Annotated in this window: 56 protein-coding genes and 5 tRNA genes (1 of these 61 only partly in view); 39 read left to right on the top strand and 22 right to left on the bottom strand. The window is 62.1% G+C overall.

Annotation, left to right across the window (positions count from 1 at the left end; translation table 11 throughout):
- Positions 1-144: 144 nt before the first annotated feature.
- From B3C1_RS06265 to B3C1_RS06285, 5 genes are all read left to right on the top strand, one after another.
- Positions 145-534, top strand: a complete 390-nt coding sequence (locus B3C1_RS06265) for a hypothetical protein (RefSeq protein ID WP_192813350.1) — start codon at positions 145-147, stop codon at positions 532-534.
- Between the two features lie 2 nt (positions 535-536).
- Positions 537-953, top strand: coding sequence for a hypothetical protein (locus B3C1_RS06270; protein WP_008483650.1), 417 nt, complete (start codon positions 537-539; stop codon positions 951-953).
- A 105-nt stretch (positions 954-1,058) separates the two neighbouring features.
- Positions 1,059-2,024 carry an LNS2 domain-containing protein gene (locus B3C1_RS06275; protein WP_008483651.1) on the top strand — a complete coding sequence of 322 codons (966 nt, stop codon included), beginning with the start codon at positions 1,059-1,061 and terminating at the stop codon, positions 2,022-2,024.
- Between the two features lie 323 nt (positions 2,025-2,347).
- Positions 2,348-2,701 carry an LptM family lipoprotein gene (locus B3C1_RS06280; protein ID WP_008483652.1) on the top strand — a complete coding sequence of 118 codons (354 nt, stop codon included), beginning with the start codon at positions 2,348-2,350 and terminating at the stop codon, positions 2,699-2,701.
- A 162-nt stretch (positions 2,702-2,863) separates the two neighbouring features.
- The gene (locus B3C1_RS06285; RefSeq protein WP_008483654.1) at positions 2,864-3,352 is read left to right on the top strand and encodes a M48 family metallopeptidase; all 489 of its coding nucleotides are present in this window, start codon (positions 2,864-2,866) and stop codon (positions 3,350-3,352) included.
- Between the two features lie 37 nt (positions 3,353-3,389).
- Here B3C1_RS06285 and B3C1_RS06290 read toward each other — a convergent pair whose 3' ends face one another.
- From B3C1_RS06290 to B3C1_RS06300, 3 genes are all read right to left on the bottom strand, one after another.
- Positions 3,390-3,947: a cytidine/deoxycytidylate deaminase family protein gene (locus tag B3C1_RS06290; RefSeq protein WP_083858269.1), complete on the bottom strand. Its 558-nt coding sequence runs from the start codon at positions 3,945-3,947 to the stop codon at positions 3,390-3,392.
- A gap of 139 nt (positions 3,948-4,086) precedes the next feature.
- Positions 4,087-5,421 carry a methyl-accepting chemotaxis protein gene (locus B3C1_RS20740; RefSeq protein WP_008483657.1) on the bottom strand — a complete coding sequence of 445 codons (1,335 nt, stop codon included), beginning with the start codon at positions 5,419-5,421 and terminating at the stop codon, positions 4,087-4,089.
- Between the two features lie 103 nt (positions 5,422-5,524).
- Positions 5,525-6,397: a GGDEF domain-containing protein gene (locus B3C1_RS06300; protein ID WP_008483658.1), complete on the bottom strand. Its 873-nt coding sequence runs from the start codon at positions 6,395-6,397 to the stop codon at positions 5,525-5,527.
- A 152-nt stretch (positions 6,398-6,549) separates the two neighbouring features.
- Here B3C1_RS06300 and dbpA point away from each other — a divergent pair, with 152 nt between their 5' ends.
- A complete protein-coding gene (gene dbpA / locus B3C1_RS06305; protein ID WP_008483659.1) occupies positions 6,550-7,929 on the top strand; it encodes an ATP-dependent RNA helicase DbpA in 1,380 nt (459 codons plus the stop codon).
- Positions 7,930-7,998: 69 nt separating this feature from the next.
- Entirely contained in the window at positions 7,999-8,262 is a 264-nt protein-coding gene (locus tag B3C1_RS06310) for a hypothetical protein (RefSeq protein ID WP_008483660.1), read from the top strand.
- A gap of 26 nt (positions 8,263-8,288) precedes the next feature.
- On the opposite strand, the gene B3C1_RS06315 is transcribed toward B3C1_RS06310, so the two are convergent.
- The gene (locus B3C1_RS06315) at positions 8,289-9,677 is read right to left on the bottom strand and encodes a DEAD/DEAH box helicase (protein WP_008483661.1); all 1,389 of its coding nucleotides are present in this window, start codon (positions 9,675-9,677) and stop codon (positions 8,289-8,291) included.
- 169 nt (positions 9,678-9,846) lie between these two features.
- Positions 9,847-10,344, bottom strand: coding sequence for a thiol peroxidase (gene tpx / locus B3C1_RS06320; protein WP_008483662.1), 498 nt, complete (start codon positions 10,342-10,344; stop codon positions 9,847-9,849).
- 124 nt (positions 10,345-10,468) lie between these two features.
- Between tpx and B3C1_RS06325 the strand changes: the two genes are divergently transcribed.
- Positions 10,469-10,852, top strand: coding sequence for a VOC family protein (locus B3C1_RS06325; RefSeq protein WP_008483665.1), 384 nt, complete (start codon positions 10,469-10,471; stop codon positions 10,850-10,852).
- Between the two features lie 4 nt (positions 10,853-10,856).
- Here B3C1_RS06325 and sbcC read toward each other — a convergent pair whose 3' ends face one another.
- Both sbcC and sbcD read right to left on the bottom strand, forming a co-directional pair.
- Entirely contained in the window at positions 10,857-14,180 is a 3,324-nt protein-coding gene (gene sbcC / locus B3C1_RS06330) for an exonuclease subunit SbcC (protein WP_008483666.1), read from the bottom strand.
- Positions 14,177-15,364, bottom strand: coding sequence for an exonuclease subunit SbcD (sbcD, locus tag B3C1_RS06335; RefSeq protein WP_035481311.1), 1,188 nt, complete (start codon positions 15,362-15,364; stop codon positions 14,177-14,179). The genes sbcC and sbcD overlap by 4 nt, the downstream gene beginning before the upstream one ends.
- A 140-nt stretch (positions 15,365-15,504) precedes the next feature.
- Between sbcD and B3C1_RS06340 the strand changes: the two genes are divergently transcribed.
- The 3 genes from B3C1_RS06340 (at position 15,505) to B3C1_RS06350 (ending at position 18,982) form a co-directional block, all read left to right on the top strand.
- Positions 15,505-17,697 (top strand): EAL domain-containing protein, encoded by a 2,193-nt coding sequence (locus tag B3C1_RS06340; protein WP_008483668.1) that lies wholly within the window; start codon positions 15,505-15,507, stop codon positions 17,695-17,697.
- Between the two features lie 102 nt (positions 17,698-17,799).
- The gene (locus B3C1_RS06345; RefSeq protein WP_008483669.1) at positions 17,800-17,994 is read left to right on the top strand and encodes a heavy-metal-associated domain-containing protein; all 195 of its coding nucleotides are present in this window, start codon (positions 17,800-17,802) and stop codon (positions 17,992-17,994) included.
- Between the two features lie 190 nt (positions 17,995-18,184).
- Positions 18,185-18,982 carry a response regulator gene (locus B3C1_RS06350; protein ID WP_008483670.1) on the top strand — a complete coding sequence of 266 codons (798 nt, stop codon included), beginning with the start codon at positions 18,185-18,187 and terminating at the stop codon, positions 18,980-18,982.
- A gap of 32 nt (positions 18,983-19,014) precedes the next feature.
- Here B3C1_RS06350 and B3C1_RS06355 read toward each other — a convergent pair whose 3' ends face one another.
- The 4 genes from B3C1_RS06355 to B3C1_RS06370 are packed head-to-tail and all read right to left on the bottom strand — an operon-like array spanning position 19,015 to position 21,138.
- Positions 19,015-19,962, bottom strand: a complete 948-nt coding sequence (locus B3C1_RS06355; protein ID WP_336391107.1) for a DMT family transporter — start codon at positions 19,960-19,962, stop codon at positions 19,015-19,017.
- 8 nt (positions 19,963-19,970) lie between these two features.
- Complete coding sequence (locus B3C1_RS06360) at positions 19,971-20,447, bottom strand: DUF4865 family protein (RefSeq protein ID WP_008483672.1); 477 nt, start codon at positions 20,445-20,447, stop codon at positions 19,971-19,973.
- Positions 20,444-20,836: a tautomerase family protein gene (locus tag B3C1_RS06365; protein WP_008483674.1), complete on the bottom strand. Its 393-nt coding sequence runs from the start codon at positions 20,834-20,836 to the stop codon at positions 20,444-20,446. Before B3C1_RS06365 ends, B3C1_RS06360 begins: the two co-directional genes overlap by 4 nt.
- Positions 20,827-21,138 carry a carboxymuconolactone decarboxylase family protein gene (locus B3C1_RS06370; RefSeq protein WP_008483675.1) on the bottom strand — a complete coding sequence of 104 codons (312 nt, stop codon included), beginning with the start codon at positions 21,136-21,138 and terminating at the stop codon, positions 20,827-20,829. The genes B3C1_RS06365 and B3C1_RS06370 overlap by 10 nt, the downstream gene beginning before the upstream one ends.
- A 94-nt stretch (positions 21,139-21,232) precedes the next feature.
- Between B3C1_RS06370 and B3C1_RS06375 the strand changes: the two genes are divergently transcribed.
- Complete coding sequence (locus B3C1_RS06375) at positions 21,233-22,096, top strand: LysR substrate-binding domain-containing protein (RefSeq protein ID WP_008483676.1); 864 nt, start codon at positions 21,233-21,235, stop codon at positions 22,094-22,096.
- Here B3C1_RS06375 and B3C1_RS06380 read toward each other — a convergent pair.
- From B3C1_RS06380 to B3C1_RS06390, 3 genes are all read right to left on the bottom strand, one after another.
- Complete coding sequence (locus B3C1_RS06380; RefSeq protein WP_008483677.1) at positions 22,093-22,635, bottom strand: DUF922 domain-containing protein; 543 nt, start codon at positions 22,633-22,635, stop codon at positions 22,093-22,095. The genes B3C1_RS06375 and B3C1_RS06380 overlap by 4 nt on opposite strands.
- Positions 22,636-22,711: 76 nt before the next feature.
- A complete protein-coding gene (fghA, locus tag B3C1_RS06385; protein ID WP_008483678.1) occupies positions 22,712-23,533 on the bottom strand; it encodes an S-formylglutathione hydrolase in 822 nt (273 codons plus the stop codon).
- A 9-nt stretch (positions 23,534-23,542) separates the two neighbouring features.
- A complete protein-coding gene (locus B3C1_RS06390; RefSeq protein ID WP_008483679.1) occupies positions 23,543-24,655 on the bottom strand; it encodes an S-(hydroxymethyl)glutathione dehydrogenase/class III alcohol dehydrogenase in 1,113 nt (370 codons plus the stop codon).
- A gap of 92 nt (positions 24,656-24,747) precedes the next feature.
- Between B3C1_RS06390 and B3C1_RS06395 the strand changes: the two genes are divergently transcribed.
- Entirely contained in the window at positions 24,748-25,629 is an 882-nt protein-coding gene (locus B3C1_RS06395; RefSeq protein ID WP_035481315.1) for a LysR substrate-binding domain-containing protein, read from the top strand.
- Here B3C1_RS06395 and B3C1_RS06400 read toward each other — a convergent pair.
- On the bottom strand, positions 25,626-26,210 hold the full coding sequence (locus B3C1_RS06400) for a hypothetical protein (RefSeq protein WP_008483681.1): 585 nt from the start codon (positions 26,208-26,210) through the stop codon (positions 25,626-25,628). The two genes, B3C1_RS06395 and B3C1_RS06400, sit on opposite strands and share 4 nt — an antisense overlap.
- A gap of 166 nt (positions 26,211-26,376) precedes the next feature.
- On the opposite strand from B3C1_RS06400, the gene B3C1_RS06405 reads away from it, so the two are divergent.
- The 3 genes from B3C1_RS06405 to gshB are packed head-to-tail and all read left to right on the top strand — an operon-like array spanning position 26,377 to position 28,736.
- On the top strand, positions 26,377-27,066 hold the full coding sequence (locus tag B3C1_RS06405; protein ID WP_008483683.1) for an endonuclease: 690 nt from the start codon (positions 26,377-26,379) through the stop codon (positions 27,064-27,066).
- The gene (rsmE, locus tag B3C1_RS06410) at positions 27,066-27,794 is read left to right on the top strand and encodes a 16S rRNA (uracil(1498)-N(3))-methyltransferase (RefSeq protein ID WP_008483685.1); all 729 of its coding nucleotides are present in this window, start codon (positions 27,066-27,068) and stop codon (positions 27,792-27,794) included. The genes B3C1_RS06405 and rsmE overlap by 1 nt, the downstream gene beginning before the upstream one ends.
- A gap of 9 nt (positions 27,795-27,803) precedes the next feature.
- Complete coding sequence (gene gshB, locus B3C1_RS06415; protein ID WP_008483687.1) at positions 27,804-28,736, top strand: glutathione synthase; 933 nt, start codon at positions 27,804-27,806, stop codon at positions 28,734-28,736.
- Between the two features lie 37 nt (positions 28,737-28,773).
- Here gshB and B3C1_RS06420 read toward each other — a convergent pair whose 3' ends face one another.
- The gene (locus B3C1_RS06420; protein ID WP_008483688.1) at positions 28,774-30,279 is read right to left on the bottom strand and encodes an FAD-dependent monooxygenase; all 1,506 of its coding nucleotides are present in this window, start codon (positions 30,277-30,279) and stop codon (positions 28,774-28,776) included.
- 55 nt (positions 30,280-30,334) lie between these two features.
- Complete coding sequence (locus B3C1_RS06425) at positions 30,335-31,813, bottom strand: FAD-dependent oxidoreductase (RefSeq protein ID WP_035481341.1); 1,479 nt, start codon at positions 31,811-31,813, stop codon at positions 30,335-30,337.
- A gap of 116 nt (positions 31,814-31,929) precedes the next feature.
- Between B3C1_RS06425 and B3C1_RS06430 the strand changes: the two genes are divergently transcribed.
- The 3 genes from B3C1_RS06430 to ruvX all read left to right on the top strand — a co-directional run bounded on the left by B3C1_RS06430 (position 31,930) and on the right by ruvX (position 33,602).
- Positions 31,930-32,493, top strand: coding sequence for a TetR/AcrR family transcriptional regulator (locus B3C1_RS06430; protein WP_035481318.1), 564 nt, complete (start codon positions 31,930-31,932; stop codon positions 32,491-32,493).
- 120 nt (positions 32,494-32,613) lie between these two features.
- Positions 32,614-33,186, top strand: a complete 573-nt coding sequence (locus B3C1_RS06435; protein ID WP_008483691.1) for a YqgE/AlgH family protein — start codon at positions 32,614-32,616, stop codon at positions 33,184-33,186.
- Entirely contained in the window at positions 33,186-33,602 is a 417-nt protein-coding gene (ruvX, locus tag B3C1_RS06440) for a Holliday junction resolvase RuvX (RefSeq protein ID WP_008483692.1), read from the top strand. The genes B3C1_RS06435 and ruvX overlap by 1 nt, the downstream gene beginning before the upstream one ends.
- Positions 33,603-33,640: 38 nt before the next feature.
- Here the strand turns inward: ruvX and B3C1_RS06445 are convergent, their stop codons facing one another.
- The 3 genes from B3C1_RS06445 to B3C1_RS06455 all read right to left on the bottom strand — a co-directional run bounded on the left by B3C1_RS06445 (position 33,641) and on the right by B3C1_RS06455 (position 39,087).
- Positions 33,641-36,688, bottom strand: a complete 3,048-nt coding sequence (locus B3C1_RS06445; protein WP_008483693.1) for a glycosyl hydrolase family 18 protein — start codon at positions 36,686-36,688, stop codon at positions 33,641-33,643.
- A 241-nt stretch (positions 36,689-36,929) separates the two neighbouring features.
- Complete coding sequence (locus tag B3C1_RS06450; RefSeq protein WP_008483696.1) at positions 36,930-38,042, bottom strand: PilT/PilU family type 4a pilus ATPase; 1,113 nt, start codon at positions 38,040-38,042, stop codon at positions 36,930-36,932.
- Positions 38,043-38,052: 10 nt separating this feature from the next.
- Positions 38,053-39,087 (bottom strand): type IV pilus twitching motility protein PilT, encoded by a 1,035-nt coding sequence (locus B3C1_RS06455; protein ID WP_008483697.1) that lies wholly within the window; start codon positions 39,085-39,087, stop codon positions 38,053-38,055.
- 33 nt (positions 39,088-39,120) lie between these two features.
- Here B3C1_RS06455 and B3C1_RS06460 point away from each other — a divergent pair, with 33 nt between their 5' ends.
- From B3C1_RS06460 to chrA, 11 genes are all read left to right on the top strand, one after another.
- On the top strand, positions 39,121-39,801 hold the full coding sequence (locus tag B3C1_RS06460) for a YggS family pyridoxal phosphate-dependent enzyme (RefSeq protein ID WP_008483698.1): 681 nt from the start codon (positions 39,121-39,123) through the stop codon (positions 39,799-39,801).
- An 11-nt stretch (positions 39,802-39,812) separates the two neighbouring features.
- Entirely contained in the window at positions 39,813-40,628 is an 816-nt protein-coding gene (gene proC, locus B3C1_RS06465; protein ID WP_008483699.1) for a pyrroline-5-carboxylate reductase, read from the top strand.
- Entirely contained in the window at positions 40,628-41,173 is a 546-nt protein-coding gene (locus B3C1_RS06470; protein WP_008483700.1) for a YggT family protein, read from the top strand. The genes proC and B3C1_RS06470 overlap by 1 nt, the downstream gene beginning before the upstream one ends.
- On the top strand, positions 41,173-41,460 hold the full coding sequence (gene yggU, locus B3C1_RS06475; protein ID WP_008483701.1) for a DUF167 family protein YggU: 288 nt from the start codon (positions 41,173-41,175) through the stop codon (positions 41,458-41,460). The genes B3C1_RS06470 and yggU overlap by 1 nt, the downstream gene beginning before the upstream one ends.
- Positions 41,461-41,523: 63 nt before the next feature.
- Positions 41,524-41,955, top strand: coding sequence for a DUF4426 domain-containing protein (locus B3C1_RS06480; protein ID WP_008483702.1), 432 nt, complete (start codon positions 41,524-41,526; stop codon positions 41,953-41,955).
- 63 nt (positions 41,956-42,018) lie between these two features.
- Positions 42,019-42,609 carry an XTP/dITP diphosphatase gene (locus tag B3C1_RS06485; RefSeq protein ID WP_008483704.1) on the top strand — a complete coding sequence of 197 codons (591 nt, stop codon included), beginning with the start codon at positions 42,019-42,021 and terminating at the stop codon, positions 42,607-42,609.
- Positions 42,610-43,737, top strand: coding sequence for a radical SAM family heme chaperone HemW (gene hemW, locus B3C1_RS06490; RefSeq protein ID WP_008483705.1), 1,128 nt, complete (start codon positions 42,610-42,612; stop codon positions 43,735-43,737).
- A gap of 45 nt (positions 43,738-43,782) precedes the next feature.
- Positions 43,783-45,642, top strand: coding sequence for a DUF885 domain-containing protein (locus tag B3C1_RS06495; RefSeq protein ID WP_051012890.1), 1,860 nt, complete (start codon positions 43,783-43,785; stop codon positions 45,640-45,642).
- Positions 45,643-45,762: 120 nt separating this feature from the next.
- The gene (locus tag B3C1_RS06500; protein WP_008483707.1) at positions 45,763-46,242 is read left to right on the top strand and encodes a hypothetical protein; all 480 of its coding nucleotides are present in this window, start codon (positions 45,763-45,765) and stop codon (positions 46,240-46,242) included.
- A gap of 95 nt (positions 46,243-46,337) precedes the next feature.
- Positions 46,338-46,826 (top strand): hypothetical protein, encoded by a 489-nt coding sequence (locus tag B3C1_RS06505; RefSeq protein ID WP_008483708.1) that lies wholly within the window; start codon positions 46,338-46,340, stop codon positions 46,824-46,826.
- Positions 46,810-47,931 (top strand): chromate efflux transporter, encoded by a 1,122-nt coding sequence (gene chrA / locus B3C1_RS06510; protein ID WP_008483709.1) that lies wholly within the window; start codon positions 46,810-46,812, stop codon positions 47,929-47,931. Before B3C1_RS06505 ends, chrA begins: the two co-directional genes overlap by 17 nt.
- On the opposite strand, the gene B3C1_RS06515 is transcribed toward chrA, so the two are convergent.
- Both B3C1_RS06515 and trmB read right to left on the bottom strand, forming a co-directional pair.
- On the bottom strand, positions 47,918-48,700 hold the full coding sequence (locus tag B3C1_RS06515) for a DUF2884 family protein (protein ID WP_008483710.1): 783 nt from the start codon (positions 48,698-48,700) through the stop codon (positions 47,918-47,920). The two genes, chrA and B3C1_RS06515, sit on opposite strands and share 14 nt — an antisense overlap.
- 192 nt (positions 48,701-48,892) lie before the next feature.
- A complete protein-coding gene (gene trmB / locus B3C1_RS06520) occupies positions 48,893-49,597 on the bottom strand; it encodes a tRNA (guanosine(46)-N7)-methyltransferase TrmB (RefSeq protein WP_008483712.1) in 705 nt (234 codons plus the stop codon).
- Between the two features lie 71 nt (positions 49,598-49,668).
- Here trmB and mutY point away from each other — a divergent pair, with 71 nt between their 5' ends.
- The 9 genes from mutY to B3C1_RS06570 all read left to right on the top strand — a co-directional run.
- On the top strand, positions 49,669-50,706 hold the full coding sequence (gene mutY / locus B3C1_RS06525) for an A/G-specific adenine glycosylase (protein ID WP_008483714.1): 1,038 nt from the start codon (positions 49,669-49,671) through the stop codon (positions 50,704-50,706).
- Positions 50,703-50,975, top strand: coding sequence for an oxidative damage protection protein (locus tag B3C1_RS06530; protein ID WP_008483716.1), 273 nt, complete (start codon positions 50,703-50,705; stop codon positions 50,973-50,975). The genes mutY and B3C1_RS06530 overlap by 4 nt, the downstream gene beginning before the upstream one ends.
- A gap of 98 nt (positions 50,976-51,073) precedes the next feature.
- Positions 51,074-51,149, top strand: a tRNA-Phe gene (locus B3C1_RS06535).
- Positions 51,150-51,259: 110 nt separating this feature from the next.
- Positions 51,260-51,335, top strand: a tRNA-Thr gene (locus tag B3C1_RS06540).
- A 10-nt stretch (positions 51,336-51,345) separates the two neighbouring features.
- Positions 51,346-51,421 (top strand) — tRNA-Phe (locus B3C1_RS06545).
- A gap of 110 nt (positions 51,422-51,531) precedes the next feature.
- Positions 51,532-51,607: transfer RNA gene (locus B3C1_RS06550), tRNA-Thr, on the top strand.
- Positions 51,608-51,617: 10 nt separating this feature from the next.
- Positions 51,618-51,693, top strand: a tRNA-Phe gene (locus B3C1_RS06555).
- 411 nt (positions 51,694-52,104) lie between these two features.
- Entirely contained in the window at positions 52,105-52,605 is a 501-nt protein-coding gene (locus tag B3C1_RS06565) for a PH domain-containing protein (protein WP_008483718.1), read from the top strand.
- Positions 52,598-53,906: the 5' portion of a PH domain-containing protein gene (locus B3C1_RS06570; RefSeq protein ID WP_008483719.1), read on the top strand. 107 nt of this gene lie beyond the right edge of the window; 1,309 of the gene's 1,416 nt are visible here — the first part of the coding sequence; it begins with the start codon at positions 52,598-52,600; its stop codon lies off the right edge, out of view. The genes B3C1_RS06565 and B3C1_RS06570 overlap by 8 nt, the downstream gene beginning before the upstream one ends.

Consider the following 53,906-nt stretch of genomic DNA (forward strand, 5'->3'; position numbering starts at 1 on the left):
CTCCAGTATCTATTCACCACTCACCATAAAATTGCACTAACTAATTGATAAGGCTAATATCGTTTTAAGAAGTATCTATTCACTCCCCCTTCAAAGACCATGCCTTTTGGGGCCTTCACCGCCACCAACGCATAAGGATTTGCCTTGGCCGCACCCACAGCAATAACCAGAACGCTGATCGCCCTGCTAGCGCTTTTCCTATCCGGCTGCCTCTTTATGGGGGAAGGCCTGGTTATCTTTGGCATCGAAAATGACACCGCCAGTCCCGCTCAGTATCAGCTGACCTGGCAGGGCAGCGATGAAGTCTTTAAGGGTGAGTTGGAGCCGGGCGGCCATAATGGCTGGACCTCGGGCATAGGGGCCAGCCACCGGAGCGACAGCATGGTGAAGTCGGTCAAGGCGTTAAGGGTGCGCTTTGCTGACCTTTGCCAGGTCGAGCTGAGCCAGGCCGAGCTTTACCCCCTGGCCATGGCGAACCAATACCATGTGCTGTTCTCTGACTTAAGAAAAAGATGCCCGGCATCCAAGGAATGACCATGGACAGGATCGGCTGGAAACTGCTCTTTGTGGTGTTACTGCTGGGCACCCTTGCCGGTAGCTATGAAGACCTGACGGCGCCTGGGATAGTGAAGCCTACCCACCCACTGTTGATATCCGCTCTGGTCTGGATAACGGATTTGCTCACCTTGGTCTCGGCCTTTTGTTATGGCTTTAGGAAGCGTTTTTTCCCTTACGTTTTATTCTGGCAAACGGTATTGGGGCTGTCTGTATTGTCCAACCTCGTTGTTTGCTATTACGCCTTCAGCCGCCCTGGGGCTTTTCAGCCTTCTGAGCTGGCCGTCATCATGCCAATCGATTTGGCCGTATTGGTCATCTTCCTGCTGCCTACCTATCTTTACTTCGCCAAAGACCTGAGCCAGGCAAAAGCGGCCGGCAACACCGCAAAGACCTAAAGCTAGGCTGCTGTTACTGCCGGCATCCGGCAGTTGCCAACAAAATGAAAACACCAGTCCGCTATGCTGGGCCTGTCATAAGGACACAACCACAAAGGACTGCACATGTTTAAAGCCCTGCTTGCCCCCCTTCTGTTTGCGTCGGCCGGTGCCCTGGCCCTGCCCCAATGCCCTGAGCCACAACGCATGGAACTGGACTACCCGGCCCCAAGTTTTGCTGTCACCGGCTTTGACCACAGCGCCAACCGCTTTATCAGCCTGCTGCCCAGTTACCATATGGTGCACGATCTGGTGCTGGCCGAAGGCCAGGGCGCCACCCTGACAGCCAAGTTCGACTACGGCACCCTGGTCCACAAAGACCTGGAAGACGAGAAAGTGCGCTTCTACCTGCGCGGCCCGCAACAAGGGAGTTGGCAGTTCCTTGGACAAGGCACCACCAACAGCGACGGCAAGGCCAGTATCGCCCTGCCGGCCCTGGCGGCGGGCCAGTACCGTATCTACGCCGGCGTACCGGGGGACGGTAGCGGCGCCCAGGGCTTTGTTACCGTGATCCAGCCCGGTACCCAGGCCGTGCTCTTTGATATCGACGGCACCCTGACTGAGTCGGATGCCGAACAGCTAGGCGACTACACCGGCATCGACAGGGCCGACCCCAAGGACGGCGCCTACAGCCTGGTGCGACGCTACCTGGATCTCGGTTACCAGCCGGTCTTCCTTACCGCCCGGGTTTACTGGTATGCCAAGGGCTCCCGCTCCTGGCTGGACTGGATGGGCCTGCCCCAAGGCTTTCTACGGACCTCCCTGAGCAATGAAGACAGCCTCTTTAACCCCAGGGCCTACAAGGCCGCCCAGATCCGTGCCCTCCAGGCCCAGGGCCTGAATATTGTCAGGGCCTACGGCAATGCCAAGTCCGACGCCGAAGCCTTTATCGACGCCGGCATACCGCCAAGCAGTACCTTCACCATAGGCAGCGATGCCGGCTATAACGGCACCACTCCCATAGCGGGCAACAGTTACGGCCAGCATATAGCCGAAGCGGTAGACAGCTTCCCAGCCGCCGCCTGCCAATGATAGGAAAAAGGCCAAGGCAAAAACCTTGGCCTTTTACTGCCACCAGGTTGGGGGCACAAAACGGCAGGGAGCTCCCAGCTCGGTAACGCCGGGCCCATGGCCTGGTTATTTTCACCGGCAACCTTGCAAGCACTTTTTAGCCCGCAGCTTGCTGAGGCGATAAAACAATCTTTTTTATATTGCTCAGCCTTTCTGCTATTTGCTTACTTTCTATTCCCCCATATTGCCCCGCTGAATCCAACCTGGCTTAGAAACTAACTTCATGTAAAATATGACTTTCTTTCCGAGGCGTTGCCTCTTTTCCAAGCAACTGCGATCTATCCATGAAACTTTTAAAACTCTCCGTTATCGCCTCTATCGCAACCCTTACCCTGGCAGCCTGTGGCCCCAAGCCTTTCCCTGAAGGTAAAATCACCAGCGTCACCAAGCAGCCTTATGTGCTGGTGGCCTTTGAAGACCCTACCGACGGTGGCAACTACACCCTGCGCAATGAAGAGGGTTTCGAATTCACTGTCGACTTTGATCGCAAATGCATGTTTGCCGAAAAGAACATGAAAATCGGCAAGACCTACCGGATCAACACTGAAACCCATGAATTTATCGACGATCAAGGCCGCGACGCCCAATATTACAAAGTCGAAGCGGACGACGTTTTCATGAACTTCTGTATTTTTTAAAAAAGAATCGTGAATAAAAAAGCCTCACTTAACAGTGAGGTTTTTTATTCCTTGATAGACACACTTTTAACCCGGCTTGGGGAAAACAGCCGGGATTGGCGTAACAACTTGCCCGATACGCGGCCAGGGTGGATCATGGCCCCAGGCAGTTTGAGGATCGTCATGAAGTATTTGACCGGCTACCCCGAGCACATCCTTGGCCAGGTGCGCGAGCTGATCGCCAGCGACCGGCTGGGGCTCTACCTGGAAAAGAAATACCCGGAGCGCCACGGGGTGCAGAGCGACAAGGCCCTGTACCAGGAGGCCCGTGAGCTGAAGGAGCGCTTTATGCGCAATGCCCCGCCCCTGGCGGCGGCCCGCTATGACGCCAAGCTGAGCGTGGTCAAGCATGCTCTGGGGCAGCACACCTACAAGGCCCAGGTGCAGGGGGCCAAGCTGAAGATGAAAAACAGCCTGACCATCGCCAGCCTGTTCAAGGAGGCGCCGCCGGAGTTTTTGCGGATGATCCTGGCCCATGAACTGGCCCACTTTCAGGAAAAAGACCATAACAAGCGCTTTTACCAGCTGTGCTGCCATATCGAGCCCCAATACCACCAGCTGGAGCTGGATACCCGCCTCTGGCTGACCTGGCGGGAACTGCCCAAAGATTGAAAAAGGCGCCAATGGCGCCTTTTTCGTTACTTCCCGGTTAGAGCGCGCTTTCGCTTTGCACGACGTCCACCATGGCGCTGCGCACCTTGTCCTGGTCCAGGCCTGAGCCTTCAAACTGGGCCCGGACCCAAGCCCACCGGGCATGGTCGAACAAGCCCCTGTCTTGCAGGGCCTGGGGCCATACCCAAGAGCTGGTAGCCTTTTTGTAGATCTCGTCGGTCGTCACCACCCTGTCTATTACCCCTAGCAGCTCCAGCACAAAGGCGCAGGACTTACAGGGCGGCGAGGTAATTTCGATACGCTGGATATCAGCCAGGTCCCCGCCGTCTTGCAGGTACTCCACCAGGGCGTTCATCTCGGCGTGGGTGGAGCGGACCGAATCGTAAGCCCCTTCGCTGATCTCGTCGTCATGGTTGAAGATAACGGCGTTGCAGCTCATGTAGTCGTTTTCCTCCTCTGGGGCCTGTGCCAGCACCAGGGTGGTGTCCAGAGTTTCATTCCAGCGCCCGGCCACACTTTGAAGCCTTCGAAGAACGGACTGGCGTCCCTCACTGACTTTCATGGGATTGATTTTATTCCTGCGGGGTCTGTCCATGGTTTTCCTCCTTTAAAACAGTGACAGTCACCCCCCAGCCTAGACACCGCTGGCCCCTTTGCCGGGCCCAATGCGCCTTTTGTGATAGCAGCGCCAATAAAAAGGGCGCCATGGGGCGCCCTTTTTCAAGCAATGGCTCTTAGCGGCCGGTTTCCTTGACCTGGCTGGCCAGCAGCTCTACGGCGGCCACCGCCTGCTTGGCACCGTTGCGGATGCCGACGATCATCTGGTCGGCCTCGGCGGCCAATTCCGCCCCCTGGTTGGCGTTGTCCAGGCAGCCTTGCATGTCGGTGATGGCCGCTTCGGTGCCCTGCTGGATCTGGGTGATCATGCGGGCGATCTCCGAGGTGGACTCGGAGGTGCGCTTGGCCAGGTTGCGCACTTCGTCGGCCACCACCGCAAAGCCCCGGCCCTGGTCGCCGGCGCGGGCCGCTTCGATGGCGGCATTGAGGGCCAGCAGGTTGGTCTGTGAGGCGATTTCGCCAATGGTCTCGATGATGGAGGTGATCTGGCGGGCATGCTGGCCCAAATTGCCCAGGGCGTCGGCGGAATGACCAAGGCGCTGGGCTATGGCCTGCATCTGGTTGGCCGCTTCCTGAATGATGCCGGTGCCTTTGACCGCCATCTGTTCGGTCTGGCGGGAAATGTCGAAGGCTTCCGAGGCCTGCTGGGCTTCCTGCTGGTGGCGGCGCACCAGTTGAGTGACGTCTGAGGCGAACTTCACCACCTGGGTGACCCGGCCTTTGTCGTCGAGGATGGGGTTGTAGGACGCCTCCAGCCAGACCGGTTCGCCATAGGCGTTGCGCCGCTCAAATTGACCGGAGATAAACTGGCCCTTGGTCAGCTTGTCCCAAAACAGCCTGTACTCGCTGGAGCGGGCATAGGCCGGCTCGCAAAACAGGCTGTGGTGCTGGCCCAACACCTGTTCCAGGCGGTAGCCCATGGTGGACAGGAAGTTCTGGTTGGCATCGGTCACCCGGCCCTGGGTATCAAAGGAGATCACCGCCATGGCCTTGTTCAGGGCCGCCAACTGGTTACGGGCAGCCTGGCCCTGGCGCACCTTGTCGGTGACGTCGGTGGCCAGCTTGACGACGCGCACCACCCGGCCGTCCTTGTCCAGCAAGGGGTTGTAGGAAGCTTCCAGCCAGAGGGTGTCGCCGGCCTTGTTGCGCCGCTCAAAGCGGCCCGCCACAAATTCCCCCTGGCCCAACTTGGTCCAGAACTGGCGGTATTCTGTGGAGGAGGCAAAATCGGGGCGGCAGAACATGCGGTGATGCTGGCCCTGGATATCTTCCAGGCGATAACCGGTCAATTTCAGGAAATTGCCGTTGGCCCTCAGCACTTCACCCTGGGGGGTAAAGCTGATCAGGGCCTGGGACCGGCTAAGGGCCGAGATAACGGCTTCTTTTTCTGCCAGGACCAGTTCCTTGGCAGCCAGTTGTTCACTGAGTTGGCGCGATTTTCCAAAAAGCATCTAGAACCCCACCCACAGATGAAAGGGCGCGCATTCTACATCCAACGGTCAATATTTCGCCATATCTTTTAGGCAAAAATGCCAGCTATGTCTGACTAGATGCTCAGGCGGCCAGTTCCACCCTGTTACGGCCCTGGGCCTTGGCCCGGTAGAGGGCCCGGTCGGTGCGGCGCAGCAGGGTATCCAGATCTTCCCCCAAGACCTGGCTGCCGGCACCTATGCTCACCGTCAGCGCGGCCCTGTTGGCCATGCCCTGGGCTACGGCCTGGCGCACATTGTCGGCGTAGCGGCGCAGGGCCAGGTCGTCCAACTTGGGCAGCAGTACCGCAAACTCCTCGCCCCCCAGGCGCACGGCGTGACCGTCGGGACATTGGCGGGCCAGGATCTGCCCGACCGCCTTTAAGACTTCGTCACCGACGCTGTGGCCCAGGCTGTCGTTCACCTGTTTGAAGTGGTCCAGATCCAACAGCAGCAGGGACAGGCCGCCGGCCATGCTGGCGGCCATCTGGGCAAAGTAGCGGCGGTTGCCAAGCTCGGTCAGGGGGTCGAAATGGGCCAGGCGGTCCAGTTCGCCATGCGCCCTGGCGGTGTGGCCCAGCAGCAGGTAAAAGCCGGTGGCCGCCAGGGCCATGCCGATCACCCTCAACAGATCTTCGCCGTAGGCCGACAGCCACAGGGGCTGCACCCTCACTTCATCCATGACATCGATAAGGGCACTGACCACCCAGAGGCTAAAGCCGATGGTCAGCAATAAATAGGTATGGCGGGGCAGGGTCACCATCTGGGTAAAGAGCAGGGTGGCCAGCACGATAAAGAGCACCAGCAGTTCCGCCAGGCCCCCGGTGCCAAAGAGGCGGCCGTCGGTGATGGGGGGTAGCAACCAGATATGAGCCAGGGCCAGCAACACCAGGGTCAGCAGCAGGGCGAGAAAATAGCGACGGCGGCGGGGAGAAAGCGCCGTTTTGGCAAGCAGCATGGCAAGGCTCTGTCTAACCTGATGCCAGGAAGCATTAACGCTGGCGCCCATGAATGCAAGAGTCCGGCGGGCTTTCCCTTTGACTTCCTGGCAAAGCTGTATAGTATTCGCGCGGCTGTCAGCCCCCCATACCGCCACCCTAGGATATCACCGTGAGCCATACCGATTTTTCCACCCTGGCCCTTAACGAGGCCCTGGTTGCCAACCTGGCCAGCCTGGGTTACCAGGCCATGACCCCCATCCAGGCCCAGAGCCTGCCGCCGATCTTGGCCGGCAAGGATGTCATCGCCCAGGGGAAAACCGGCTCCGGTAAAACCGCCGCCTTTGGCCTTGGCCTGCTGCACCACCTGAACGTCAAACAGTTCCGGGTCCAGGCCCTGGTGCTGTGCCCCACCCGGGAGCTGGCCGACCAGGTCACGGCGGAGATCCGCAAGCTCGCCCGCGCCATTCACAACATCAAGGTGCTGACCCTGTGCGGCGGCATGCCCTTTGGCCCCCAGGTGGGCTCGCTGGAGCACGGCGCCCATATCATCGTCGGCACCCCGGGGCGGGTGGACGATCACCTGCGCCGTGGCACCCTGCGCCTGGATGACCTGCGCACCCTGGTGCTGGACGAAGCAGACCGTATGCTGGACATGGGCTTTAGCGAGGTGATTGACGGCATCATTCAGCAGACCCCGGCCAGCCGCCAGACCCTGATGTTCAGCGCCACCTTCCCGGACGAAATCGAAGGGGTGGCCAGGCGGGTGATGCGCGCCCCCGAGCGCATCCAGGTGGCGTCTAGCCACAGCCAGCACAGCATCAGCCAGCAGTTCCACCTGGTAGCGGACGACGCCCAGCGGCGCCAGGCGGTGCAGCTGCTGATCCAGCAATACCGCCCCGCCTCTGCTGTGGTGTTCTGCAACACCAAGCGTGAAGTCCAGGACCTGGCCCAGGCCCTCAGCGCCAAGGGCTTTAGCGCCCTGGCCCTGCACGGGGACCTGGAGCAAAAGGACAGGGACCAGGCCATGGTGCGCTTTGCCAACAAGAGCGCCACCGTGCTGGTGGCCACCGACGTGGCGGCCAGGGGCCTGGACGTGGACGCCCTGGATCTGGTGATCAACTACCACCTGGCCTTCGAACCGGAAGTACACGTACACCGGGTGGGCCGTACCGGCCGCGCCGGTAACCAGGGCATGGCCTGCACCCTGTTCAGCGCCAAGGAAAGCCACCGCCTGCTGGCCCTGGAAGAAACCCTGGGCCTGAACGTGGACGAAAGCCCCCTGCCCCCCCAGAGCCTGTTGCTGGAGGCCCCCTACGGCGCCACCATGGTGACCCTGCAGATCGACGGCGGTAAGCGCCAGAAGCTGCGCCCCGGCGACATCCTGGGCGCCCTGACCCGGGACAAGGCCCTGACCGGCGATCAGGTGGGCAAGATCCAGATCTTCGAAGACTGGGCCTTCGTGGCGGTGGCCAAGGCCAAGGCGCCGCTGGCCCTCAAGCAGCTGAGCCACAGCATCAAGGGCCGCAACTTCCGTGCCCGCCAGCTGTAAGGCAAGCAGTTGACCGGCCGGGGCTTTCATTTTAGGTTGGGGTATCTCTTTGCTGCACGGACGCTACCCATGAAAGCCCTGCTGCCCCTGGCCGCCCTGTTGCTGGCGGCCTGCGCCGCCGAACCCGGCAATGCCGGCCTGGACAACCCTGTTGCCTGGCCCACCTGCGACGACCAACACGAGTTGGACACCCTAAAAGATAAGCACAGGCCCAGGGACAGAATGCCCGACCCGTCGGCCATGCCCTGCCAGCCTTACCAGGGGCCTACCGTCAGCATCCATGTGACGGGGCCGGATAACCCCATTCCCGAATCGGCCCGCAAGGGCCAATAAAAAAGGGCGCTTGATGCGCCCTTTTTTCATGCCTGGGGTTTGGGTTGCGGACGGCGACGACGCCTGCGGGGCTGGCCTTCGCCGGCCGGGCGTTGCTGGCCCTGGCCGCCGCTGCGGCTCTGGGCAGGCCGGTCACCGCTGCCCTGGCCGCTGTGGCGGCCCTGGGTGGGCTTGTCGCCACCGGCCTGGCGCTGGCCGTCCTGGTGCTGCTTGGGCTTCTTCGGCTTTTTGGGCTTGCTGGGCCTGCCGTCCAGGGCCGACTCGGGCAGGTCGTGGCTGGGCTCGAAGCCGGGCACGTTCTCACGGGGCAGCACCTGGCGGATCAGCCGCTCGATGCTTTTCAGCTCCTTGGTCTCTTCACTGCACACCAGGGACACGGCCTTGCCGCTGGCGCCGGCCCGGCCGGTACGGCCGATACGGTGCACATAGTCTTCCGCCACGTTGGGCAGGTCGAAGTTCACCACCTGGGGCAGCTGGTCGATATCCAGGCCACGGGCGGCGATGTCGGTGGCCACCAACACCCGCACGGCACCGGATTTAAAGTCGGCCAGGGCCTTGGTACGGGCGCTCTGGCTCTTGTTGCCGTGAATGGGAGCGGCGGTGATCTGGCTGGCGATCAGCTGCTTGGCCAGGCGGTTGGCGCCGTGCTTGGTGCGGGTAAACACCAGCACCTGTTGCCAGTTGCCGTCGTCGATGAGCTTGCACAGCAAGGGCGCCTTGCGGTTTTTGTCCACCGGGTAGATGGCCTGCTCCACCCGCTCGGCAGTGCTGTTGGGCGGGGTGACGGAGATCTCCTGGGGGTCGTTGACCAGGCCCTTGGCCAGGGCGCGGATTTCGTCGGAGAAGGTGGCACTGAACAGCAGGTTTTGGCGCTTGGGCGGCAGCACCGCCAGGATCTTCTTGATGTCGTGGATAAAGCCCATATCCAGCATGCGGTCGGCTTCGTCCAGTACCAGCACTTCCAGCTGGTTAAAACGCACCGCGTTCTGCTGGTACAGGTCCAGCAGGCGGCCGGGGGTGGCCACCAGCACGTCGGTGCCACGGCGCAGGGCCATCATCTGCGGGTTGATCTTCACGCCGCCGAACACCACCTGGCAGCGCAGGGGCAGGTGCTTACCGTAGGTGTTGACGCTCTCGGCCACCTGGGCCGCCAGCTCGCGGGTGGGGGTCAGCACCAGGGCCCGTACCTGGTTGCCCTGCACCTTGCTGCCGCCGCTGAGCAGGTGCAGCAATGGCAGGGTGAAACCGGCGGTTTTGCCGGTACCGGTCTGGGCGGCCGCCATGACGTCCCGGCCTTCCAGCACCGCCGGTATGGCCTGGGCCTGGATAGGAGAGGGGTGCTCGTAGCCCTGTTCGGCAACAGCATCGAGCAAAGCCTTGCTGAGGCCGAGATCGGCGAAGGTGGTGTCGGTCATGGTGGGGCCCTAATTCTGCGGAGGGCGGATAGTAGCATCAGTGCAGGGTTGCAGGGAAAGCCAATCGGCCAGCATTGCAGCGCCGGCCCCCTTGGGATTGCGCCAAGGGCCAAGACCCGCCCCACAAAAAAGGCAGCCCCCAGGGCTGCCTTTTCACAACTTGACGGCCTCAGAGGGCGGCCAGGGCGGCCTCGTAGTTGGGCTCGTCGGCGATTTCAGCCACCAGTTCGCTGTGCAGCACCTTGTCGTGCTCGTCCAGTACCACCACGGCGCGGGCGGCCAGGCCGGCCAGGGGGCCATCGCTGATGGCAACGCCATAGTCCTTGAGGAATTCACGGCCACGCAGGGTGGACAGGTTCACTACCCCTTCGATGCCTTCGGCGCCGCAGAAACGGCCCTGGGCAAAAGGCAGGTCGGCGCTGATGCACAGCACCACGGTGTTGGCCAGGCTGGCGGCCTTTTCGTTGAACTTGCGCACCGAAGTGGCGCAGGTGGGGGTGTCGACGCTGGGGAAGATATTGAGGATCTTGCGCTTGCCGGCAAAATCACCCAGGCTCAGGTCGGCCAGATCGCCGGCCACCAGTTTGAAGGCCGGGGCCGCTTGCCCCACTTGCGGCAGGCTGCCGTCTACTGAAACCGGATTGCCCTTGAGAGTAACGGTCGCCATAAAGACTCCTTTGCTTGTCTGATAATTGCGGCACTGTCGTCCAGAGGCCCCGCCAGGGCCGGGCCAGGTCACAGTCTGGGCCAGGGCTGCGCCGCTAACAAGCCCCAACGAGAGAAAAGCCAAGATGAAAATCAGCCACTTGGACCACCTGGTTCTGACCGTTGCCGACATAGACCGCAGCTGCGCCTTTTACAGCCAAGCCCTGGGCATGGACCTGGTCACCTTCAAAGGCGACCGCAAGGCCCTGGCCTTCGGCCAACAGAAGATCAACCTGCACCAGGCCGGCCAGGAATTTGAGCCCAAGGCCCAGCACCCTGCCCCGGGTTCGGCCGACCTGTGCTTTATCACCCACACGCCCCTGGCCCAGGTCATGTCCGAACTGGCCGAGCTGGGTATAGCCCTGGAAGCAGGCCCGGTGGAACGTACCGGCGCCACCGGGCCGCTGCTGTCCATCTACCTGCGCGACCCCGACCACAACCTGATTGAGTTATCCAACCTGTTGCCTTGAGGCTCTAGAGGGCAAAGCGGCTGTCCAGGCGCGAGTAGCCCATGCCGGCGCCCTTATGGACTTTCAGCTGCACCGGGATGCGATCTTTAAGGGCTTCCACGTGGCTGATCACACCGATCATCTTGCCGTCGGCATTGAGATTATCCAGGGCGTCCAGGGCCACCTCCAGGGTGTCGGCGTCCAGGGTGCCAAAGCCTTCGTCCAGGAACAGCGAATCGATGGCGGTCTTCTGGCTGACCAGGTCCGACAGCGCCAGGGCCAGGGCCAGACTGACCAAAAAGCTCTCGCCCCCGGACAGGGTACGGGTGTCCCGGGCAACATCGGCCTGCCAGCTGTCCAGCACTTCCAGGTCCAGCTCGGCGCCGGCCTTGCGGCGCAGGCCATAGCGGCCGTGAAGCCGGTCCAGGCGCTGGTTGGCAAGATGCACCAAATGATCCAGGGTCAGGCCCTGGGCAAAGCGGCGGAACTTGGCCCCGTCCGCCGAGCCGATCAGGCCGTTGAGGTGCTGTTGCAGGTCAAGCTGGGCCTGCTTGGCTTCCAACTGCTGGGCCAGGTCCCCAAGGGACTGGCGGGCCTGCTGGTCCGCTTGCAGGCGGGTATCCAGGGCGCCGTCTTGGCTGGCCAGGGCCCTGAGCTGGTCACGAAGCCCCTGCTCCTGGGCCTGCAAGGCTTCAAGGCTCACCCCTTCGGCCTGGTCCGTGCCCAGCGCCTGCAACCTGGCCTTAAGATCCTCTATCCGGCTCTGGGCGGTGATCAGGGTGTCGCGCAGCCTTTGTTCCAGTTCGGCCAGGCGTTGCTGTTCGTCCATTGGCAACAGGGCGTCATGGAAGGCGGCTTCGTCTTTAAAAGGACTCTCTTTGAGGCCTTGCTGCCACTGGCCCAGGGCTTCGCTTTGCTTGCCCTGCAATTGCTCCAGGCGAAGGCTTAGGGCCTGGCGCTCGGCGGCCAGGACCTTCTGGTTATCCAGCAGCGCCAGGTAGCGGGGTTCCAGTTCGCCAAGCACCAAGCCGGCCAGGGCGGCATCCAAGGCCGGGCGCCCGGCCAGGCGCTGGTGCCAATGGCCGAGGGCTTCTTGCAACCGCTCCTGGCGGGCGCTTTGCTGCTGCCAGGCCTTGTCCAGTTGCTGTTGGCGGCCTTGGGCCTTTTGAAAGGCCTCGATACGTTGCTCGCAGGCCTGCTGCCATTGGCCATCGGCGGCAAAACCATAAGCCTCCAGAGCCTTGGCAAAGCGCTGCTGGCTGGCGCCTAAGGCCTCGCCTTCCTGCTGAAGCTGCTTGGCCGCCTCGTCCAACTGGCGCTGTTGTTCCTGGCGTTGTTGCTCTGCAAAGTTCAGCTGTTCCTGGGCCTTGTCGGCCTCGAACCTGGCCTGTTGCAGGGCCTGCTGGGCGGCATCGACGGCGCCGGCCTCGGCTTCAATGGCGGCCATGGTGGCGTCCAGTTCCTTAAGGCTTTGTTGCAACGCCTCCAGACTCTGGCCACCCAACTGCTGCTGGCCTTCGGCGAGGCTGGCGGCCAGCTGCGCGCTTTCCTGCTGTTGTAGCAGCAGCCCCTTCTGGTACTGCTCTATCTGCACCCCTAGGCTGGCACCGCTGCTTTTGACCTCTTCCAACTCGTTGCTCAGCGCCTTTAAACGCCCGGCGGTGTCCGACTGGCTAAGGGCGCTGTAGTCGCTGATCCCCGGGTGCTGGGCGCTGCCGCACAGGGGGCAGGGCTCACCGGCGGTCAGATGCTGGCGGTAATGGGCCAGCTCGCCGATCAGCTTTTCCTGCTCCAGCAGCTTTTCTTTGTCTTTGACCTGTTCACGCAGCACCTTGTAGCGCTCGCGCAGCTGTTCGCGCTGCTGCGCCAGCTCCACCAGGTTGTGTTCGGTATCCTGAATGCTTTGCTGCAACTGCTGCTGGCGGGCCAGGGCCTGCTGCTGAGCCTGGGCCAGGGGCAGCAAGCGCTGCTGGGCCTGCCAATGGCTGCGCCACTGAGCAAGGCTGTGGCCTTCCAGGCGCGCCGCCAGGTTTTGCTGGGCTTGCTGGTGCTGCTGCTCGGCCAGGCTGGCCTGCCGCCGGGCGCCGGCCAGGTTCTGCTGCTGGCTCTCAAGGGCCTGGCGGCCCTCATCCAGTTGCCGAGCCAACTGGTGCTGGCGGCTTTGGCCCTGGGCCAGGCGCTGCTGCTCCAGGTTCAGCTGCTGCTGCCATTGGCGCCAACTGCCCAGCTCGCCGGTAAGGGCTGCGTCCCGTTGGTGTTCTCCCAGCCAAGTGGCGAGCTGGTCCAGCTCTTGCTGGCAGGTGCTGAGTTCCGCAATGGCGGCATCCAGCTGCTGGCGAGCCAGGCATTGGCCCTCCTGGGCCAGTTGCAGTTCCTGCTCGGCCAGCATATCCAGGTCGCCAGACAGCTGCCGCTGGCGCTCCCTGCCGTCGGCCAGTTCCTGGCCCAACTGCTGCCATAGGCGATAAAGGGACCGCAGCTCTTCGGCCGGCCTGGCGGCTTTGAGCTTTTTCAGGGCCGGTTCGGCCTGCTGCCATTGCCCCTGCGCCTCTGTCAGTTGCCGCTCAGCCAGTGCCATTTCGGCGCTGGTGCTGTCCCGCTGTTTGCGCCAGTCCAACTGGGCGCTCACCTTACGCAGCTGCTCGTTAAGGCCCTGCTCTTGGCGGCGCAGCTCGGCCAGCTTTTCGGCCAGTTGGGCCCGTTCATCGTCCGCCAGCACGGCGATCTGCCCGGCCCTGGCTTGCAACACCTTGACCTCTTCCCCCAGGGCACGACTGTCTTCGAAGACCTTTTGGGAAATGTGGCCGTAGATGTCGGTGCCGGTCAGCTCTTCGAGCAGTTCGGCGCGTTTGTTGGCGTCGGCATTCAAGAAGGCGGCAAAGCCCCCCTGGGCCAGCAGCATGGACATGGTAAAGCGGCCAAAGTCCAGGCCGGTGAGCTGCTCGGTCTGCTTGAGCTTGTCGTTGATCTTGTCGGTGAGGATGGTGCCGTCCAGGCGGGCCAGCTCCACCTTGGGGGGTTGCAGCTTGCCGTCGGGGTTGTCCCGGGCGCGGCGCTGCTGCCAAAAGGCCCGGTAGCCCTGGCCCTTGACCTCGAATTCCACCTCGGCCAGGGCTTCGCTAGTGTGGCGGGTCATCAGTTCGTTACTGGACTGGGACACCGTCTTCATGCGCGGCGTCTCGTGGTAGAGGGCCAGGCAGATGGCGTCCAGCAGGGTGGTCTTGCCGGCGCCGGTGGGGCCGGTGATGGCAAAGAGGCCATTGTCGGCAAAAGGGGCGGCGCTAAAATCGATTTTCCACTCCCCTTTCAGGGAGTTGAGGTTTTTAAGGCGCAGGCTGAGGATCTTCATTTGCCCTCCTGCAGCTCGGCCAGGGTGGCCTCGTAACGTGCCTTGAGGGCCGCTGCCAGCTCAGGGTCCAGGGCTTCGCTGGCCAGGCGCCGGTCGAAGACCTCCAGGGGGTTGAGCTCGTCCAGGGTCTCGCCGCCACCGCTGCTGATGCCGCCGCTGCCTTGGCGGTCGCGGCGCAGGCGCAGCAAGTCCACCGCCAAGCCGTCCAGCTGTTCGGCGACCCGGCTTTGCAGGTCGCTCAGGTAGTGCTGGCTTTCCAGCACCAGCTCAAGCCAGAGCCGTTGACCGTCGGCCAGCCCTGCCACCAGGGGGGCTACTTGCTGGCGCACCTCGCTAAGGTCACAGCGCAGGCTGGCCAGGGGCTGGAACAGGGGCACCGCCAGGGGGGTGACGCTAGTAAGGCCCTCACCCAGCTCCACCAGCAGCATTTCCTTTTGCTGGCCAGCTTCGTCGAAGCTCAGGGGAATGGGGGAGCCGCTGTAGCGAATATGCTCCAGCCCCCCTACCTTCTGGGCCCTGTGGATATGGCCAAGGGCGATGTAGTCCGCCGCCGGGAAGGCGCTGGTGGGGAAGGCTTCCAGGCTGCCCACGTAGATCTCCCGCACCGATTCCGAGGCGCTGGCCCCCACTGTGGTGAGGTGCCCCGTCATCACCACCGGCAGGCCCCGGGTCTTGGCCTGCTCAAAAAGCTGCTGGTAGTGGTGCCCTATGGCCTGCTGCATGGACTGCTGCTTGGCCTGGCCGTCCTGGCCGGCTTCGCTTTGCATCAGCTCCCTTGGCCGCAAAAAGGGAATGGCGCACAGTATGGCGCCGCTGCTGCCGTCGCGGTTTTTCAGCGCCAGCAGCGGCTCGGGCTCCAGGGCGCTGGCCACCACTGTGGTGCCAAGGGCCCCCAGCAGCGCCTTGGACTCTTCCAACACCGCCACCGAATCGTGGTTACCGGCCAACACCACCAGTTGGCATTGGCAGGCCTGCATCTCCAGCACCAACTGGTTGTACAGCTCGCGGGCATAGCTGGGGGGCGTACCGGTGTCGAAGATGTCGCCGGCAATCACCAGGGCGTCCACCTGCTGGGCCTGGACTGTGTCCAGCAGCCAGCGGATCAGGGCCTGATGTTCGGCCTGGCGGGTCTTGCCCATGAAGTGCTGGCCAAGGTGCCAGTCGGAGCTGTGAAGGATGCGCATGGGTTTAAGGTTCAAGGAACTATGGTCGCTACTTTACTGGTGTTTGTGCACAGATGCAGCCTGTGCCGGGCCCTGGAACAGCCGACCTCGTGCGGCCGGACAACCACCAGGCGGGCAATGTTTTTGATAAGGACGCTCGTTTGTTTTATTTGGATGAAGAACAGCGCGATCTACGGGCGCCGGCCTGGCAAATCAGCGCCTTGCGGATCATGGTCCTGGCCGGCCTGCTGCTGTTGCTGGGCATAGGATTGCACAGCGGCTACAGCGCCTGGCAACTGGGTGCCTACCACGTCATCTACATTATCGCCGGCTTCTACCTGGTGCTGGTAGTGGCCTCCATCCTGGCCCGGCGCCAGTTCAGACTGAGCCGGCTGTTGCTGACCGGGGCCATCATCGCTGCCGGTTTCGTCACCCAGCTGTTTATCCCCGACTTTGCCATCGCCAAACTGGGCGCCCTGTTCCTCTACAGCCTGCCCATGGTGGCCCTGCTCACCTGGGGCAAGAAAGCGACATTGGCGGCCATGCTCTTCAATCTGCTGCCCTTTGCCTACCTGGTTCATAACCAGCCGCTACCGGCGCTGCTGCAGATCCAGCAAACCCTGCCCAGCAGCCACCTCTACCTGCAAGGGCTGCTGTTTATCTTCTTCAACATCTGCCTGCCCTTGGGGATGATGCGGATGCTGAGGGCCCTGGATTGGCACAACGGCTCCCAGCAAAAGCTCAACAAACAGCTCAAGCTGTCCATGCAGCTGTACCGGGACCTGTTCGACAACGACGCCCACCCGGCCCTTATCCTCAGGGACGACAGTGCCGTGCGCTACAACAAGGCCATGCGGAGCTGGCTCAAGGAGCATGACGTGCTGGCCAGCAAGCTGCTCAAGGAGCTGCATCTGCCCAAGGACGACTGCACCCAGGAGGCGCGGCTGCTGGGCACGCCAAAGGGCCAGCGCCTGGTCAGCCTCACCAAGAGCCGCATGGCCCACCGCCATTATCATCTGTTGTTGCTGGACGACCAGACCGAAGCCTCCCAGCTCAAACTGCAATTAGCCGGGGAACGGGTGCAGAACCGGCGCCTGCGCTGGCACGACATCAGCACCGGCATGCTCAACGAAACCGGCATAGAGCATTGGCTGAACCGCAAGCCGAGGGCTGCGGTGGCCCTGATGCAGCTCTGTAACGGGCCAAGCCTTAGGCTGCGCTTTGGCAAGGACATCAGCAACCAGGCCCTGGCGCGCCTGGCCAGCCAGGTGAAAACCCTGCTGCCCCGTGGCGCCGTGGTGGGGCGCATCGCCCACAACACCCTGATCTTTGCCCACCCCAACCTGACCCTGGCGGCCCTCACCGACCGCCTGACCCGTATCGAACACCAGCTGCCCCACAGGTTTGAGGTGCAGGACCAGAGCCTGGTGCTGGAGCGCCACTGGCACTTGGCCGAGCACCCCGGGCTGATGCCGGACGGCCACCACCTGGGCAGCCTGGCCTCTTACCTGTGCAGCCACCCCCTGGTGCCGGGGCAGGTGCGGCAACTGGATCTCAAGGCCCTGGCCAACCAGGACTCCCAGCAGCGGCTGCTGGACGCCCTGCGCAAGGCCATACAGAGCGACGACCAGCTGTACCTGGAATACCAGCCCCAGTGCGACGTGTCCGGCCGCATCATCGCCGCCGAAGCCCTGCTGCGCTGGCACCATCCTGAACTGGGCCTGGTCAGCCCGGCGGACTTCATCCCCCTGGCCGAGCAGGGGGGCATCATCAGCCAGTTAAGCCGCTGGGTGGTGCAAAGAGCCTGCGAGCAGATCCGCGAGTGGCAGGCCCAGGGCATAACGCTGCGCCTGAGCATCAACCTGTCGGTGCTGGACCTGGTGGACGACCTTTTTATCCGCTGGCTATTGGACTACTGCCAACAGCAGCAATTGAACCAGGGCCAGCTGGAACTGGAGATCACCGAGACGGCCCTGGCCGACCCGGAGCAGACCAGCAAAGCCCTCAAGCAGTTGTCCGATGCCGGCTTCCCCCTGGCCATCGACGATTTCGGTACAGGGCAATCGTCTTTGGCGCGCCTCAACAGCCTCGATGCCAGCCTGATCAAGATTGACCGGGATTTCCTCAAGGAAGTGCCGGGGCGGGATCGCAGCGAAAACATGCTCAAGGCCATTATCGAACTGTGCCGGGCCACCGGCGCCGAACCCCTGGTGGAAGGGGTGGAGACCCAGCAGCAGCTGGACTGGCTGCTCCAGCACAATTGCCGGTTGTTCCAGGGTTTTCACCTTTATAAACCCATGCCACCCCGCACCTTGGCGCTGCTGGTCAGGGAGCTGGACAGCAAGCGATCCTGAACATTTTCATTCGACAACAAATAAAAAATTAGAGCAAACGCTTGAAATTTGCTCATCAACAAGCTGAAATAGATAGGGCACTAATAATCAAGGAGCCCTATTTTGTATACCTTTCGCGTAAGCAACATCCTGGGTGACCACTGCGTGTCACGGATCCAGCAAGCCATATTGGTGGCCGATGCCGAAGCACAGGTACGTATCAACAGAGACCACAACCAAGTCACCATCGTCAGCAACCAAAGCCGTAAGGCACTGAGCGAGGCCCTGACCGACACCGGTTTTCCCGCCCTCGCCTGAGGTGAGAGCTATGGTTAGCCCTCTAAACAAAATAGAGGTTTGATAATAGCTGTCACAGGCCGCCCTCAAGGGCGGCCTTTTTTTGGCCGATATCAAGGCATAGGGTTATAGCCATACAAAGCCCTTGCCTTGTCCAACAAAGTTGCGACAATGCCTGTTAGTCGTATGTAACTAAAAAAGAAGCATTTTAATGACGACACTTGTCCCTGCTGATCTGTCCCTGCTGCTGGTGGAACCCTCTGAGACGCAACGCCGTGTCATCATCCGTCACCTGGCCAGTGAAGGGATCCACAGGATCGACGACGCCGACGGGGTGAAAGCGGCCCTGGCCCATATCCGCCACCGCCGCCCCGACCTGGTGCTGAGCGCCCTGCATTTTGCCGACGGCACCGCCCTGGAGCTGGTCAGGACCATGCGCAGTGAGGCCGAGCTCAAGGACACCCCTTTCGTGCTGGTGTCCAGCGAGCGTCGCCCGGACGAGCTGGAAGCCTTCAAGCAGTCGGGGGTGGCCGCCATCCTGCCCAAGCCCTTCACCCATGAACAGCTGGGCCTGGCCATCAATGCCACCCTGGACCTGCTTAGCCCCAACGAACTGGAATTGACCCATTTCGACACCCACTCCCTGCGGGTGCTGGTGGTGGACGACAGCCGCATGGCCCGCCGCCATATTACCCGGGTGCTGGAAAACCTCGGCATCAGCCAGATCACCGAGGCGGTGGACGGCAACGACGCCATCCACCAGCTCAGTACCAACATGTTCGATCTGGTGGTCACCGACTACAACATGCCCAACGTCAACGGCCGGGAGCTGACCGAACATATCCGCCAGCAGTCGGACCAATCCCATGTGCCGGTGTTGATGGTGACCAGCGAGGCCAACGGTGCCCACCTGGCCAACATCGCCCAGTCCGGTGTTGACGCCATCTGCGACAAGCCCTTCGAGCCCGCCGAAGTGCGCGCCCTGCTCTACCGTTTGCTGGAGCAATAACGAAAAAGCCCGCCAATCGGCGGGCTTTTTGTTCAGCGGCTGACAATCAGCATGGTGCCAAGCACAGTGGCCAGGGCTCCAAGCCAGGCACCCTTGGCCGGCGGCCTTTTCTGTACCCACCACAAAAGCGGCAGGATCAGCACCGGGCTCACCGAACTCAGCATGGCCACCAGCCCCACCTCCCCGTAGCGAAGGGCTATCAGGATCAAGGTCATGCCTACCCCCATGGCCAAGAAGCCATTGAGGGCCACCATGGCGAGGATGCGCCAGTTGATGGCCTGGATGGGTCTTGCCACCCGCGCCCCGCTCCAAAGTAGCAACAGATGCGCCCCCAGGGCCGTGCTCATGCGCACCGCCGAAGCCGACACCGCGTCGATGTCGGTAGCCATCACCGGTTTGACCATCAGGGTAGCGCTGGCCTGGCAAAAAGCCGACAGCACCCCAAGGGCCACCCCCACAGCCACCTTGCCGTTGTCCTGCTCCCAGTGATGGCGCTCTCCTTCCCGGCGGCCAAAGAACACCGCCCCCATCACCCCGGTGGCCACCAAGGAACAGCCCAACAGGGCCTGGCCCGCCAGGGTCTCCCCCAGCAGCAGGAAACCCAGCACCACCGAAAACAACGAATGGCCAGCAAAAAGTACCGTCGCCCGCCTGGGGCCCAGGCGGTTCATGGCAGCAAAAAGGGCGGTGTCGCCGATAAAAATGCCCAACAGGCCGGACAGCATCATGATGCCGGCAGGACCTGCGCTGAGGCTCTGCCAGCCACCGGTCAGCAGGGAAAGGGACCAGAGCATCAGGCTCACCGATGCCATGCGCCAACGGGAAAAGGCAAAGGCCCCCAGATGACGGGCGGCAGGGGCCGACAACAGGCTGGCACAGGCCCAACAGGCCGCAGCCCCAAGAGCCAGGGATTCAAACAGCAAGGCTAGGTCCAAAGAGGCGATGAAAGGCGCCAGTGTAACGGCGCCTTTGGCCGGCACCAAGGTCCCTAAGCACCAACGGCAAGGTAGCCCAGGCGGTAGTGCTCCACCCCGGGCTCCGGCCCGGCTGGTGGCCGGTTTAGCCACTGCACCCCAAGGCCCTGGCCGGTGGCCGGATCCAACCCCACCAGATCCCCTTGGCCCCTGTGATTAATGGCGACAAAGGCCGTGGTGGCCGGGGGCAAAGCCCCTTCTGGCACCTGCCAGCTATCGACTCTGGGGCGGCCAAAGTCACGGCACAGGGCGGCAAAGCCGTCACCGGCCAAAAAGCCGGCCATGGCCTGGTACTGGCGCCACAGGTAAAAGGGGGCATAGCAATTTTGTGCCCCCTCATAGGGCCAATCATCCCGCCGGCGATAGAGAAAGGCCTTGAATAGCAGCCCAGGGTAGCCGTCCAGGCGGTGGCCGTTTGCGGCGATGCGCGCCTCGATGCGGGCCATGGGGTAGTGGTCCGGCAGCGCGATGCGGTATTGCATGGCGATCATCTGGTGCCCTCCAGGCTGTGGCCAAGGCCGCCGCTGAAGGACCAGTCACCGGCCTGGTTATAGCTGACCACCACCATCAAGTCGGCCGGGTCCAGCCCCAGCTCTGCCTGGCACTGCTGGGCCAGGGCCTGGTACAGGGCCGCCTTTTGCTCAGGACTACGGGGCTTGCCGGCGGTGATGGACAGCAGCAGGAAGTGGTCGCTGCGTCCGGCACTCTGATAGTGGCGGCTGAACACCCTGTCCTCGGGGCCGTATTCGTCAAAGAGCTGGAAGCAGTCCCCCTCTGGCACGGCAAAGTGGGTTTCCAGGGCCTGCTGCAGCAGCCGGCTGAGCCTGGCCTTGTAGTCGGGGCCCAGCCCCTGGCGCAGGGCGATACGGGTCATGGGCATGGGCTTGGCTCCAGGTGGCCAAGGGCCGATACCGCCGCCGGCCAGCCGGCGTAAAAGGCCAGGTGGGTAAAGAGTTCGGCCAACTGGCTGCGGTCGAGGCCGTGCTCTTTGGCAAGATCCAGGTGGAAGGGCAACTGCTCCCAGCGGCCCAGGCTGGCAAGAATCGCCAGGGTGACCAGGCTGCGCTCTCGCCGGGAAAGCTCGGGCCTGGCCCAGATGTCGTCAAACAACAGCTGTTGGCTGAGGTCGGCCAATTTGGGAGACAGCTGGGCCAGTTCGGTAAGGTTCTTGGGGGTGGCCATAAGGCACTCCGATGAAATGGGAGGTCCCTATACTGGCCCCGGGATATAGGTTATAAAATCAAAACATTTCAAACCAACAATCCCGATTTTTAGGATGAATAACGCCAAGCTCGCCGCCCTGGACCTGCAAGCCCTACGCGCCTTCATCTGCGGGGTAGAACTGGGCAGCTTTGCCCTGGCCGCCACCCGGCTGCACCGCTCTACCTCGGCGGTAAGCGCCCAGCTGCGCAAGCTGGAACAGCAGGCCGGTTGCCCTTTACTGGAAAAAAGCGGCCGAGGCCTGGTGCCCACCGCCAGCGGCGAGTTGCTGCTCAGTTACGGGCGACGGCTGCTGGCCCTCAATGACGAGGCCCTGGAGGCCCTGCAAGGCCAGGCCCTGAGTGGCGAGCTGCGTTTTGGAGCCCAGGAGGACTTTGCCGAGACCCTGCTGCCGCAGCTGCTGGGCCGCTTTGCCCGGGCCCACCCCAGGGTGCAGCTGTCGACCCGGGTGGGGCGCAACCAGGCCCTGATCCAGGCCCTGGCCCAAGGGGAGCTGGACCTGGCCCTGGCCTGGGAGAATCCCCAGGCCCCCTGGCCCAAGGCCCAAACCCTGGCGCAGGTGCCCTTGGCTTGGTACGGGCAAGACCCAGAGACACTGCTGGCGCGGGGCGAGCCCCTGCCCCTGGTGCTGTTCGAGGCCCCCTGCCTGATGCGCCAAGCCGCCACCCAGGCCCTGGACCAGGCCGGTATTGCCTGGCGCCCGGCCTACACCAGCGCCAGCCTCGGCGGCATCTGGGCCGCCGTCAAGGCAGGGTTGGGTATCACGGTGCGCGGGCCCTACGGGGTGCCCCAGGGGGTGACGGCTGTCCAAGGCCTACCCAGGCTTGGTAGCCTGGCGGTGCAGCTGCTGCGCCCGGCCGAGCCCCGGGACGACGCCCTGCGCCTGGCGCAGATCATCGAAGCCGAACTGCTGCCCTAGGGCCGGTACTGGCGCTGCTCGGCCAGCTGCCAGAGCCGGTCGCGCTCGTCCAGAGCCCGGTCTTTGGCGTCCCGTTCTGCTTCCAACTCATCTTTGATGCGCCGGTAGGTCGCCTTGAGGGAGTCGCAATCGGGCCCAGGAGGCAGGGCCAGCAGCCGGCGTTTCAGGGCCTTGACCATGTCCACGGCGTATTGGCGGTGGCTGTATTCGTGGTCTTTGACGTGGCTGGAAAAGGCCTGCCAGCGCTCCAAGAGGGCCGGTGGCGGGTCCAGCCACTGGGGCAGGTTGATGGTGACGCTGAAAGTCACTTCCATGCTGGCCAGGCGGCATTGGCCGGGGCTGCTGGCAAAGCCCAGCCGGTAAGAGGCGTTCCAGGCGGTCTGGGCCCAGGCCTGGTTGCCCTGCCCCGGCCTTTGCCGCACCGCTTCCAGCAGTTCCTGCCAGTTGGCGGCCCGCAAGGGGTAATAGCTGATGTTTTCCTGGTATTGGACCTGGGCGTCGGCAAAGGGGGACGCGGCGACCAACCACAACAGAACCATAGGCACTCCGGCAAGCTGATGCTTTCACCTTAGGCCAGTGGCCAGGCCAAAAAAAGGCCGCTTGCGCGGCCTTGGGTCATTTGAGCTGAGCGGCATGGAAGCGCAGGTGCGCCTCCATAAAGCTGGCCACAAAGAAGTAGGAATGGTCGTAACCGGCCTGGCGGTGCAGTTGCAGCACAGAGCCGCTTTGCCGGGCCGCCTGCTCTAGGGACTCGACCTTGAGCTGCTCGGCAAGGAAGTTGTCGGCCAGGCCCACATCCACCCGGATCGGCCAGGGCGCCTTGGCCTCTGCCAACAGGACGCTGGCGTCGTAGGCGGCCCAGCCGGCCTTGTCCTCACCCAGGTAGGCAGTGAAGGCCTTCTGGCCCCAGGGGCAGTCCATGGGGTTGCAGATGGGGGAGAAGGCCGATACCGAGGCGAAGTGGTCACGGTTACGCAAAGCCAGCACCAGGGCGCCATGGCCCCCCATGGAGTGGCCGCTGACACCACGGCGCTGGCCAAGGCCCAGGGCCTCCACCAGCGGCGGCAGTTCGCGAACCACATAGTCGTCCATGCGGTAATGCTCGGCCCAGGGGGCCTGGGTGGCGTTGACGTAGAAGCCAGCGCCCTTGCCAAGGTCGTAGCCGGCGTCGTCGGCCACCGCGTCGCCACGGGGGCTGGTGTCCGGCGCCACTATGGCCAGGCCCAGTTCGGCGGCCAGGCGCTGGGCACCGGCCTTCTGCACGAAGTTCTCGTCGGTGCAGGTCAACCCCGACAACCAGTACAGCACCGGGGTGTGAGGGCCGAAATCCGGCGGCAGGAACACCGCCACCGTCATCTCGCAACCCAGTACCTTGGAGCTGTGCTTGTAGCGGCGCTGCTCGCCGCCGAAACACAGATGGCTTTCAATCAGTTCCATGGCAGTTCCTTAGTAGAGGATCACCGAACGGATGGACTTGCCTTCGTGCATCAGGTCAAAGGCCTTGTTGATGTCTTCCAGGCCCATGGTGTGGGTGACGAAGTCGTCCATGGGGATCTCGCCCTTGAGGTACTGCTCGACGATGCCGGGCAGCTGGCTGCGGCCCTTGACGCCACCGAAGGCACTGCCGCGCCAGACCCGGCCGGTAACCAGCTGGAAGGGCCTGGTGCGAATTTCCTGGCCGGCACCGGCCACACCGATGATCACCGACTCGCCCCAGCCCTTGTGGCAGCATTCCAGGGCGCTGCGCATCACATCCACGTTGCCGATGCACTCGAAGGAGTAATCGACGCCGCCGTCGGTCAGATCGACGATCACCTGCTGGATGGGATCGCTGTAGTCCCTGGGGTTGATGCAGTCGGTAGCGCCCAGCTTCTTGGCCATATCGAACTTGTCGGGGTTGAGATCGATACCGATGATGCGGCCGGCGCCGGCCATCTTGGCACCGATAATAGCGCTAAGGCCGATGCCGCCCAGGCCGAAGATGGCCACTGTGCTGCCCGGCTCCACCTTGGCGGTGTTCATCACGGCGCCGATGCCGGTGGTGACCCCACAGCCCAGCAGGCACACCTTGTCCAGGGGCGCTTCCTTGTTGATAACGGCCACGGAGATTTCCGGCAGCACTGTGTATTCGCTGAAGGTGCTGGTGCCCATGTAGTGGAACAGGGGCTTGCCGTCCAGGCTGAAGCGGCTGGTGCCGTCAGGCATCAGGCCCTGGCCCTGGGTGGTACGGATGGCCTGGCAGAGGTTGGTCTTGCCGGACAGGCAGAATTTGCACTTGCCGCACTCGGGGGTGTAGAGGGGAATGACATGGTCACCCACCTTCACCGAGCTGACACCCGGGCCAACCGCTTCGACGATACCGGCCCCTTCATGGCCGAGGATGGCCGGGAACAGGCCTTCGGGGTCGGCCCCACTCAGGGTGTAGGCGTCGGTGTGGCAGACACCGGTGGCCACCAGGCGCACCAGTACTTCACCCGCCTTAGGCGGGGCCACGTCGACCATGGCGATTTCCAGAGGTTGGCCAGCGGCGACGGCGATGGCGGCACGGGATTTGATCATCTGAGACTCCTTCTTGTATTGCGGCCATTGTATTGTGGCCGAGCCTTGAGATAATCACCTCAAATAGAAAACAGTTTTTCATACAGGCAAAGATGAGCCGATTCGACGGTATGGAAGCCCTGGTGGCGGTGGTGGAACAGCAGAGCCTGTCAGGGGCAGCCCGGGCCCTTGGGGTGTCGGTGGCCTATATCAGCCGCCAACTCAAGGGCCTGGAAAAGCGCCTGGGCAGCCAGCTAATCAAGCGTACCACCCGCCAGCTGATGGTCACCGACTCCGGTGAGCTTTACTACCGCCATGCCCGGGCCCTGCTGGACGGCCTGGAGCAGGCCGAAGACGCCGTTTCCACCCTGGAGGGGCGCCTGCAGGGGCGGCTGCGGATCACGGCGTCCACCGCCTTTGGGGAGCGTTATGTGGCCCCGGCGGTGATGCGCTTTCTGACCCTCTACCCCGAGCTGAAAATCGACCTTATCCTCAGCAACGCCAACCTGGATCTGGTGGCGGACGGCATCGACCTGGCCATTCGCCTTGGCAACCTGGAAGACTCCAGCCACATTGCCCACAAGCTGGCCCCAAGGCGGCTCTATATCTGTGCTTCTCCCGGTTACCTCAGCAAGGCCGGGGTACCGGACAGCCTGGACGACTTGAAACAGCACAGCTGCCTGCTGGGCACCCTGGGCCACTGGCAGGGCCGGCGCGGCCCCATCCACCTGGATGCGCGGCTGAAGATGAACTCAGGGGAGCTGTTGTTGCACGCGGCGCTGGACGGCCTGGGCCTGGTGCAACTGCCCGACTACTACGTCATGGACCACTTCAAGGCCGGCACCCTGGTGGAAGTGCTGCCCCATATGCGCCCCAAGGACAGCGCCGTCTGGGCCCTGCATCAGGCGCGACTGGAGCAGACCCCCAGGGTGGCGCGCTTCGTGGAATACCTCTCGGCCTACCTTAAGGACAAGTTGCCCAAAAGCCGCCGTTAGGCCTTGGAGTGCTGGGCCAGCCAGCTGCGCAGCAGCACCGTCAGGCAGGCCACCAGCAGCGCCAGATTCAAATGATAAAGGCTGCTTTCATGGTCAATTGACACCAGGGGCAGCAGCGGCAGAAACGCCAGCAGCCCCAGGGCGATGACGGTCAGGTAGAAGGGCCCCATATTGGGGTAGTTCATCATCTGCTTGCCGATAAGGGCCATCATCAGCACAGTGACCGATTCGGTCAGCAGCGGCAAACCAACCAACAGGTTGATAAGGCCGGCCCCGGCCAGCACCAGGATCAGGTAGCGCATGTCCTTCTTACCGGCGTTGAACTGCCATGCCACCAGGGCCACCATCAGCACCATGGCCAGGCGCTTGGCCAGGTACATCATGCCCCCGTAAAAGTCGTTCCACTGCTCCAACCCGGCAAAGCACACCAGGCCCAGGGCGGCGGTGCCGGCCAGGGTCACCAGGCCGGTGAGAAACAGTAGCTTCACCCTATGGTGCAACGGCTCGCGCCACAGCATGGCAAAGCAAAACAGCAGCACCGCCACCAGCAGCAGTTCCGAGAGCAGGGAATAGAGCTTCATGGGTCCTTGCGACTTTGTTATGAATTTGTGGGCTCCTGTTCCCAGTGTAGGCAAGAGCGGTGAAACTGACTGGTCCGCGTAAAAGGCTTGAGTCGCTTCACACAGTTACCGACAATTGCCCCACCATAACCATGACAAATCGGGCCTGATGTCGATGCGCCTAGGAATGCTTTTTGTGCTGCTGAGCCTCTTTAGCGGCACCAGCCTCGCTGTGGACAATTTCCGCCAGGCCAAGAGCCTGGCCGTCAAGCTCTACCAGGAGCACCCCCAGACCTTCTATTGCGGCTGCGACATCCGCTGGCAAGGCAAGAAAGGGCTGCCGGATCTCAAAGGCTGCGGCTACCAGGTGCGCAAGCAAGAGACCCGGGCCAAGCGGGTGGAATGGGAACACATCATGTCCGCCTGGGAATTTGGCCACCAGCTGCAATGCTGGCAAAAAGGCGGCCGCAAGGCCTGCAAGAAGGACAAGACCTTTGACCGCATGGAAGGGGATCTGCACAACCTGGCCCCCGCTATCGGCGAAGTGAACGGCGACAGGTCCAACTACCGTTTCTCGGCACTGACCGACAAGCCCAGCCAGTACGGGGCCTGCACCATGGTGGTGGACTTCAAGGCCGGCCGCGCCATGCCGCCAGAGCGGGCCAGGGGTCCCATCGCCCGCACCTATTTCTATATGGAACAGCAATACGGGGTCAGCATGTCCCGCCGCCAGCGCCAGTTGTTCAGCGCCTGGGACAAGCTCTACCCTGTGAGTAGCTGGGAATGCCAGCGCAACCAGAAGATCAAGAAGGTCCAGGGTAACGACAACCCCTTCGTCACCCAGGCCTGCCTCAAGGTCGCCCACAAGGAGCATTGATGCGAAACCCGCGCATTTACGAGCCCCAGAGCCTGGCGGTAGGCCAGCAGCTGCCACTGAGTGAAGACGGCGCCAACCACATAGGCCGGGTGCTGCGCATGCAGCCAGGCCAGTCCCTGCGCCTTTTCAACGGCGACGGTTTTGACTACGACGCCGAGATTGTCGAGGCTGGCAAGAAGCAGGTGCAGGTGGCCATCACCGGCGCCAAAGCCCTGGCTAACGAGTCGCCCCTGGCCATTCACCTGGGCCAGGTGATCTCCCGGGGCGAGCGCATGGAGTTTGTTATTCAAAAGGCAGTGGAGCTGGGGGTTACCGAGATCACCCCGCTCTTTTCCGAGCGCTGCGGGGTTAAGCTTCAGGGCGAGCGGCTGGACAAAAAGGTCGGCCAATGGCAGAAGATCGCCATCAGTGCCTGCGAACAATGCGGCCGCGCCAGGGTGCCCAAGGTTAACGAGGTGGCCCTGCTGGCAGACTGGGTGCAGGCCCCCTTTGACGGCCACAGCCTGACCCTGAGCCCCTACGCCGCCGGCGGCATCAGCCAACTGCCCAAGGCCAGCGCCGCCCGGCTGCTGATTGGCCCCGAAGGGGGTTTTAGCGACGAAGAAGTGGCCCTGGCCAGCCAGGCCGGCTTTACCGACGTATTACTGGGCCCCAGGGTACTGCGCACCGAAACCGCAGCCCTGGCGGCCATCACCGCCTTGCAGCTCAGCCTTGGCGATCTGGGATAAGGAGCACGCATGAAGATCGGCATAGTGATGGACCCCATCGAGGCCATCAACACCAAGAAAGACACCACCTTTGCCATGGCCCTGGAAGCCCAGCGCCGGGGCCACCAGCTCTACTACCTGCAGATGCAGGACCTGATGCTGGAAGACGGCGAGCCCTGGGGCCATATGGCCGAGCTCAGTGTCGAGGACAACCCGGCCGACTACTATCGCCTGGAAGAGGCCAAGTCCGTTCCCCTCAAGGAGCTGGACATCATCCTGATGCGTAAAGATCCGCCCTTCGACACCGAGTACATCTACGCCACCTACATACTGGAGCGGGCCGAGGAGCAAGGGGTCAAGGTGGTCAACAAACCCCAGAGCCTGCGCGACTGCAACGAGAAGCTCTTTACCGCCTGGTTCCCCGAATTTACCCCCACCACCCTGGTAACCCGCCGGGCCGATCGGTTGCGCGCCTTCCACGCCGAACACGGCGATGTGATCTTCAAGCCCCTGGACGGCATGGGCGGCGCCTCCATCTTCCGCCTCAAGCCCGACGAGGCCAACCTCGGAGTGATCATCGAGACCCTCACCGAGCACGGCAGCCGTTACTGCATGGCGCAAAAATTCCTGCCCGCCATCAAGGATGGCGACAAGCGGGTGCTGGTGGTGGCCGGCAAACCGGTAGAGCACGTGCTGGCCCGCATTCCCCAGGGTGGCGAAACCCGTGGCAACCTGGCCGCCGGCGGCCGGGGTGAAGTGCGCCCCATCAGTGACGCCGAGCGCCGCATCGCCGAGGCGGTGGGGCCTGAGCTGGTCAAGCGCGGCCTCTACTTTGTGGGCCTGGACGTGATTGGCGACAAGCTCACCGAGATCAATGTCACCTCCCCCACCTGCGTGCGGGAAATTGAGGCCGCCACCGGCATCAATATCTGCGCCCGGCTGTTCGAGGCCCTGGGGGCCTGAGGCCGACCGTAAAAAAGGGCGCCGTTGGCGCCCTTTTTTATTGCCCGAACCAGCGGGCGATGGCGGCCTGGGCCGCACCCAGGTCGGCAGGACTACCGGCCTCACTTACCCAGGCCACTATGCCGTCTGGCCTTATCAGCATGGCGCCAAGGCCCAGGTTGTCCTTGGCGGCCAGGGCCAGGTACTCAAGCCCTGCCCTGCCCCGGCACAAGCCGGCCAAGTCCCTATCGTCCCCCAAGGTCACCAGCAGGCCCTGGCCATCGGCCATCTTGGGGCCAAGGCGGCTGCCATCTGTCAGCTCCAGATCCGGGGCGCTGGCCCCCACCAGCGGGTGGCTGTCGCCAAGCTCATAGCGCAGGGTCAGGCCCCATAGCTTACCCAGGAAATGGTTGGCACCATCATCGGTTTGGATAAGGTCGCGAAGCAGCTGGGCCAGTGCCTCACCCTGGGGCCCCGGCGCCATGCAGGCTACCTGGGCGCGGGTCCAGTCCAGCACCCAACTGGCCACCGGGTGGCGCTCGGACTGGTAGCTGTCAATAAGCGCCGCCGGCGCCCTGCCCTTGACAGTGGCGGCCAGCTTCCAGCCCAGGTTCAGGGCATCACCAATACCGGCGTTCAGGCCCTGGGCGCCAAGGGGCGAGTGAATATGGGCACTGTCGCCGGCCAGCAGCACCCGGCCCTGGCGATACTGGGTAACCTGCTTGCATCTGTCGGTAAAAGTAGCCGCCATCTGGATGCTGTTAACGGTGACATCGGTGCCGCTGACCCGGCGCAGCACCGCTTGAAAATGCGCTGCCGTCACCTCCTGGCTGCGGTCAAAGCGGCCGCCGTCGTACTCCATCAGCGCCAGATGGCCGGGGCTGGCCTGCACATACAGGCCATTGGTGGTGTACTGAAAGCCCATGGCCAGCTTTTCCGGGTCGGCCAACTCACAGTGCACGCTATAACCGGTGCAGCTGGCCTCGGTGCCCACAAACTCAAAACCGGCAAGCTTTCGCACCTGGCTGCGGCCGCCGTCGCAGCCCACCAGCCAGCGGCCTTGGTAATGCTGGCCACCGGCCTGCACCACTACCTGGTCCGCGTCCTGCTCCAGGACCGTCACTTCGGCGCCATAAACCACAGTAACGCCGCGCTTGGCCACCTGATGGTTAAGGGCAGTGCAGATGCGCTCCATGTCGGTTTTGGCGGGATAAAGCGCTGGCCCGGCTAGGCGGTAGGGAAAGCGCGCCAGATCCAGTTGGCTGGCATTGACCATGATGCCGGCAAAGTGGCCGCCAAATTGAAAGGGAATGGCCTTATCCGGGCGCTGAGGCCGCTGGTCGGCGTCGTCCACCAGGGCGTCCAACAGCCCCCGGCGGTAGAAGGCCTCTACCGAGTTGCTGTTAACCCCGCGCAGGCCAAGGGGCTTGCTCTTCCAGGGCATCTGGGCGCTGGGCTCTTTTTCCAGTACCAATACAGCGCAATTGGCTAGGGCCAGTTCATGGGCCAGGAAAAGCCCCACCGGGCCAGCCCCGGCGATAATGACGTCATAAAGCTTGTTCATGGAGATTCCTTGCAAGGCCGGGCCTTGGCCCGGGAATAAAAAGGGTTAGCCGGACTCAGGCGGGGCCGAACCAGCGCACCAGCGCCGCCTCGGCAGCGGTCAAATCGACCTCTCCTTCGATCAGCCAGGCCACCACCCCGTCCGGCCTTATCAGCAGCGCCTTAAGGCCAAGGGTGTCTTGGGCTGTATCTGCCAGGTAATCCAGCCGGCCCTGCCAGGGGCGGCAAAGGGCGTGAAGGGCCGGGTTATGGGTAAAGTCCAGCAGCAGGCCACGGCCGGTGTGAAGCCGCTGCCCCAGTCGGTTACCGCTCAACTGAAAGTCCGGGGCGCTGGCGCCCAGCAAGGGGTGGGCCAGGCCCCAGATGCGGCCGATGAAGTAATTGGCCCCGTCCTGGGTGTCAATCAGGTCCTTAACCAAGGCGCCAAGGGCCCGCCCCTGGGGCGACGGGGCCATGACGGCGGCCTGGGCCCGGCTCCAGGCCAGCACCTGGCTGGCGGCCGGGCGCCGCTCCGCTTCATAGCTGTCCAGCAAGCCGGGATTGGCCCAGCCGTTGATACAGGCTGCCAGCTTCCAACCCAGGTTGATGGCATCGCCAAGGCCGGTATTGAGGCCCTGGCCCCCCAGGGGGGAATGGATATGGGCGCTGTCGCCGGCCAGCAGTACCCGCCCCTGACAGTAACGGCTGGCCAGCTTGGCCCGGTCGGTGTGGCTGTGGGCCTGGTGCAGGGCCTTGATGGTGACATCCTGGCCGCTTACCCGGCGCAGCAGGGCCTGGGCATATTCAAGGTCTATGGGCTGGTTGCGGTCAAAGCGGCCCTGGTCGAACTCGGTCACCATCACCAGCCCTTGGCCAGCCTTGGCGTAAAAGCCGGCCGGGGTGGTTTGAAAGCCCGGCTTGAGCTTTTCCGGGTCGGCCAGCTCACAAAGCAGCTGGTAGCCGGTAAAGCTGGGCTCGGTGCCCTCAAAGGCGATGCCCGCCAGCTTGCGTACCTGGCTGCGCCCACCGTCGCAGCCCACCAGCCATTGGCCGGCAAAGGTTTCGCCGCCAGCCTGGACCTGCACGCCACCGTCATGCTGCAAGAGGCCCTGCACTTTCGCGCAGTAGCGAATACTGACCCCCAGCGCCAGGGCCCTTTTGGTCAGCACCCGGTTAAGGGTGGCAAGGTCGGTGAGCGCCGTGCCAAAGGCCGGCCCTGCCAGCCGGTAGGGCCAGCGGGATGGGGTAAACCGTTCTGCGTTTATGGGCAGGCGAGCAAAGTGGCCGGCGGAGCGAAAGCCCCCCTGGGATTTGACATGGGCCAGCCCCTGGCCGGCATCCGCCAGCACCGCGTCCAGCAGGCCGCGACGATACAGGGCTTCCAGGGACGGGGTATTGAGGCCCCTTAGCCCCAAGGGTTGGGCCTTGATGGGGTTGGCATTTGTAGAGTCCCTTTCCAGCACCAGCACCGCCAGGCCAGCCAGACCCAGTTCCGTTGCCAGGAACAGCCCCACAGGGCCGGCGCCGGCAATAATGACATCGTATTGGCTGTGCAAGGTCTCTCCCAAGTTGGCCAAAATTAGAACGACTATAAATTTATAGTCACTTAAAAATTTGATCAAGTTAAATTTTAGCAGCATCATAGGTGCCACCATGCAGGGGAGTAACCGCCTTGGGACTGAGAGAACAGAAGAAGAAACGGACCCGTAAAGCCATTTCCGACATGGCTACGCTGCTCTTTATCGAGCGCGGCTATCACCAGGTCACCACGGCAGAGATCGCCGAAAAGGCCGGAGTGTCGGTGCCGACCCTGTTTAATTATTTCCCCACCAAGGAAGCCTTGGTCTTTGACGAAGACACCGAAATAGAGGCGGGCCTTATCGCCACAGTGGAGAACCGTCAAAGCGGCCAGGGGATACTGGAAGCCCTGATAGCAACCGGCTTTCGCGGCATCGACGTGCACCATGCCGAGCACCAACAGCAAGTAGCGGCCTTTATGGCCCTGGTGGATAACACCCCGGAACTGAGCCGTTACGCCAAGGACATGTGGCTGCGCCACGAAAAAGCCCTGGCCCAGGCCATTTTGCGGACGGTGAAAAATCCCCTGAGCCAGTGCCAGGCCGAAGCCGTGGCGCACTATATCCTCGACGCCTTCCAACGGGCCCTGCGCGCCCCCGACCCGGACCAGGCCCTTGGTGCCCAGCTAAGGCTGCTGGCCAACGGCTGGCCGGAATAAGGCCACGCGTCCCTTGCAAGGGGCGCCAACCTTGAAAACCCCAGGTTATGTCCCCATTTAGCGTTTTACTCGACGCCTGAAATGACCATACTTGGGAAAAGGCCCAGACCAGTGCAGCCAATGCGTAGTTTGCAAAACCATTTTCTGATCGCCACGCCAGCCATGCGGGACCCCTACTTTGCCCGCAGCGTCACCTACTTGTGCGAGCACAATGACGAAGGGGCCATGGGCCTGGTGGTCAACCAGCCGGTCAATATCACCGTCACCGACATGCTGCGCCAGCTCAAGCTGGTGGAGGACGACGAGCCCTCTGAGCTCAGTGGCCGCTATGTGTTCTCCGGCGGCCCGGTCAACCCGGAGCGGGGCTTTGTGATCCACACCTCCAAGCGCGGCTTCAACGCCAGCCTGGCCCTGGGTGACAGCCTGATGGTGACCACCTCCATCGATATCCTGTCGGCCCTGGGGGCCAACCATGGCCCCGAGCGTTTTATGGTGACCCTGGGTTACGCCGGCTGGGAAGCGGGCCAGCTGGAAAAGGAACTGGCCGACAATTCCTGGCTGTTGGTGCCCGCCGACGGCGGCTTTGCCGAAGAACTGCTGTTCAACACTCCTCCTTCCCAGCGCTGGCAAAAGGCCTGCGAACGGCTGGGCTTTGATATTTGGCAACTGTCCAACGACGTGGGGCACGCCTGATGCCCCAGACCGTTATTGCATTTGACCACGGAGCCAAAAGCATCGGCGTGGCCGTGGGCCAGGACGTGACCGGCTCGGCCCAGCCTTTGGCCGCCATCAAGGCGGTGGATGGCCAGCCCAATTGGGAGCTGGTGGAAAAGGTGCTTAAGGAGTGGCAGCCCGACCTGCTGGTGGTGGGCCTGCCGCTCAACATGGATGGCACCGAACAGAACACCACGGCCTCAGCCAAGAAATTTGCCGGGCGCCTTCATGGCCGCTTTGGCCTTGAGGTAATGACCCAGGACGAGCGCCTGACCACGGCCTCGGCCAAGGAATGGCTCTTTGAAAACGGCGGTTACAGCGCCTTGGAAAAGGGCAAGATTGATTCGGTGTCCGCCTGCCTTATTCTCGAGTCCTGGTTTGAAAGCCAGTACTGAGTCCCCTTGAAAAAGGCGCCCTTGGGGCGCCTTTTTTGTCAGTAGCTACAGACTTGGGTCCAGTCACTGCTGCCCGGTGTGGCCTGGGTCCACCATTTGGCCTGCCAGACCGTGGCGCTGTGGGTCATCCGGTCGCCCTGGTTGGCATGGTCAGGGTTGCCGGCCCAGTCCAGCTGGGGCCAATTGGGATAGGCCGGGTAACTGGCCGGGTCCACCCCTTGAGCGGCGCAGTCGCCGGAACCGGTGCCGCCGTCGCCATCACCACCATCATTGCCGCCGCCCAGCACCGCCTCAGGCAGGACGGGGAAATCCGCTTTGAGGCCCAGGGTTTGCCCGGCCACCTCGATGCGTACCCCAGAAGGCACGCCGGCGGCGGGCAGGTAGTAGACCAGGGCCACGTCCACCGACGCCCCCGGCGCCAGGGTCTGCCAGGCCGGCAGGGTCAGGGCCACCTGGTGAAAGTCCTGCTCGTTGCTGATGCCTTCGGAGTTGTCGTTGCCGCCGCTCTGGGTCACCGCCAGCCCCATACCGCTTTGGTCACTGATGGTATCGGAGGTGGAGGTGGGCACCAGGAAGCTGACCTTGGCCCCGCCCGGCAGGGTTTGGCTGGAATGGTTGGTCAGGGTCAGGGTGGGGTTGATGGGGTAGTTGGCGTCGCCGTCCTTGAAGCCGGACAGGGCCAGGGCCAGATCCAACTGGGCAGCCGGGGCGGCCAGGTCGTTCTGGGCCAGGTTGGCCGGGGCGGCGTTGGCAAAGCGGTTGTAGGCCAGGGTGGTGAGGGTGTCCCCTGGGCCATACTCGTTCTTGGCCGCGTCAAAGGCGTAGTCCCCGGCCATTTCCCAGAACATCACGCCCCCCAGGCCCCGCTGCACTACGTAGTCGAGCTTGGCGGCCATGGACTGCTCGTCCTCGGTGGACAGGAACACCTTCTTCTGTTCGTTCCACAGCCAAGGAGCCTTGGCGACATTGTCGTAATAGCGGACATATTGCCCTGTTATCACATCCGCCGCTTTGGCCGGGTCCAACCCAAACAGGCTGCCGTAGCTGGGCATGGTGTCGATGCCCAGTTCCTGGGCATGGAGCAGGTTCAAGGCATGCCAAAGGGGCATGGTGCCGCCGCCTATTTCGCTGCCCTGCAGATCTTCGTCGTGCCAGATGTTGTCTATGCCCTCGGCGCCGTAGCCGCAACCGACAGTGCCGGTACCGGTGCCGGGCTGGCAGTCGCTCTGGTTAGGCAACGCCGCCTTGCCCCCAAGGCCGTGGTCACCGCCGGTGACGCTTTGCCAGCCACGGGTGTAGTAAGGCACGCCGATGTTGATCTTGCCGGCAGCCAGGGCGCCCCTGAAGTAATGGGCTCCCCAGGCGGCATTGAGGTAACCGATACCCCCGAACTGGGCCTGGTTGTAGACCCCCCAGTAGGCCAGCTCCGCATCCTGGTTGTTATCGAACAGGGCGGCGTTATGGCCCACGAAGTGGTTCCAGGCACCGTGGAAGTCGTAACTCATCAGGTTGACGTAATCGAGGTACTGGGTGACCTGGAAGTTCTCCATGCCCCGCAGCAGATAGGCCGAGGCCGGAGAAGCGATGGTCAGCATGTAACGGCGGCCGTCGCTGCTGCCGGCGGCATCCAGCTTGTCACGCAGCTTTTTCATCAGCACCACGTAGTTGGCAAAGAGGGTGCTGCGACAGGCGTTGGACAGGGCGAAATCATTGGGGTTGCCCGCGTCCTTCATGGAAGTGGGGTATTCGTAGTCGATATCGACCCCGTCAAAACCGTACTGGCGGATAAAGGCCACCGCCGAGTCGGCAAAGGTCTCGATACCGCTGTTGTTAACCGAACAGTCGGCCTTGGTGGTCATGGGGTAGAAGCCGCCGGTGTCGGCCCAGCCCCCCACCGAGATCAGGGTTTTGACGTCGGGGTATTGCTTCTTGAACTTGTTGAGCAGGTTGAAGTGGCCACTGTAGCTGTAGGCCGGGTCCATCTCGGCTCCTGCCACCCCGGGCCAGGTCATGTTGGTGGCGGCGTCATCCACCCGCAGCTGGTAGCTCTGCTCATCGATGCCGGCAAAGGCGTAGTTGATGTGGGTGACCTTGCTCCAGGGAATATCCGGCACCAGGAAGGCCGGCAGGCCATTCTTGCCGGTACGCCAGGAGGTAAAATAGCCGATGACCCGGCGACCATGGTCGTCCCCCATGCATTCCTGGCCGTCGGCCTTGTAGATCTGGGTGATATCACAGGACAGATTGCCGCCGGTGGGGGGCGGGGTGGCCTCTACTACTTGCACCGCCACAACGGCCGACTGGCCCTCCAGGCCCTGGCTGTCGGTGGCCTTGAGTTGCAGCTGCGCCTGGCCAAGGGCGGACGGAGTAAAGGCCAACTGCCAGGGAGCGCTGGTGTCGGTGGCCACCAGGGCGCCGTCCAGGTACAGGCTGACGCTGTCCACATCGTCGTTGGCGTCACTGACTTGGGCCGACACCCAGGCCTGTTGCCCCAGGGTCAGGTTGGCACCGGCAGCCGGACTTTGAATGCTGACTTGCGGCGCTTCAGGCGGCTGGGGTGCCGTCACCATGACAGTGGCGCTGGTCTCGGCCAGGACGACACCGCTGTCATCCACGGCCTCGAGGCGAATGCTGTGGCTGCCAAGGCTGGCCGCTGGCCAACTCAGCTGCCAGGGGGCGGCACTGACTTCCCCCAGCAAGGTGCCGTCCACCAGGATGCGCAGCAGTGCCGGGGCCGGGCCGTCAAAGCCGGCCACTATGGCCAGGGTGCTGCCCTGCTCTATGGTGGCGCCGTCGGCGGGGCTGGCCAGGGTCAGGCCGGGGTCGGTACTGCCCCCGTCTTGGTAAAGGGTCCAGGCGTCCTGCCAACTGGCCCCGGTGCCCGGCGCATAATGGTAGGCACTGCCGGAACACCAGCCCGAATAGGGCCATTCCCGGCATTGGTAAAGGCTGCCGCCGTTACTGACGATGTCGCCGGCGCTGTAGCTTTGCCCTTCCTGGTAGGCCGGATAGCTGGCCGCCAGGCCCGGCGCACTGGCCAGGGCCGCCAGCAAGGCCATGGCCGCCAGTGGATGATGGTTCTGCATTTGTCTTCCCTCTTCTTCGTGTGAATACAGGGCCGCACAGGTGACAACGCTGTCATTACCAACACAAAAAAAAGCGCTTACTTCGCCACGCTCCCGGATACCGGCTTTCTCGCCGGCTCACCCAGCCCGCCCTCGGATGAAGGCTTTAGCAGTATAGGAAGGGTTTTGCCTTTGTAACAAAGCAGAAACAGATGCAGAGGCAGGCAATGTGCCCAAGGTATGACCTTGGGCACATTGGCACTTAGGGCCTGTCGATGGTGACGTTGTCCAGAGAGGTGGTTTTGCCGGTTTCGTTCTGGCTGAGCTTGATCATCAGGCGCAGATCGTTGGGGGAATCGGCATGGTGCAGGGCGTCGGCGTAGCTGATCTCGCCCTTGGCATAGAGCTCGAACAAGGCCCTGTCGAAGGTCAGCATACCCAGCTCACGGGAGCGCTCCATGGTGTCTTTGAGCAGGTGGATATCCCCTTTGCGGATCTGCTCCGACGCCAACGGCGAGTGCAGCAGGATCTCGGTGGCCACCACCCGGCCACTGCCGTCACGCTTGGGCACCAGCTGCTGGGCCACTATGGCCTTGAGGTTAAGGCTCATGTCGAACAGGAACTGCTCGTGCTTTTCCTTTGGCACCAAGTGCAGCACCCGCTCCAAAGCCTGGTTGGCGTTATTGGCGTGCAGGGTCGCCATACAGAGGTGGCCTGTTTCGGCGAAGGCCAGGGCAAATTCCATGGTTTCCTGGGAGCGGATCTCCCCCAGCAAGATCACGTCCGGCGCCTGGCGCAGACTGTTTTTCAGGGCCACGTCAAAAGACTCGCAGTCGATGCCCACTTCCCGCTGGGTGATGATGCAACGCTTGTGCTCGTGGACGAATTCGATGGGGTCTTCGATGGTAACGATATGGCCCCGGCTGTTGTCGTTGCGGTGCCCTATCATGGCCGCCAAGGAGGTGGATTTACCGGTACCTGTGGCCCCCACCATCAACACCAAGCCGCGCTTGGTCATGACGATGTCTTTGAGGATGGGAGGCAGGTTCAGCTCCTCTATGGTGGGGATCTCGGTCTGGATACGGCGCAGCACCATGCCGGCGGCGTCACGCTGGGTGAACACCGATACCCTAAAGCGCCCTATACCCTTGGCGGCAATGGCGAAGTTGGCGTCCTTGTGGGCCCGAAACTCCCCCAGTTGCCTCTCGTTCATCACGCTTTCCACCATGGCCTTGGCCTCGGGGGTGGACAGGCGCTGGTCGGCCACCGGGCGGATCTCGCCGTTGACCTTGACACAGGGCGGCAGCCCGGAGGTGATGAAAAGATCCGACGCGTTCAGCTCGGTCATGCGTTGCAGCAGGCTTTTCATGTCCATGGGACTGTCCTCAGAAGGCGTTCTTGTCTACCGCCTTGGCGCGGGCGTCGAGACGGTTGATGAGGTTGCGGCTCACCAGTTCTTTAAGGCACTGGTCCAGGGTCTGCATGCCGTGGGTCATACCGGTCTGGATGGCGGAATACATCTGGGCCACCTTGTCTTCGCGGATAAGGTTACGGATGGCCGGGGTGCCGATCATGATCTCATGGGCTGCGATACGGCCGCCGCCGGTCTTTTTCAGCAGGGTCTGGGAAATAACGGCCTGCAGGGATTCGGACAGCATGGAGCGGACCATGGACTTTTCGCCGGCCGGGAAGACGTCGATGATACGGTCAATGGTCTTGGCGGCGCTGCTGGTGTGCAGGGTGCCAAACACCAGGTGGCCGGTCTCGGCGGCGGTCAGGGCCAGGCGTATGGTTTCCAGGTCCCGCATCTCACCCACCAATACCACGTCCGGGTCTTCCCGCAGGGCCGAGCGCAGGGCGTTGGAGAAGCTGTGGGTGTCGCGGTGCACTTCCCGTTGGTTGATCAGGCACTTTTTGTTTTCATGCACGAATTCGATGGGGTCCTCGATGGTGAGGATATGGTCGTGACGGTTGTCGTTGACGTAGTCAATCATGGCCGCCAGGGTGGTGGATTTACCGGAGCCGGTGGGGCCGGTGACCAGCACCAGGCCACGGGGCTTGGTGACGATGTCCTTGAAGATAGCCGGGGCGCCCAACTGGTCCAGGGTCAGCACCTTGGAAGGAATGGTACGGAATACGGCGGCCGCACCACGGTTCTGGTTGTAGGCGTTGACACGAAAGCGCGCTACCCCGGGCACTTCGAAGGAGAAGTCCACCTCCAGGTGCTCTTCATATTCCTTGCGCTGCTTGTCGTTCATGATGTCGTAGATGAGCGAGTGCACTTCTTTGTGCTCAAGCGCCGGCAGGTTGATGCGGCGCACGTCACCGTCGACACGGATCATGGGCGGTACGCCCGCAGAGATGTGCAAGTCAGAGGCATTGTGCTTGACGCTGAATGCCAGGAGTTCGGTAATATCCATCTTGTTGTTATCACTCTTGAACTGCGGGCCAACATGACAACCATAGCAGAACGACTGGGCGCCGCCGCCGGGCGCATCGCCAAGGCCGCCCAGGTTGCAGGCCGGGACCCGGATTCCATAACCTTGCTTGCGGTGAGCAAGCGTAAACCCCTCGAGGATGTGGTGGCTGCCCTGGCCCAAGGCCAGCAGGCCTTCGGTGAGAACTATGTGCAGGAAGGGGTGGAGAAGATCCAGGCCCTTGCCCAGCAACAGCCAGGGGCCCAGGTGCAATGGCATCTTATTGGTCCCCTCCAGTCCAACAAGACGGCGCAGGTGGCCCAGTATTTCGACTGGGTGCAGAGCATTGACCGCGCCAAGATAGCCAAGCGCCTGAGCGAGCAGCGACCAGGCCACCTTAAACCCATCCAAATTTGCATACAAGTGAACATCAGTGGTGAAGAAAGTAAGTCAGGTGTTACCCCTGATGCCGTCCTTGCCCTGGCCGCCGACATCGCTGGGTTGCCCAACGTTCGCCTGCGGGGCCTGATGGCCATCGGCAGCGGCGCCCAGCAGGAGTTTCACAGCATGAAAGCCCTCTTCGATCAGCTCAAAGACAGCTTTCCCCAGGTAGACACATTGTCCATGGGGATGAGTGACGACTTGGAAGCGGCTATCATGGAGGGCGCCACACTGGTTCGCCTGGGTACCGCCATCTTCGGTGCCAGAACAAACTGAAAAGGTTGAACATGGAACAAAAACGCATTGCATTCATCGGCGCAGGCAACATGGCCGGCGCCATCATGGGCGGCCTGGTCGCCTCCGGTTATCCTGCCGAGCTCATCACCGCCTCCAACCGCTCTGAAGGCAAACTGGAAACCCTGGCCGAGGAATACGGCATTCACACCACCACCGACAACCTCAAGGCCGCCGACAGCGCCGACGTGGTGGTACTGGGGGTAAAACCCAACATCATGGAAAAGGTGGTCAAAGAACTGGCCCACCTCAACGACGGTAAGCGTCTTTTTATCTCCATCGCTGCCGGCGTTACCCTGGCTCACTTTGAAGCCTGGTTCGGCGCTGCCGTGCCGCTGATCCGCACCATGCCCAACACCCCGTCCCTGGTGGGCTTGGGCATGACCGGCCTTTACGCCTCAGACAGCACCAACAAGGACGACAAGGCCATCAGCGACATGCTGATGCGGGCCGTGGGCAAAACCGCCTGGGTGAAAACCGAGGCCGAACTGGACCACATCATTGCCGTTGCCGGCTCAGCTCCCGCTTATTTCTTCCTCTTCATGGAGGCCATGGAAGCCAAGGCCATCGCCCTGGGCTTTGACGCCGTCACCGCCCGCGAGCTGGTGCAACAGACTGCCAGCGGCGCCAGCGAAATGGTGCGGATGCGCGACATGCCCATTCGCGAGCTGCGCCGCCAGGTCACCTCCCCCGGCGGCACCACCGCCAAAGCCATCGAGTCCTTCCAGGGGGCCGGCCTTGACCGGCTGGTAAGCGACGCCATGGATGCCGCCATCCAGCGCGCCCGTGAAATGGCCAAGGAGCTTTGATGAACCCCTTTGTTTTCCTTATCAACACCCTGTTCGATCTCTACATCATGGTGGTGTTGCTGCGGGTTTGGCTGCAATGGGCCAGGGCCGATTTCTACAATCCTTTCAGCCAGTTCGTGGTAAAGGCTACCCAGCCGGTGGTGCGCCCGCTGCGCCGGGTGATCCCGCCCATTGGCCCCATCGACACCGCCTCGGTGCTGTTCGCCCTGGTGCTGATCGCCGTCAAGCTGACCCTGCTGACCTTTATCGAAAAGGGAGTGGCCCCGGCGCTGGTGCCGCTGCTGATCGGTGCCCTGCTCAGCCTGGTCAGCACCGTCTTCCAGCTGATCATCTATGTGGTCTTTGCCGGCGTGATACTGTCCTGGATCATCCAGGGCTACCACCCGGTGGCGGCCGCCCTGTTCCAGCTGACCGAGCCCATGCTCAGGCCCATACGCCGTATCCTGCCCAACATGGGCGGCCTGGACCTGTCCCCCATGGTGCTGCTGATCGGGCTTTATTTTATCCGTTACCTTATCGCCTACCTGACCGGCATTTCGGTCTGATGGCACCCTTTGAGTGGCAGGACCAGGATCTGGTCCTGCACCTTTATGTGCAGCCCAAAGCCAGTCGCGATGCCCTGCTGGGCCTGCATGGCGACGAGCTGAAACTGGCCATCACCGCGCCGCCGGTAGACGGCAAGGCCAATGAACACATCCGTAAATACCTGGCCAAGCAATGCAAGATCCCCAAAAGCCAGGTATTGATAGAAAAAGGGGAGCTGGGCCGCCACAAGAGAGTAAGACTACTTGGCCCCCTAAGCCCCCCAGCCGAATGGACTTGGCTTGAGTGACACTCGCAACCTGGCCGGTCTTATCCATACTAGAAGGCAGCCCGCCTGCCTACGGAGGCCACCATGTTGATGCGTAACGCTTTAACCGCCCTGCTTCTGACAGTGCTGGCCATGCCAGCCCTGGCCGAGCAGATGATGAAATTCGGCCACTATGAAGTGCACTACCAGGCCCTGCCCACCACCTTCCTGACACCGCAAATTGCCTCGACCTACCAGATTGAACGCAGCCGCTTTCGCGGCCTGGTCAATATCGCCGTACTGGACAGCGCCCAGGGCAAGCTGGCGGTGCCGGCCAGCCTGAGTGGCCAGGCCCGTAACCTGCTTGGCAATGTGATTGATCTGACATTCAGGGAGGTGCGGGAAGGCAATGCCATCTACTACATCGCCACCCTGCCCTACAGCAACGAGGAGATGTTCCGCTTCAACGTCGACATCACCCCGCAAGGGGGCCAGCCCTTCACCTTGAAGTTCGAGCACAAGTTCTACGTGGACTGACTACCCCTGGGCGTGCCCAGGGCCGGGATGTGGTATAGTGGCGCCCCTTTTTATGGAGGCGCCATGAGCAAGATTGTCCTGGCCACCGGCAATGCCGGTAAGGTACGCGAGCTGGATGCCATGCTCGCCCCCCTGAAACTGCACGTTGTCGCCCAAAGCGAATACAAGGTGTCCGAGGTAGCGGAAACCGGTACCACCTTTGTGGAAAATGCCATCATCAAGGCTCGCCATGCCGCTCGTATCACAGGCCTGCCCGCCATCGCCGACGATTCCGGCCTGGTGGTGGATGCCCTGGGCGGGGCGCCGGGCATCTACTCTGCCCGCTACAGCGGCGAAGGCGCCACCGACGCTAAGAACATCGACAAGCTGCTGGCGGAAATGCAAGACCTGCCTGTGGACGCCCGCAGCGCCCGCTTTATCTGTTGCCTGGTGTACCTGCGCCATGCCGACGACCCCACCCCCATCATCTGTGAAGGGGCCTGGGAAGGCCGTATCGCCCGTGAAGCCTATGGTGAAGGCGGTTTCGGTTATGACCCGGTGTTCTACGTGCCAGCCCTGGGCAAAACCGCCGCCGAACTCAGCAAGGAAGAAAAGAACGCGGTCAGCCACCGTGGCCAGGCCTTAAAAGCCCTGATCGCCCGCCTCGAGGCCTGAATGCTGCCGCTGTCCCTCTATATCCATATCCCTTGGTGCGTGCAGAAGTGCCCTTATTGCGACTTCAACTCCCACGCCATCAAGGACGGCATCCCAGAAACCCAGTACGTGGATGCCCTGCTGGCTGACTTGGAAGCCGACCTGCCCCTGGCTGGCGGCAGGCAGCTGCAAAGCATCTTTATCGGCGGCGGCACCCCTAGCGTCTTCTCCACCCAGGCCATTGCCAGGCTGCTGGCCGGGGTCCGTGAGCGCATTGCCTTCGCAGATGACATCGAGATCACCCTGGAAGCCAACCCCGGCACCGTCGAGGCAGACAAGTTCGAGGGGTTTGCCAAGGGGGGAGTCAATCGTCTCTCTATCGGGGTGCAAAGCCTGCAGCAGGACAAGCTCAACCTGTTGGGCCGCATCCATGGCCCCGAAGAGGCGCTGCGGGCTGCGGCCCTGGCCGCCGATTGTGGGGTACGCAGCTTTAACCTGGACCTGATGCATGGCCTGCCCAACCAAAGGCCGCAAGATGCTCTGGATGATCTGAAACAGGCCATCGCCTGCAACCCGGCACACCTGTCCTGGTACCAGCTCACCATAGAGCCCAATACCCTCTTTGCCAGCAAACCGCCGGTGCTGCCCGACGACGACACCCTGTGGCATATCCAGGAAGAGGGCCACCAGCTGCTGCTGGCAGCCGGCTATCGCCAGTACGAGATCTCCGCCTACGCCAAGCCTGGCTTCGAAGCCCGCCATAACCTCAACTACTGGCGCTTTGGGGACTATCTGGGTATTGGCTGCGGCGCCCACGGCAAGCTGACCCAGGCTGACGGCCGTATCCTGCGCACCGTCAAGGTCCGCCACCCCAAGGGCTACCTGGACCCGGCCCGCAGCTTTATGGACCAGCTGACCGAAGTGGACAGGGACGATTTGCCCTTCGAGTACTTCATGAACCGGTTAAGGCTGTTCGAAGCGGTGCCCAAAGCCGAGTTCATGACCAGGACCGGGCTGCCCCTTGAGGATGCCGAACAGTTGTTGGCCGACGCCAAAGCCAAGGGCATGGTCAGGGACGACGACAGCCACTGGCTGGTCACCGAACAAGGCCACAGGTACCTGAACCAGCTGCTCGCCTCATTTTTGTAACCTTTTACATCCTTCTATCAACATCGGTGGCGCCAATGGGTTAACATGGCGCCACTTTTCATTCCCACCGGAGTCGTCATGGTGTTCCGCATCCCCGCGCTGGCCTTGGCCGTCACCCTGGCCCTTGGCGGCTGCGCCCAGTCCCCCAGGACCGCCGAACACAAGGCACCTGTCGTATTGAGCGAAGCCCAGCTCCATGACAAGGCCCAGGCCCTGTTCCAGGCCTACTTCGACGCCGAAGTCGCGGCCAGCCCCATGTGGCAGACCCAACTGGGGATGGACACCAACAAAGGCAAGTGGGATGACATATCCGACAAGGCCGACGACGACCGCCTGGCCAGGGCCAAGCTGATGCTGGAAAAGCTGGCGCAACTGGACAAGGCCCGCCTTAACGACCAAGACAGCCTCAGCCTGACCCTGCTGGAGCAGCAGCTCAAAGACACCCTGGCCAGCGACAAATGGCGCCATTATGACTACCCAGTCAACCAGATGTACGGCTGGCACAGTCAGCCGGCGGCGTTTCTGATCAACAGCCACCGCATCGACAATAACAGCGATGCCTGGGCCTATGTCCATCGCCTGCGCGCCATTCCGGCCCTGTTGGAACAGCTGGAAACTAACCTCAGCCAAAGGGCGCAGCAGGGCATAGTGGCCCCCGCCTTTGTCTTTGAGCATGTGCAAGGCGACATCCAAAACCTGACCCGGGGTTTTCCCTTTGAAGCCGGCGCCGAAGACAACGTGCTGTTGGCCGACTTCAAGGCCAAGCTGGACAAGGTCAAGGGGGTAAACCGTTACCGCCTGTTGTCCGAGGCCAAAGAAGCCTTGCGCACCAAGGTCGGCCCGGCCTACGAGCATCTGTCGGCCGTTATCAGCGAACTGGCCCAGAGTGCCGACAGCAAGGCTGGCGCCTGGAAGTTCCCCCAAGGGGACGCCTACTACCAGTGGCGTCTCAAGGAGATCACCACCACCGATCTCGACGCCCAGCAGATTCACCAGATTGGCCTGGAGCAGGTGGCTCGTATCCATAGGGAAATGAACGCCATCAAGGACAAGGTAGGCTTCAAGGGCGACCTTAAGGCCTTCTTCGATTACCTGCGTACCGATGAGCGCTTTTTCTACAGCAACGACGAGGCCGGCCGGGATCGTTACCTGGCCGAAGCCACGGCCCTTATCGACGATATGAAAGACCGGCTGCCGGCCCTGTTCGGGTTGATGCCAAAGGCCGAGCTGGATGTGAAGGCAGTGGAGCCCTTCCGGGAAAAAAGCGCCGGCAAGGCCTTTTACCAGGGGCCGGCTCCAGACGGCTCCCGCCCCGGGCGTTATTACGTGAACCTCTACAACATGAAGGACATGCCGGTCTACCAGATGGCGGCCCTGGCCTATCATGAGGGCATTCCCGGCCACCACATGCAGATCGCCATAGCCCAGGAACTCAAGGACATTCCCATGTTCCGCCGCTATGCCCATTACACGGCCTACATCGAGGGCTGGGGGCTTTACGCCGAAGAGGTACCCAAGGAAATCGGCCTCTACCAGGACCCCTATTCCGACTTTGGCCGCCTGGCCATGGAGCTGTGGCGCGCCTGCCGCCTGGTGGTGGATACCGGTATCCATGCCAAGCACTGGAGCCGCGAGCAGGCCATCGACTACCTGCTGGCCAACACCCCCAATCCCAAAGGGGATGTGGTCAAGGCCATAGAGCGCTATATCGTGATGCCGGGCCAAGCCACGGCCTATATGATTGGCAAACTCAAGATCATGGAACTGCGCCACAAGGCCCAAAAGGCCCTGGGCAACCGCTTTGATATTCGCGCCTTCCACGACGAAGTGCTGCGCAGCGGCCCGCTGCCCCTCAATGTGCTGGAGTCGCGCATTGACCAGTGGATGGCCACACAAAGCATTTGATTAATCTTATAAAATCAATAAGCTCTTTCTTGGCTTTTTTGTCAAAACAAGGATTAGGTTATGCCTGGAACCAAGCAGAAAGATAATGGTGAAGATCCAATCGAGAACGACAACAAGTAAATGTTGACCGACGTTTTCAATATGACCGCCCTCATCCTATTGGTGATGGCGGCCATTCTTGCCAAAGGTCACCGGCGCCTGCCCATGGTGATACTGCTGAACTATGGCCTCTACTACGCTCTGGCCATGGCGTCCCAGAACTACCTTGCCGGCCGCTTTTTCAGTTATCCCACGGAAATCGACTGGTACCTGCTCAACGCCCTAAGGGAAGTCATCGTCATGGCCTTCCTGTTCGAAGGCTTGATGCAGCGTAGCCCTTACCAAGGGTGGTTCAAGTGCTACCTGGCGGTGATCAGCCTGTCGCTGTTGCTCAATATCGCCATGGCCGGCCAGGAGATGGAGGCCAACAAGGTATTGGCTCATATCCACCTCTACTACAGCTACTGCATTCCCTTTATCGAAGTCATTGCAGCTTGGCTTGGCTCCGACAACTTCCTCAGCCAACGTTGGGCAAGAAAACGCCTACCTGTGGCGGGCTGACATTCGGTCTGCGCTTTGTCATTCACACTGCGTTGACCTGGGCGGCAAATCCCCAGACACTAGGCAACACCTCTGTTAGATAGTGAGCCCCCGGTTTGGGTGATTACCTCAACATCATGGCCGTCGCCTTCGTATTGCTGGCCTTCTTTACGGCGCGCCAGGAGCGTCGCCTGCCGCTGCTGATCCTCTGCAACTACGCCGCCTATGGTGTGCTGGTATTGCTTTCCGAAGACTACGAAAACGACCTGCTGTTTGGGGATAGTGACCTGTTCGGGCTCTGGTATCTCATCAACGCCTTACGGGAGCTGGTGGTGTTGGCCTTTGTCTTCGAGGCCTTGCTCAAGGCGAGGCGAGGCCGGGGACCTATCTGGTGTTACATGTTGGTGGTGCTGATCTCCCTGTCAGCCAGCCTGCTGTTAACCCTCTCGGACATGACCGGCGAGCAATACCTGTGGAGCATCCACATCAAGGCGATCTACCTGATCCCCTTCGCCGAAATCATCCTGGCCTGGTGGGGCAGCGACAACCTGCTGCACCGCCGGTACAGCACCAGGCCTTTGCAAAGCGATGTGGTGCCTGTTTAAGGAGTTTCTGCGCCTGGGGCTTATCGCCTTTGGCGGCCCCATAGCCCATGTCGCCTGGTTCCAGCGCCGTTTTGTCCAAGAGCTGGCCTGGCTGGACCAAAGCCGTTTTGCCGAACTTCTAGCCCTGTGCCAGTTATTGCCAGGCCCCACCTCCAGCCAACTGGGTATGGCCATAGGCCATCACAGGGCCGGATGGCCGGGAGCCATCACCGCCTTTATTGCCTTTACCCTGCCCAGTGCCACTTTGATGGTCGCCGCCGGCCTGGGGCTGCCCTGGCTGCTGGGCTGGTCCCAGGCCAGTGCCATGATGACCAGCCTGGGGCTTTTTGCCGTGCTTATCGTCGGCCAGGCCCTGTTGTCCATGACCAAAAGCCTCCTTGCAACTCCCGGCAGTCGCCTGCTGTGCCTGGTGGTCTTGGCCGTGCTGCTGGTCAGGGGTCAGTCATGGCAGTTGCCACTGCTGGCCCTGTCGTCCCTCCTTGGCGCCCTGTTTTTTAAACCTCAGCTCCCGTCCAGCCCCCTGAAAAAGGCCTTTACCTGGCAGTTGCCTGTGGCGTTAAGCGGGGTGGCGGTCCTAGTCCTGGTGCCCTCAGGGCCCCTTGGGGAGTTGGCCCGCACCGGCGCCTTGGTGTTTGGTGGCGGCCATGTAGTGCTGCCGCTGTTGGCCAGCACCCAACTGGTGCAACAGGGGCTGGAGCCGTCCCATTTCCTGGCCGGTTATGGCCTGGCACAGGTGATGCCAGGGCCCCTGTTCAGCTTTGCCGCCTTCCTCGGCAGCGCCTCAACCCTGGGCCCTGGGGGCCTGATGGGCGGCCTTTGGGCCCTGGGGGCCATCTACCTGCCGTCCTTTTTGCTGCTGTGGGGAATACTGCCCTGCTGGCAGCAACTGCGCCAATGGTCCTGGCTACAAGGGGCATTAAGGGGAGCCAACGGCGCCGTAGTGGCCCTGCTGGCCCACACCTGGTACCAGGAGCTTTGGTTAGGCAGCGTCACCAGCAATGAAAACGCCGCCCTGCTGGTGTTGGGGGCGGCGCTGCTGTTGGCCAGGGTACCTGTGGTGGTGCTGGCCCTGCTGGCGGTGCTGTCCGGCCTTATCCTTTACTGACCAGCAGCTCCACCCAACCGCTAAACTGGCTTTTAAAGCCCTCTTCCTGCTTGTCCAGGGCCAGTAACTGGTCACACAGCTGGTTGGCCTTGACCTCGATGTCGCCGCCTTTGGCCTTGGCTTCCTCTTCGATGCGGTTGGCCCGGCTTTCCATATCGGCCGCCCAGGCCTGGACGTTTTCTTCAAAGCTGCCGTCGCCGCTGCTCATGGCCTGGCCCAGCTGGGTAAAGAGGTTACCCATGGATTTCTTGACGGCGCTCTCCACCCGCTGCTCGAACTCGTCACCCAGGTAGTCGTCCTGGTCCTCGTCAAAAGACCCGGATTTGACGTACCAGGTGCCGTCCTGCTCATAGAGCTGCCGGTGCAGCCGCAGCTTGGCTTCGTCCAGCCCCAGGCGCACTTCCTCGGCCGCCTCGGCGCCCAGCAGGTCCGCCAGCACCCCAGAGGTAACCTGTGAAGCCAGTTCGATGGCGCTGACCCCCAGCTCCACCCCGGTGGCGGCGCTGGCGCGCAGGCCGCCGTTGAACTTGTCCAAAGACTGACGCTGCTCGCCACTCAGGCTCTGGCTGCGCTCGCCAATGAGCAGGGTGCCGTCTTGGTAGCGCATCAGCGCCTTACCCTGGTCCTCCACCCAAAAGCCATCTTTGGCCAGGCGCAGATCGTGGGGGATCGTCATCTGGCATTTTTCATCCACGCTGATCTGGGTGTCCTTGGCCATGGCGGTTGCGCTCAAGGCCAGCAGGGGCAGGGCCATTATCATCTTGTTCATCAGAAGCTCCTTGGCTGATTCTGACAGGGCTCTATCAAGCTACGTGCCATTATTGAAAGGCGATATGAATCAAGGAGATAAATATAATAGCTCATCGCTAAGTTGGTGATTTTCACCAGCTTTTGGCGAGACTGCCCTGTTGCCCTGGCACAAAAAAGCCGGGCAAGCCCGGCTTTTTCTGGCATTGGCCTATCAGGCGGTGCGCTCGAACATCAGGTCCCAAACACCGTGGCCCAGGCGCTCGCCACGGGCTTCGAACTTGGTCTTGGGCCTGTAGTCGGGGCAAGGCACATAGTCGCTGCTGGCAGACTGGTTCTGGTAGCCGGGGGCGGCGCTCATTACTTCGAGCATGTGCTCGGCGTAGTTTTCCCAGTCGGTGGCCATGTGGAAAACGCCGCCAATACTGAGCTTTTGGCGCAGGTTCTCGGCAAACTCCAGCTGGACGATGCGGCGCTTGTGGTGGCGCTTTTTGTGCCAGGGGTCGGGGAAGAACAGCTGGACCCGGGCCAGGCTGGCGTCGGGGATATTGTCGGCCAGTACTTCGATGGCGTCGTGCTCGAAGACCCGCAGGTTGCTGACCCCGGCTTCGCTGGCGGCCATCAGGCAGGCGCCGACGCCGGGCTTGTGCACTTCAATGCCGATAAAGTTGAACTCAGGTGCCGCCTTGGCCATTTCCACCAGGCTTTTACCCATGCCAAAGCCGATCTCCAGCACCACCGGGTTGTTGTTGCCAAACACCGCAGCCAGGTCCAGCAGGCCCATGCCGTGTTCCAGGCCCATGCTGGCCCAGTTGGCGTCCAGCGCCTGGGCTTGGCCCTTGGTCAGGCGCCCCTCGCGGCGCACGAAGCTGCGGATCTTACGCAGGTAGGGCGTATTTTCGGCGTTTTGCTCGGACATGGGGGGCTCCTGTATTTTGGGGCGGGCATTATCGCTACAATGCCGGCCTATTTCCACAAAGAAGAATAGCCATGACCTTTGCCCAGCGGGTGGTGGACTGGTACCACCAACATGGCCGCAAGACCCTGCCCTGGCAGCAGCACAAGACGCCCTACAAGGTTTGGGTGTCGGAAATCATGCTGCAACAGACCCAGGTGGCCACCGTCATTCCCTATTTCGAGCGCTTTATGGCGCGCTTTCCCGACGTGCAGGCCCTGGCCGATGCCGACCAGGACGAGGTGCTGCACCACTGGACCGGCCTCGGCTATTACGCCCGGGCCCGCAACCTTCATAAGGCCGCCCAGCATATTCGCGACCAGCATGGTGGCCGCTTCCCCGAGCGCATCGAAGAGGTTGAAGCCCTGCCCGGGGTGGGCCGCTCCACCGCTGGGGCGGTGTTGTCCCTGTCCCTGGGCCAGGACCACGCCATTCTGGACGGCAACGTCAAAAGGGTGCTGGCCCGCCACCAGCAGGTGGACGGTTGGCCCGGCAACAAGAAGGTCCATGACCGGCTGTGGGACATCGCCGAGGGCTTTACCCCCAGCCGGGAAGTGAGCGCCTATAACCAGGCGATGATGGACTTGGGGGCGATGATCTGTACCCGATCACGCCCCAGCTGCCAGCAGTGTCCGGTTGCCGGAGATTGCGGCGCCTATAAGGTGGGCCGCCAAAGCGACTATCCCGGCAAAAAGCCCAAGAAAACCCTGCCGGTGCGCAGCGCCACCTTTTTGCTGCTGCGCAGGGACGGCTGCGTCTTCTTGCAACAAAGGCCACCCAGCGGTCTGTGGGGCGGCCTCTACTGCCCACCCGAGGTGACCGATATCGGCCCCTGGCTTGACCAACAGCAGTTGGTGGCCAACCGCCGGCAGGATCTCAGCCCCTTTCGCCACACCTTTAGCCATTTCCACCTGGATATCAGCCCCGTGCTACTGGATGTGGAGGAACTGCCGGGCAGCGTCATGGAAGCCGATGGCGGCCTTTGGTATAACTTGGCCCAGCCACCGGCCGTGGGCCTGGCCGCCCCCACCAGCAAATTGCTGAGCCTTTTGAAAACCGAGGAAAGCCAATGAGCCGCACCGTATTTTGTGTCCATCTCAACAAAGAAGCCGAGGGCCTGGACTTCCAGCTCTACCCCGGTGAGCTGGGCAAGCGCATCTTCGATAGCATCTCCAAAGAAGCCTGGGGCCTTTGGCAGAAAAAGCAGACCATGCTCATCAACGAAAAGAAGCTGAACATGATGGATGCCGAGCATCGCAAGTTCCTGGAAGGGGCCATGAGCGACTTCCTTTTCGAGGGCAAGGACCCGCAAATCGAGGGTTACACCCCACCCAACGCCTGATTTTGTACAGGCTTTGAGCAAACAGTCGGAAGGGAGTGCAAAACCCCCTTCCGGCTGGTTGACTTGCCCCCCAAAGATCTATTTAATTAGCGCCCGTCGCCTCGATAGCTCAGTTGGTAGAGCAGCGGATTGAAAATCCGCGTGTCGCTGGTTCGATTCCGGCTCGAGGCACCATATTTCAGTGTTTCAGGATGGCGACAAGTCATCGGAAACCGGTGCCAAAACACCATTTACCCGATTCAGAATTTGCGATAAATTCCTGAATCACAAAGCCAGTTTAGGTTGCCGGCTTAGCTCAGTTGGTAGAGCAACTGACTTGTAATCAGTAGGTCGCGGGTTCGACTCCTGCAGCCGGCACCACTTAAAATTTGCCTCGATAGCTCAGTTGGTAGAGCAGCGGATTGAAAATCCGCGTGTCGCTGGTTCGATTCCGGCTCGAGGCACCATATTTCAGTGTTTCAGGATGGCGACAAGTCATCGGAAACCGGTGCCAAAACACCATTTACCCGATTCAGAATTTGCGATAAATTCCTGAATCACAAAGCCAGTTTAGGTTGCCGGCTTAGCTCAGTTGGTAGAGCAACTGACTTGTAATCAGTAGGTCGCGGGTTCGACTCCTGCAGCCGGCACCACTTAAAATTTGCCTCGATAGCTCAGTTGGTAGAGCAGCGGATTGAAAATCCGCGTGTCGCTGGTTCGATTCCGGCTCGAGGCACCATATTAGAAACCCAGCCTCGGCTGGGTTTTCTTTTTTAGGCCGTCATCGAACAAGTTCGATTGCCAGGCCCTTCCCTGGACCTGCCCCTTGGGGCCATCGCCAGCGATGTCCCAAAATGCTCCGGGCATTTTGGTCCGGCTCGAGGCACCATTTAAAGCAAAGGCCCTGGTCGCAAGACCGGGGCTTTTTGCTATCGGCGACACTCTGCCGCTGGCCTCGGCGGCCCCACCTCGGCGGCCCCGTTCCATTGCGGCTCGAGGCACCATATTAGAAACCCAGCCTCGGCTGGGTTTTCTTTTATCCCGCCTTTGCCTGGTCCAGGTCCTGCTAGACAAAACCCCTTACATTCTGTGCCCTTGCCATCCCTTTGCGGTCTGCCACAATGACCTTTGGTGACCCAGGGATAACCCTATGTTCCATAATCATATTGTCGAGTCCCTGCCCCAGGCGGATGCCCTGGAATGGCAGCCGTTGTCCCCCAAGTACCCTCGCCAGGAACTGGCCAAGGCACTGCTGTTTGCCCTGGTCCTGTTGCTGGCCGCCCTGGCCTTGCCCGTGCTGGTGGGACATGGTTGGCTACTGGCACTGAGCCTGCCGGCGGCGCTATTGCTGGGGGGCCTGCTTTGCCTGCACCGCCATCGGCTGGCCATTACCTTTGGCTACCTGGTGCGGGAACGGGACATCCAAAGCCTTGGCGGGGTTATTTGGCGGGCCCAGACCGCCCTGTCCTATTGCCGTATCCAGCATATCGCCATAGAGCAGGGGCCCTGGGAGCGGCACCTGGGCCTGGCCACCCTGAACCTCTTTTCTGCCGGATCGTCCAGTGCCGAATTGGTGATCCCCGGCCTCGAAGAAGCAGAGGCCCAGCGCCTGCGCCAATGGTTGCTGGCCCGGATAGACCGGCATGACTGAATGGCGGCGCCTGTCCCCCTGGGGCATCTTGTTTTTCCTGCTGGGTCAGCTGCGCCAATGGGCCCAGGCCATACCGGCGGCCCTGGCCGGCGGCGTTTACATGGGTAAGTTCGATATCAGCACGGCGCTGCTGGTACTTATCCTGGTGGCGCCTTTTGGCATGGGCCTGGGGGCCCTGGTCAGCTGGTGGCGCTTTCTCTATCAGCTCAAGCCCGGCCGCCTGGAAATCACCCAGGGCTGGTTTTTCCGTAAGCACCTGGAGATCCCGGCCGAAAGGGTTCAGAACATTGAGGTCAGCCAGCCTCTCTACTTCAAGCCCTTGGGGCTATTTAACCTGCATATCGAGACTGCCGGTGCCAGCGGCCAGGAAGCCAAGCTGGCGGCCTTGCGCGAAGACGAGGTCAAGGCCGTCAAAGCCATGCTGCTGGCGGCCCAGTCTGAAGTAGACACAGAGGCCCACGAAGCCGAGCCGCCCCTGCTGACCCGCAGTATCGGTGACCTATTGCTGTTCGGCCTTTGCCATAACCATCTGGCCTGGCTGTTGGTGGTAATGGCTCCCTTCTACGACAACCTGGCCGACCAGCTCGACTGGTTGCTGGACAGCAACTTGGACACTTGGGGGCCCTTTGCCTACCTGGTGGGTTTTATTGTGCTGGTACTGGTGTTGACGGCGCTCTCCATGCTGGCTGCGGTGCTGATCTACCACCCCTATCGCCTTGAGCGCCAACAAGGCAAGTTGCTGCAAAGCGGCGGCCTGCTTAACCACCGGCAACTGGCCATGGAACACAGGCGGCTGCAATGGCTGGAGCTGCGCCGCAACCTGCTGGACCGGCTCTTTGGCCGTTGGCAGCTAAGCCTGCATCCGGTCAGGGACGGCAACACCAAGCAAGGCCAGGAACCAAGCCAAAAACTGCTGGCCCCGGCCCTAAGAACTGCGGAATTACCCGAGCTACTGGCCCTGGCCGGCGCCCAGCGGCTGCCGCAAGGGGCCTTTTGCCGCCCGCCTGCCTATTACCTTGGCCGCTTATTGCTGTGGACGGCATTGCCGGCCCTGTTGCTGGGGGCAGGCAGCGCCATAGAGCTGGGCTGGGGCGCCCTGCTGCTGGGGCTGGCCCCCTGGTGCTGGGTTTATCTTTATTGGCTGGGTTGTGGCTGGCAGCTGGACGAGGACAGGCTCTGGGTGCGCCGGGGCCTATGGAGCCAGCATTTTTGGCTACTGCTGCCCCATAAGGTGCAGGGCGTAAAACTGGTGCAAAGCCCAGGGCAAAGGACCCGGGGTTACGCTACCCTGGCGCTGACCA

The organism is Gallaecimonas xiamenensis 3-C-1 (assembly GCF_000299915.1).
Lineage (GTDB): Bacteria > Pseudomonadota > Gammaproteobacteria > Enterobacterales > Gallaecimonadaceae > Gallaecimonas > Gallaecimonas xiamenensis.

Excerpts from the sequence above, each read along its gene's own strand:
- B3C1_RS06270 (WP_008483650.1), top strand. The coding sequence starts at position 537 with ATGGACAGGATCGGCTGGAAACTGCTCTTTGTGGTGTTACTGCTGGGC.
- B3C1_RS06275 (WP_008483651.1), top strand. The coding sequence starts at position 1,059 with ATGTTTAAAGCCCTGCTTGCCCCCCTTCTGTTTGCGTCGGCCGGTGCC.
- B3C1_RS06280 (WP_008483652.1), top strand. The coding sequence starts at position 2,348 with ATGAAACTTTTAAAACTCTCCGTTATCGCCTCTATCGCAACCCTTACC.
- B3C1_RS06285 (WP_008483654.1), top strand. The coding sequence starts at position 2,864 with ATGAAGTATTTGACCGGCTACCCCGAGCACATCCTTGGCCAGGTGCGC.
- B3C1_RS06290 (WP_083858269.1), bottom strand. The coding sequence starts at position 3,947 with ATGGACAGACCCCGCAGGAATAAAATCAATCCCATGAAAGTCAGTGAG.
- B3C1_RS20740 (WP_008483657.1), bottom strand. The coding sequence starts at position 5,421 with ATGCTTTTTGGAAAATCGCGCCAACTCAGTGAACAACTGGCTGCCAAG.
- B3C1_RS06300 (WP_008483658.1), bottom strand. The coding sequence starts at position 6,397 with ATGCTGCTTGCCAAAACGGCGCTTTCTCCCCGCCGCCGTCGCTATTTT.
- B3C1_RS06310 (WP_008483660.1), top strand. The coding sequence starts at position 7,999 with ATGAAAGCCCTGCTGCCCCTGGCCGCCCTGTTGCTGGCGGCCTGCGCC.
- B3C1_RS06315 (WP_008483661.1), bottom strand. The coding sequence starts at position 9,677 with ATGACCGACACCACCTTCGCCGATCTCGGCCTCAGCAAGGCTTTGCTC.
- tpx (WP_008483662.1), bottom strand. The coding sequence starts at position 10,344 with ATGGCGACCGTTACTCTCAAGGGCAATCCGGTTTCAGTAGACGGCAGC.
- B3C1_RS06325 (WP_008483665.1), top strand. The coding sequence starts at position 10,469 with ATGAAAATCAGCCACTTGGACCACCTGGTTCTGACCGTTGCCGACATA.
- sbcC (WP_008483666.1), bottom strand. The coding sequence starts at position 14,180 with ATGAAGATCCTCAGCCTGCGCCTTAAAAACCTCAACTCCCTGAAAGGG.
- sbcD (WP_035481311.1), bottom strand. The coding sequence starts at position 15,364 with ATGCGCATCCTTCACAGCTCCGACTGGCACCTTGGCCAGCACTTCATG.
- B3C1_RS06350 (WP_008483670.1), top strand. The coding sequence starts at position 18,185 with ATGACGACACTTGTCCCTGCTGATCTGTCCCTGCTGCTGGTGGAACCC.
- B3C1_RS06360 (WP_008483672.1), bottom strand. The coding sequence starts at position 20,447 with ATGATCGCCATGCAATACCGCATCGCGCTGCCGGACCACTACCCCATG.
- B3C1_RS06365 (WP_008483674.1), bottom strand. The coding sequence starts at position 20,836 with ATGCCCATGACCCGTATCGCCCTGCGCCAGGGGCTGGGCCCCGACTAC.
- B3C1_RS06370 (WP_008483675.1), bottom strand. The coding sequence starts at position 21,138 with ATGGCCACCCCCAAGAACCTTACCGAACTGGCCCAGCTGTCTCCCAAA.
- B3C1_RS06375 (WP_008483676.1), top strand. The coding sequence starts at position 21,233 with ATGAATAACGCCAAGCTCGCCGCCCTGGACCTGCAAGCCCTACGCGCC.
- B3C1_RS06380 (WP_008483677.1), bottom strand. The coding sequence starts at position 22,635 with ATGGTTCTGTTGTGGTTGGTCGCCGCGTCCCCCTTTGCCGACGCCCAG.
- fghA (WP_008483678.1), bottom strand. The coding sequence starts at position 23,533 with ATGGAACTGATTGAAAGCCATCTGTGTTTCGGCGGCGAGCAGCGCCGC.
- B3C1_RS06390 (WP_008483679.1), bottom strand. The coding sequence starts at position 24,655 with ATGATCAAATCCCGTGCCGCCATCGCCGTCGCCGCTGGCCAACCTCTG.
- B3C1_RS06395 (WP_035481315.1), top strand. The coding sequence starts at position 24,748 with ATGAGCCGATTCGACGGTATGGAAGCCCTGGTGGCGGTGGTGGAACAG.
- B3C1_RS06400 (WP_008483681.1), bottom strand. The coding sequence starts at position 26,210 with ATGAAGCTCTATTCCCTGCTCTCGGAACTGCTGCTGGTGGCGGTGCTG.
- B3C1_RS06405 (WP_008483683.1), top strand. The coding sequence starts at position 26,377 with ATGCTTTTTGTGCTGCTGAGCCTCTTTAGCGGCACCAGCCTCGCTGTG.
- rsmE (WP_008483685.1), top strand. The coding sequence starts at position 27,066 with ATGCGAAACCCGCGCATTTACGAGCCCCAGAGCCTGGCGGTAGGCCAG.
- gshB (WP_008483687.1), top strand. The coding sequence starts at position 27,804 with ATGAAGATCGGCATAGTGATGGACCCCATCGAGGCCATCAACACCAAG.
- B3C1_RS06420 (WP_008483688.1), bottom strand. The coding sequence starts at position 30,279 with ATGAACAAGCTTTATGACGTCATTATCGCCGGGGCTGGCCCGGTGGGG.
- B3C1_RS06435 (WP_008483691.1), top strand. The coding sequence starts at position 32,614 with ATGCGTAGTTTGCAAAACCATTTTCTGATCGCCACGCCAGCCATGCGG.
- ruvX (WP_008483692.1), top strand. The coding sequence starts at position 33,186 with ATGCCCCAGACCGTTATTGCATTTGACCACGGAGCCAAAAGCATCGGC.
- B3C1_RS06445 (WP_008483693.1), bottom strand. The coding sequence starts at position 36,688 with ATGCAGAACCATCATCCACTGGCGGCCATGGCCTTGCTGGCGGCCCTG.
- B3C1_RS06450 (WP_008483696.1), bottom strand. The coding sequence starts at position 38,042 with ATGGACATGAAAAGCCTGCTGCAACGCATGACCGAGCTGAACGCGTCG.
- B3C1_RS06455 (WP_008483697.1), bottom strand. The coding sequence starts at position 39,087 with ATGGATATTACCGAACTCCTGGCATTCAGCGTCAAGCACAATGCCTCT.
- B3C1_RS06460 (WP_008483698.1), top strand. The coding sequence starts at position 39,121 with ATGACAACCATAGCAGAACGACTGGGCGCCGCCGCCGGGCGCATCGCC.
- proC (WP_008483699.1), top strand. The coding sequence starts at position 39,813 with ATGGAACAAAAACGCATTGCATTCATCGGCGCAGGCAACATGGCCGGC.
- B3C1_RS06470 (WP_008483700.1), top strand. The coding sequence starts at position 40,628 with ATGAACCCCTTTGTTTTCCTTATCAACACCCTGTTCGATCTCTACATC.
- yggU (WP_008483701.1), top strand. The coding sequence starts at position 41,173 with ATGGCACCCTTTGAGTGGCAGGACCAGGATCTGGTCCTGCACCTTTAT.
- B3C1_RS06480 (WP_008483702.1), top strand. The coding sequence starts at position 41,524 with ATGTTGATGCGTAACGCTTTAACCGCCCTGCTTCTGACAGTGCTGGCC.
- B3C1_RS06485 (WP_008483704.1), top strand. The coding sequence starts at position 42,019 with ATGAGCAAGATTGTCCTGGCCACCGGCAATGCCGGTAAGGTACGCGAG.
- hemW (WP_008483705.1), top strand. The coding sequence starts at position 42,610 with ATGCTGCCGCTGTCCCTCTATATCCATATCCCTTGGTGCGTGCAGAAG.
- B3C1_RS06495 (WP_051012890.1), top strand. The coding sequence starts at position 43,783 with ATGGCGCCACTTTTCATTCCCACCGGAGTCGTCATGGTGTTCCGCATC.
- B3C1_RS06500 (WP_008483707.1), top strand. The coding sequence starts at position 45,763 with ATGTTGACCGACGTTTTCAATATGACCGCCCTCATCCTATTGGTGATG.
- chrA (WP_008483709.1), top strand. The coding sequence starts at position 46,810 with ATGTGGTGCCTGTTTAAGGAGTTTCTGCGCCTGGGGCTTATCGCCTTT.
- B3C1_RS06515 (WP_008483710.1), bottom strand. The coding sequence starts at position 48,700 with ATGAACAAGATGATAATGGCCCTGCCCCTGCTGGCCTTGAGCGCAACC.
- trmB (WP_008483712.1), bottom strand. The coding sequence starts at position 49,597 with ATGTCCGAGCAAAACGCCGAAAATACGCCCTACCTGCGTAAGATCCGC.
- mutY (WP_008483714.1), top strand. The coding sequence starts at position 49,669 with ATGACCTTTGCCCAGCGGGTGGTGGACTGGTACCACCAACATGGCCGC.
- B3C1_RS06530 (WP_008483716.1), top strand. The coding sequence starts at position 50,703 with ATGAGCCGCACCGTATTTTGTGTCCATCTCAACAAAGAAGCCGAGGGC.
- B3C1_RS06565 (WP_008483718.1), top strand. The coding sequence starts at position 52,105 with ATGTTCCATAATCATATTGTCGAGTCCCTGCCCCAGGCGGATGCCCTG.